This is a genomic window from Streptomyces sp. NPDC002935, assembly GCF_040611295.1.
Classification (GTDB): domain Bacteria; phylum Actinomycetota; class Actinomycetes; order Streptomycetales; family Streptomycetaceae; genus Streptomyces.
Map to the genome: position 1 here is coordinate 1 of NZ_JBEXNW010000048.1, position 55,580 is coordinate 55,580.

At 69.5% G+C, this 55,580-nt stretch carries 49 protein-coding genes and 10 pseudogenes (1 of these 59 running past the window's edge); 26 read left to right on the forward strand and 33 right to left on the reverse strand.

What is annotated here, in order from left to right; translation table 11 throughout:
• The 7 genes from ABZX90_RS39395 to ABZX90_RS39425 form a co-directional block, all read right to left on the reverse strand.
• Nucleotides 1-121 (reverse strand): helix-turn-helix domain-containing protein (locus ABZX90_RS39395; protein ID WP_355213219.1); only part of this gene is annotated, 121 nt, incomplete at its 3' end.
• A gap of 190 nt (nt 122-311) precedes the next feature.
• The gene (locus tag ABZX90_RS39400; RefSeq protein WP_351130645.1) at nt 312-467 is read right to left on the reverse strand and encodes a DUF6131 family protein; all 156 of its coding nucleotides are present in this window, start codon (nt 465-467) and stop codon (nt 312-314) included.
• Between the two features lie 23 nt (nt 468-490).
• On the reverse strand, nt 491-1,096 hold the full coding sequence (locus ABZX90_RS39405) for an alkaline shock response membrane anchor protein AmaP (protein WP_351130644.1): 606 nt from the start codon (nt 1,094-1,096) through the stop codon (nt 491-493).
• Nucleotides 1,097-1,125: 29 nt separating this feature from the next.
• Nucleotides 1,126-1,608 (reverse strand): DUF6286 domain-containing protein, encoded by a 483-nt coding sequence (locus ABZX90_RS39410; RefSeq protein ID WP_351130643.1) that lies wholly within the window; start codon nt 1,606-1,608, stop codon nt 1,126-1,128.
• A gap of 277 nt (nt 1,609-1,885) precedes the next feature.
• A complete protein-coding gene (locus tag ABZX90_RS39415) occupies nt 1,886-2,299 on the reverse strand; it encodes an Asp23/Gls24 family envelope stress response protein (protein WP_351130641.1) in 414 nt (137 codons plus the stop codon).
• Entirely contained in the window at nt 2,296-2,463 is a 168-nt protein-coding gene (locus tag ABZX90_RS39420; RefSeq protein ID WP_351130639.1) for a hypothetical protein, read from the reverse strand. The genes ABZX90_RS39415 and ABZX90_RS39420 overlap by 4 nt, the downstream gene beginning before the upstream one ends.
• A gap of 85 nt (nt 2,464-2,548) precedes the next feature.
• Nucleotides 2,549-3,034: an Asp23/Gls24 family envelope stress response protein gene (locus ABZX90_RS39425; protein WP_355213221.1), complete on the reverse strand. Its 486-nt coding sequence runs from the start codon at nt 3,032-3,034 to the stop codon at nt 2,549-2,551.
• A gap of 157 nt (nt 3,035-3,191) precedes the next feature.
• Between ABZX90_RS39425 and ABZX90_RS39430 the strand changes: the two genes are divergently transcribed.
• From ABZX90_RS39430 to ABZX90_RS39440, 3 genes are read left to right on the forward strand one after another with little or no spacing between them, the layout of a single operon-like run.
• Nucleotides 3,192-3,767 carry a sigma-70 family RNA polymerase sigma factor gene (locus tag ABZX90_RS39430; RefSeq protein WP_351130638.1) on the forward strand — a complete coding sequence of 192 codons (576 nt, stop codon included), beginning with the start codon at nt 3,192-3,194 and terminating at the stop codon, nt 3,765-3,767.
• Entirely contained in the window at nt 3,758-4,438 is a 681-nt protein-coding gene (locus tag ABZX90_RS39435) for a hypothetical protein (protein ID WP_351130636.1), read from the forward strand. Before ABZX90_RS39430 ends, ABZX90_RS39435 begins: the two co-directional genes overlap by 10 nt.
• On the forward strand, nt 4,435-4,800 hold the full coding sequence (locus ABZX90_RS39440; protein ID WP_351130634.1) for a hypothetical protein: 366 nt from the start codon (nt 4,435-4,437) through the stop codon (nt 4,798-4,800). Before ABZX90_RS39435 ends, ABZX90_RS39440 begins: the two co-directional genes overlap by 4 nt.
• A 484-nt stretch (nt 4,801-5,284) precedes the next feature.
• On the opposite strand, the gene ABZX90_RS39445 is transcribed toward ABZX90_RS39440, so the two are convergent.
• From ABZX90_RS39445 to ABZX90_RS39460, 4 genes are all read right to left on the reverse strand, one after another.
• On the reverse strand, nt 5,285-5,539 hold the full coding sequence (locus tag ABZX90_RS39445) for a DUF6479 family protein (protein ID WP_351130632.1): 255 nt from the start codon (nt 5,537-5,539) through the stop codon (nt 5,285-5,287).
• Nucleotides 5,540-6,119: 580 nt separating this feature from the next.
• Nucleotides 6,120-7,076, reverse strand: a complete 957-nt coding sequence (locus ABZX90_RS39450; protein WP_355213169.1) for an SRPBCC family protein — start codon at nt 7,074-7,076, stop codon at nt 6,120-6,122.
• A 6-nt stretch (nt 7,077-7,082) separates the two neighbouring features.
• Nucleotides 7,083-7,886 carry a histone protein gene (locus ABZX90_RS39455; protein ID WP_351130687.1) on the reverse strand — a complete coding sequence of 268 codons (804 nt, stop codon included), beginning with the start codon at nt 7,884-7,886 and terminating at the stop codon, nt 7,083-7,085.
• Between the two features lie 334 nt (nt 7,887-8,220).
• On the reverse strand, nt 8,221-8,487 hold the full coding sequence (locus tag ABZX90_RS39460; RefSeq protein ID WP_351130629.1) for a hypothetical protein: 267 nt from the start codon (nt 8,485-8,487) through the stop codon (nt 8,221-8,223).
• A gap of 766 nt (nt 8,488-9,253) precedes the next feature.
• On the opposite strand from ABZX90_RS39460, the gene ABZX90_RS39465 reads away from it, so the two are divergent.
• Nucleotides 9,254-10,660, forward strand: a complete 1,407-nt coding sequence (locus ABZX90_RS39465) for an NF041680 family putative transposase (protein ID WP_351130628.1) — start codon at nt 9,254-9,256, stop codon at nt 10,658-10,660.
• A gap of 7 nt (nt 10,661-10,667) precedes the next feature.
• Here the strand turns inward: ABZX90_RS39465 and ABZX90_RS39470 are convergent.
• A pseudogene (locus ABZX90_RS39470) lies at nt 10,668-10,987 on the reverse strand (IS5/IS1182 family transposase); the annotation flags it as partial.
• Nucleotides 10,988-11,127: 140 nt separating this feature from the next.
• Between ABZX90_RS39470 and ABZX90_RS39475 the strand changes: the two are divergent.
• Nucleotides 11,128-11,643, forward strand: coding sequence for a hypothetical protein (locus tag ABZX90_RS39475; protein ID WP_351130627.1), 516 nt, complete (start codon nt 11,128-11,130; stop codon nt 11,641-11,643).
• A 52-nt stretch (nt 11,644-11,695) separates the two neighbouring features.
• Here ABZX90_RS39475 and ABZX90_RS39480 read toward each other — a convergent pair.
• From ABZX90_RS39480 to ABZX90_RS39490, 3 genes and pseudogenes are all read right to left on the reverse strand, one after another.
• A pseudogene (locus ABZX90_RS39480) lies at nt 11,696-11,878 on the reverse strand (transposase domain-containing protein); the annotation flags it as partial.
• A gap of 30 nt (nt 11,879-11,908) precedes the next feature.
• Nucleotides 11,909-12,022 (reverse strand): annotated as a pseudogene (locus tag ABZX90_RS39485) (sigma factor); the annotation flags it as partial.
• A gap of 74 nt (nt 12,023-12,096) precedes the next feature.
• Nucleotides 12,097-12,744: a type III effector protein gene (locus tag ABZX90_RS39490; RefSeq protein ID WP_351130625.1), complete on the reverse strand. Its 648-nt coding sequence runs from the start codon at nt 12,742-12,744 to the stop codon at nt 12,097-12,099.
• A 134-nt stretch (nt 12,745-12,878) separates the two neighbouring features.
• On the opposite strand from ABZX90_RS39490, the gene ABZX90_RS39495 reads away from it, so the two are divergent.
• Nucleotides 12,879-13,310 (forward strand): Hsp20/alpha crystallin family protein, encoded by a 432-nt coding sequence (locus ABZX90_RS39495; RefSeq protein ID WP_351130624.1) that lies wholly within the window; start codon nt 12,879-12,881, stop codon nt 13,308-13,310.
• 238 nt (nt 13,311-13,548) lie between these two features.
• A complete protein-coding gene (locus ABZX90_RS39500; protein WP_355213173.1) occupies nt 13,549-13,929 on the forward strand; it encodes a DUF2267 domain-containing protein in 381 nt (126 codons plus the stop codon).
• 257 nt (nt 13,930-14,186) lie between these two features.
• On the opposite strand, the gene ABZX90_RS39505 is transcribed toward ABZX90_RS39500, so the two are convergent.
• Nucleotides 14,187-14,939 carry an SDR family oxidoreductase gene (locus ABZX90_RS39505; protein ID WP_351130686.1) on the reverse strand — a complete coding sequence of 251 codons (753 nt, stop codon included), beginning with the start codon at nt 14,937-14,939 and terminating at the stop codon, nt 14,187-14,189.
• 150 nt (nt 14,940-15,089) lie between these two features.
• On the opposite strand from ABZX90_RS39505, the gene ABZX90_RS39510 reads away from it, so the two are divergent.
• A complete protein-coding gene (locus tag ABZX90_RS39510; RefSeq protein ID WP_351130620.1) occupies nt 15,090-15,680 on the forward strand; it encodes a TetR/AcrR family transcriptional regulator in 591 nt (196 codons plus the stop codon).
• 214 nt (nt 15,681-15,894) lie between these two features.
• Nucleotides 15,895-16,244, forward strand: a pseudogene (locus ABZX90_RS39515) (PRC-barrel domain containing protein).
• Between the two features lie 103 nt (nt 16,245-16,347).
• On the opposite strand, the gene ABZX90_RS39520 reads toward ABZX90_RS39515, so the two are convergent.
• Nucleotides 16,348-16,686 carry a MerR family transcriptional regulator gene (locus tag ABZX90_RS39520; RefSeq protein ID WP_351130618.1) on the reverse strand — a complete coding sequence of 113 codons (339 nt, stop codon included), beginning with the start codon at nt 16,684-16,686 and terminating at the stop codon, nt 16,348-16,350.
• 886 nt (nt 16,687-17,572) lie between these two features.
• Between ABZX90_RS39520 and ABZX90_RS39525 the strand changes: the two are divergent.
• Together ABZX90_RS39525 and ABZX90_RS39530 are read left to right on the forward strand one after the other, a co-directional pair.
• Nucleotides 17,573-17,954 (forward strand): annotated as a pseudogene (locus ABZX90_RS39525) (ATP-binding protein).
• Between the two features lie 345 nt (nt 17,955-18,299).
• Nucleotides 18,300-19,139, forward strand: a complete 840-nt coding sequence (locus ABZX90_RS39530; protein WP_351130616.1) for an RNA polymerase sigma factor SigF — start codon at nt 18,300-18,302, stop codon at nt 19,137-19,139.
• 669 nt (nt 19,140-19,808) lie between these two features.
• Here the strand turns inward: ABZX90_RS39530 and ABZX90_RS39535 are convergent.
• Together ABZX90_RS39535 and ABZX90_RS39540 are read right to left on the reverse strand one after the other, a co-directional pair.
• A complete protein-coding gene (locus ABZX90_RS39535) occupies nt 19,809-20,669 on the reverse strand; it encodes a SigB/SigF/SigG family RNA polymerase sigma factor (RefSeq protein ID WP_351130615.1) in 861 nt (286 codons plus the stop codon).
• A gap of 399 nt (nt 20,670-21,068) precedes the next feature.
• The gene (locus ABZX90_RS39540) at nt 21,069-21,629 is read right to left on the reverse strand and encodes a hemerythrin domain-containing protein (protein WP_351130614.1); all 561 of its coding nucleotides are present in this window, start codon (nt 21,627-21,629) and stop codon (nt 21,069-21,071) included.
• Nucleotides 21,630-22,898: 1,269 nt separating this feature from the next.
• On the opposite strand from ABZX90_RS39540, the gene ABZX90_RS39545 reads away from it, so the two are divergent.
• On the forward strand, nt 22,899-23,558 hold the full coding sequence (locus tag ABZX90_RS39545) for a DUF2231 domain-containing protein (RefSeq protein ID WP_355213177.1): 660 nt from the start codon (nt 22,899-22,901) through the stop codon (nt 23,556-23,558).
• Here ABZX90_RS39545 and ABZX90_RS39550 read toward each other — a convergent pair.
• Complete coding sequence (locus tag ABZX90_RS39550) at nt 23,551-24,123, reverse strand: hypothetical protein (protein ID WP_355213179.1); 573 nt, start codon at nt 24,121-24,123, stop codon at nt 23,551-23,553. The two genes, ABZX90_RS39545 and ABZX90_RS39550, sit on opposite strands and share 8 nt — an antisense overlap.
• Nucleotides 24,123-26,684 carry a DnaB-like helicase C-terminal domain-containing protein gene (locus tag ABZX90_RS39555; RefSeq protein ID WP_355213181.1) on the reverse strand — a complete coding sequence of 854 codons (2,562 nt, stop codon included), beginning with the start codon at nt 26,682-26,684 and terminating at the stop codon, nt 24,123-24,125. The genes ABZX90_RS39550 and ABZX90_RS39555 overlap by 1 nt, the downstream gene beginning before the upstream one ends.
• A gap of 386 nt (nt 26,685-27,070) precedes the next feature.
• On the opposite strand from ABZX90_RS39555, the pseudogene ABZX90_RS39560 reads away from it, so the two are divergent.
• A pseudogene (locus ABZX90_RS39560) lies at nt 27,071-27,232 on the forward strand (lytic transglycosylase); the annotation flags it as partial.
• Between the two features lie 468 nt (nt 27,233-27,700).
• On the opposite strand, the gene ABZX90_RS39565 reads toward ABZX90_RS39560, so the two are convergent.
• Both ABZX90_RS39565 and ABZX90_RS39570 read right to left on the reverse strand, forming a co-directional pair.
• Complete coding sequence (locus tag ABZX90_RS39565) at nt 27,701-28,231, reverse strand: hypothetical protein (RefSeq protein WP_351130610.1); 531 nt, start codon at nt 28,229-28,231, stop codon at nt 27,701-27,703.
• Between the two features lie 2 nt (nt 28,232-28,233).
• A complete protein-coding gene (locus tag ABZX90_RS39570) occupies nt 28,234-32,325 on the reverse strand; it encodes a DNRLRE domain-containing protein (RefSeq protein WP_355213183.1) in 4,092 nt (1,363 codons plus the stop codon).
• Between the two features lie 227 nt (nt 32,326-32,552).
• Here ABZX90_RS39570 and ABZX90_RS39575 point away from each other — a divergent pair.
• Both ABZX90_RS39575 and ABZX90_RS39580 read left to right on the forward strand, forming a co-directional pair.
• A pseudogene (locus ABZX90_RS39575) lies at nt 32,553-32,728 on the forward strand (fic family toxin-antitoxin system, toxin component); the annotation flags it as partial.
• A gap of 648 nt (nt 32,729-33,376) precedes the next feature.
• The gene (locus ABZX90_RS39580; protein ID WP_355213185.1) at nt 33,377-34,930 is read left to right on the forward strand and encodes an alpha/beta hydrolase; all 1,554 of its coding nucleotides are present in this window, start codon (nt 33,377-33,379) and stop codon (nt 34,928-34,930) included.
• Nucleotides 34,931-34,974: 44 nt separating this feature from the next.
• Here ABZX90_RS39580 and ABZX90_RS39585 read toward each other — a convergent pair whose 3' ends face one another.
• On the reverse strand, nt 34,975-35,064 hold the full coding sequence (locus ABZX90_RS39585) for a DUF6207 family protein (protein WP_355213223.1): 90 nt from the start codon (nt 35,062-35,064) through the stop codon (nt 34,975-34,977).
• Between the two features lie 228 nt (nt 35,065-35,292).
• Here ABZX90_RS39585 and ABZX90_RS39590 point away from each other — a divergent pair, with 228 nt between their 5' ends.
• The 3 genes from ABZX90_RS39590 (at nt 35,293) to ABZX90_RS39600 (ending at nt 39,747) form a co-directional block, all read left to right on the forward strand.
• Entirely contained in the window at nt 35,293-37,332 is a 2,040-nt protein-coding gene (locus ABZX90_RS39590; RefSeq protein WP_355213187.1) for a hypothetical protein, read from the forward strand.
• A gap of 1,018 nt (nt 37,333-38,350) precedes the next feature.
• Nucleotides 38,351-38,896, forward strand: a complete 546-nt coding sequence (locus tag ABZX90_RS39595) for an RICIN domain-containing protein (protein ID WP_355213189.1) — start codon at nt 38,351-38,353, stop codon at nt 38,894-38,896.
• 440 nt (nt 38,897-39,336) lie between these two features.
• On the forward strand, nt 39,337-39,747 hold the full coding sequence (locus ABZX90_RS39600; protein ID WP_355213191.1) for an endonuclease/exonuclease/phosphatase family protein: 411 nt from the start codon (nt 39,337-39,339) through the stop codon (nt 39,745-39,747).
• Nucleotides 39,748-40,152: 405 nt separating this feature from the next.
• On the opposite strand, the gene ABZX90_RS39605 is transcribed toward ABZX90_RS39600, so the two are convergent.
• Entirely contained in the window at nt 40,153-40,905 is a 753-nt protein-coding gene (locus tag ABZX90_RS39605) for a hypothetical protein (RefSeq protein ID WP_355213193.1), read from the reverse strand.
• Nucleotides 40,815-41,465, reverse strand: a complete 651-nt coding sequence (locus tag ABZX90_RS39610) for a peptidoglycan-binding domain-containing protein (RefSeq protein ID WP_355213195.1) — start codon at nt 41,463-41,465, stop codon at nt 40,815-40,817. Before ABZX90_RS39610 ends, ABZX90_RS39605 begins: the two co-directional genes overlap by 91 nt.
• 443 nt (nt 41,466-41,908) lie before the next feature.
• Between ABZX90_RS39610 and ABZX90_RS39615 the strand changes: the two genes are divergently transcribed.
• Entirely contained in the window at nt 41,909-42,106 is a 198-nt protein-coding gene (locus ABZX90_RS39615) for a DUF6529 family protein (RefSeq protein WP_355213225.1), read from the forward strand.
• Here ABZX90_RS39615 and ABZX90_RS39620 read toward each other — a convergent pair.
• Complete coding sequence (locus ABZX90_RS39620; RefSeq protein ID WP_355213197.1) at nt 42,100-42,630, reverse strand: hypothetical protein; 531 nt, start codon at nt 42,628-42,630, stop codon at nt 42,100-42,102. The genes ABZX90_RS39615 and ABZX90_RS39620 overlap by 7 nt on opposite strands.
• Nucleotides 42,631-42,948: 318 nt before the next feature.
• Between ABZX90_RS39620 and ABZX90_RS39625 the strand changes: the two are divergent.
• Nucleotides 42,949-43,119, forward strand: a pseudogene (locus ABZX90_RS39625) (alpha/beta hydrolase); the annotation flags it as partial.
• Between the two features lie 227 nt (nt 43,120-43,346).
• Here the strand turns inward: ABZX90_RS39625 and ABZX90_RS39630 are convergent.
• Nucleotides 43,347-43,604 carry a hypothetical protein gene (locus ABZX90_RS39630; protein WP_351130594.1) on the reverse strand — a complete coding sequence of 86 codons (258 nt, stop codon included), beginning with the start codon at nt 43,602-43,604 and terminating at the stop codon, nt 43,347-43,349.
• A gap of 123 nt (nt 43,605-43,727) precedes the next feature.
• Here ABZX90_RS39630 and ABZX90_RS39635 point away from each other — a divergent pair.
• A pseudogene (locus ABZX90_RS39635) lies at nt 43,728-43,945 on the forward strand (transposase); the annotation flags it as partial.
• Between the two features lie 23 nt (nt 43,946-43,968).
• Here the strand turns inward: ABZX90_RS39635 and ABZX90_RS39640 are convergent.
• Both ABZX90_RS39640 and ABZX90_RS39645 read right to left on the reverse strand, forming a co-directional pair.
• Complete coding sequence (locus tag ABZX90_RS39640) at nt 43,969-44,205, reverse strand: tetratricopeptide repeat protein (protein ID WP_355213227.1); 237 nt, start codon at nt 44,203-44,205, stop codon at nt 43,969-43,971.
• 127 nt (nt 44,206-44,332) lie between these two features.
• On the reverse strand, nt 44,333-45,061 hold the full coding sequence (locus tag ABZX90_RS39645; RefSeq protein ID WP_355213200.1) for a hypothetical protein: 729 nt from the start codon (nt 45,059-45,061) through the stop codon (nt 44,333-44,335).
• Between the two features lie 210 nt (nt 45,062-45,271).
• Here ABZX90_RS39645 and ABZX90_RS39650 point away from each other — a divergent pair.
• The 4 genes and pseudogenes from ABZX90_RS39650 to ABZX90_RS39665 all read left to right on the forward strand — a co-directional run.
• A pseudogene (locus tag ABZX90_RS39650) lies at nt 45,272-45,400 on the forward strand (IS5/IS1182 family transposase); the annotation flags it as partial.
• Between the two features lie 237 nt (nt 45,401-45,637).
• The gene (locus ABZX90_RS39655; protein WP_355213202.1) at nt 45,638-46,483 is read left to right on the forward strand and encodes a hypothetical protein; all 846 of its coding nucleotides are present in this window, start codon (nt 45,638-45,640) and stop codon (nt 46,481-46,483) included.
• Nucleotides 46,483-48,771 (forward strand): bifunctional serine/threonine-protein kinase/ABC transporter substrate-binding protein, encoded by a 2,289-nt coding sequence (locus ABZX90_RS39660; protein ID WP_355213204.1) that lies wholly within the window; start codon nt 46,483-46,485, stop codon nt 48,769-48,771. The genes ABZX90_RS39655 and ABZX90_RS39660 overlap by 1 nt, the downstream gene beginning before the upstream one ends.
• Nucleotides 48,772-48,810: 39 nt before the next feature.
• Nucleotides 48,811-50,976, forward strand: a complete 2,166-nt coding sequence (locus ABZX90_RS39665) for a bifunctional serine/threonine-protein kinase/ABC transporter substrate-binding protein (RefSeq protein WP_355213206.1) — start codon at nt 48,811-48,813, stop codon at nt 50,974-50,976.
• Between the two features lie 3 nt (nt 50,977-50,979).
• On the opposite strand, the gene ABZX90_RS39670 is transcribed toward ABZX90_RS39665, so the two are convergent.
• The 3 genes from ABZX90_RS39670 to tnpA form a co-directional block, all read right to left on the reverse strand.
• Nucleotides 50,980-53,886: an AAA family ATPase gene (locus ABZX90_RS39670; RefSeq protein WP_355213208.1), complete on the reverse strand. Its 2,907-nt coding sequence runs from the start codon at nt 53,884-53,886 to the stop codon at nt 50,980-50,982.
• Nucleotides 53,887-53,959: 73 nt separating this feature from the next.
• A complete protein-coding gene (locus tag ABZX90_RS39675) occupies nt 53,960-54,652 on the reverse strand; it encodes a hypothetical protein (RefSeq protein WP_355213210.1) in 693 nt (230 codons plus the stop codon).
• Nucleotides 54,653-55,028: 376 nt separating this feature from the next.
• Nucleotides 55,029-55,457: an IS200/IS605 family transposase gene (tnpA, locus tag ABZX90_RS39680; protein WP_355213212.1), complete on the reverse strand. Its 429-nt coding sequence runs from the start codon at nt 55,455-55,457 to the stop codon at nt 55,029-55,031.
• Nucleotides 55,458-55,480: 23 nt separating this feature from the next.
• On the opposite strand from tnpA, the gene ABZX90_RS39685 reads away from it, so the two are divergent.
• A protein-coding gene (locus ABZX90_RS39685; RefSeq protein ID WP_355213214.1) for an RNA-guided endonuclease TnpB family protein crosses the window boundary here: on the forward strand, nt 55,481-55,580 show its beginning. It continues 1,139 nt past the right edge of the window; only the first 100 of its 1,239 coding nucleotides appear in the window; the start codon lies at nt 55,481-55,483; the stop codon falls past the right edge of the window.

Here is a 55,580-nt window from a genome sequence, read left to right on the forward strand (position 1 = left end):
TGACGAACCCCAGCCCCGCCGCCCGGGCCTCCTCGCGGACGCGCAACGCATCGTTGAAGACGACCCGCGCACACCCGAACGCCCGCGCCAACGCCGTGCGCTGACCGGCACTCGGGTACACGCGGAAGCCACAACCACCGGTGCCTGATCCGGACCAGGCAGCTCTCCCGCCTCACCGAACTGCGCGTCTTCTGGTGTATGGGCGTCTGGCCAGCTCCGCAGAGTTCGCGTTCGGGCAGCCGTGACGTGGCAGGTGTCCGGGCCACTGTCAGTGGCTGTGGGGGCGGCGGCGTTCCACCGTGCGGGATTGGTCACCAGTAGTGCCGTCTTCCGGCGACGGTGTGTCCCATTGCGCCGAGGGCCCACAGGATGGCTCCGACGGCCACGAGGACGATCCCGATGGTCCACAGGATGGATATTCCGGCGACGAAGCCGATGACGAGCAGAATGATGCCTAGGATGATCACGATTTCTCCCGTGGGGAGCAGTGCTACTGCGCGCGGTGTGGTTTGTGGCGAGTGACCTGCAGGCGGGCCTCGGTGGGCATGGGATGGGAGCCGGTGGATCGGCTAGCGGCGCGGAGCGGGCCTGCGCAGAGGGCATCGAGGGCGGCGCCGGGGGCCTCCCGCTGCATGAGAGTGAGTTGGACGTGGGTGAGAGGGTGGGCCGGCCGGCCAGTGATGTGTACGGCTGCTTGATCGATCCCCGGCAGGGCACCGACTTCGGCGGCGATCGCGTCACTGAGTGCGCGGTCGCGCAGTTCCACGCCTTCCTGCGGGGGTGTGCCGCCGACCGGCAGTGCTCCGGGGCGGTGTCCCCGTAGTTGTGCGATCAGCCACCAGAGGGCGAGCAGGGCGACAAGGGTGAGGGTGGCGATGACCGCGGGCCACCACCAGCCCTGACTGCTCCAGCGGGTTCGATCGGCGGAGGCGAGCAGGATGTCGTCCGGGGTGGTCAGGGGCCAGCCAGCGGGCGGGACCAGATCGTGTCGCCGGTAGACGTCGAGCCCGGCGAAGAGGATCAGCAGACCGCCGCCGAGCAGCAGCAGTCCGGCGAGGGCCAGCAGACTGCGGTTGAGTGCAGGGCGCGGTGTCATGGTGCGGGCTCCGGGGCTGGGATATTCGGTCAGTTGGTGCGTTGCCGTACGTGTACGACGATGCGGGGAGGGCGGGCGAGGGCCAGCCGGTTGCGCTCCTCATCGAGGGCGGCGGTGAGGTCGTTCTTCACCTGTCGGGGGTCGCGGAAGCGGACGTCGGCGCGGGCTTGGACGCGGTGGCGGCGTACCCGGACGCGAGCCGCGCTGACTCCCGGGACCCGCATGGCGGCATCGCGCAAGAGGTCGGCGGCACCGTCTCGGTCCAGGAAGGCCCGCAGCCCGACCGCTGGGGAGCGCAGGGGCAGCCAGTGCCGTAGGCCGGGGGTGAGGGCCAGGGCAATCAGCCACAGGCCGGCAGCGGCGGCTGCGGCGGCTCCGGTAAGCATCCACGCGTCGTCCACGGGGCGGGTGGCCAGTTCGTCGGCCAGGTGGCGCCGCCAGGCTGCCGCAGGGCGTCCCGCCCGTACGGCGACGACGTCGAACAGCGCCGCGCCCGCCGCTGCGAGAACCACCGAGGCGACCAGCGCGGCCGGAACGCGGCGCGCGGACCACGGGCGGTGCGTGCGGTGTTCTCGGTGGCGCGCGCCGGCCGTCAGGTTCGGTGGGGGGCCGTCGTGTTCGGGAGAATCGGGCCCTGTCGGACCCCTCGGTTCTTCGGGCTCTTTCGTCAGGGGGACCGTGGCGCGGGGCGCGTTTGGCGCGGGGCCGTGGGCGGGAGGGTCCGGGCGGGGTGTCATTCCGGTCCTCCTTGCTGTCGGCGTGTCCGGCGGCCCGGACCGCGTGGGCGGCTCATCGGACTCGTCCCTGGTTCGATCCGGCGGCTGTCACCAGTCGCCGGACGGTGAGGGTGATCTCTCCCACCTCGAAGCCGGTGAGCTGGGCCACCTGCTCGGCGACGTCGTGCCGTATCCGCTCGCAGGCGTCAGGGATGTCGGTGGGATAGGGCAGGTCCATGGTCAGGTGCAGGCGCACCGATCCGGTACGGGTGGCCGCGGAGGCGTTGGGCGCCGCCGGTCCGCTGCGGTCCGGCGGTATGGCTGCGCGCCGGGACTGGGCCGTGCGTGCGGCCTGGGCGGCGATACGGGCGATCACCCTGTCCGGGATGACGGTGGCGCCCCGCTGGGCCGGAGGGGGGAGGCCGACGGCCCGCGCCGGTGGGCCGGGCCCTTCGCCAAGGGGCGGGGATCCGGACTGGGGCTTCATCGCTGCCTCCGCGTACGGAGGTCGAGGTCGCCCTGGAGGGCGAGGCCCGCGATCAGGCCCGCCGTGCCCAGGACGAGAACCAGCAGGAATGCCCAGAAGCCGCCGAAGTAGCCGGCGAAGCCCAGGGCCATGCCGGCCGTGAGGCCGGTCGTCGCAGCATTCATCATTCGCTCACCCGTCTCGCGAACGTCGCCGTCCGCGCGCTTGCCCGCTCATACGCAGAGGCACGGCGGCGGTCGCGGTGGTGTGTCACTTCACGCGGCCCTCGTCCGGCTCGGCCTCCTCCTCGTCGGGGAGGTGGACGTCGTCGACGGCGATGTTCACCTCGACGACCTCCAGGCCTGTCATCCGCTCCACGGCGCTGATGACGTTGGAGCGCACGTCACTGGCCACGTCGACGATGGAGGTGCCGTACTCGACGACGACGTCCAGGTCCACGGCGGCCTGGCGCTCGCCGACCTCGACCTTCACGCCTCGCGTGACGCCTCCGCCTCCGCCTGTGCCGGGGACGCGCTCGCGCACGGCGCCGAAGGCGCGGGCCATGCCCCCGCCGAGGTTGTGGATGCCTGGTACCTCGCGGGCAGCCATGCCCGCGATCTTGGCCACCACGCCGTCCGCGATAGTGGTCTTCCCTCGCGTCTCGGCCGGAGCTCCGGCTCCGGTACGGCCCTTCAGCGCTCCCAGGCCTGTGTCGGGTCGGCTGCCCCCGCCGACGCTGGTGATGTTGTCCGTCATGGCGGTCGCCTCGATCGGTCGGTGGGACACCTGCGTGGTGCCCGTCGAAAGGTTGGACACACGGGGCGAATCGTTTCTCATGCGCTCAATTTGTGACATGCGTCACATGTCAGCACTTGGGGTACCCACTCGTTCCGAGCACCTGCGTGGGAGCGTCATGATCGAACACACTGCTTTCCCACGGCCGGGATGCGACCTGCCGGACGGACTGCTGGCCGTGCGGGCGGCAGAGGGAGACGAGGACTCATTCGCCGTCCTGGTCCAGCGGCACAGCCGGTCCCTCCTGGCCCTGGCCCGTTGCATGCTCGGCAACCAGCAGGACGCCGAAGAGGCCGTTCAGGACGCCTTCGTCAGCGCCTGGCGGCGGCTGCCGGAATACCGCCACAGTGCGGAGTTCCGTACTTGGATGTACCGCATCACCGTCAACCGCTGCCTGACCATGCGCCGGCGCAGGACGCCGCCCCTACCCTTGGACACCATCGCCGAACCCGCGACGGGCGACGCGTACAGCCAGCCCGCCCGGACCGCAGAGCAGGACGCGGCCGCCGCCGCCCTGTCCCGCGCGCTCGCCGAGCTGGACGCCGGACAGCGAATCTGCTGGATCCTGAGGGAACTCCACGGCCTGCCCTACAAGGAGATCGCCCAGGTGACGCGGACCAGTGAGCAGACGGTGCGCGGGAGACTGTTCAGAGCACGCCGATCCCTGCAGGAGGCGATGGGGCCATGGCGCTAGACGACCCGCACGCCCGGCCCTGCAAACCTCCCGAAGCCGACGGGCCACGCACCGGCCCAACCGCCGACGCGCCCCCGTTCACAGGCGATGAGGCACTGCCCTGCGGCCGACTGCTCAGCCGGGTCTGGGAACAGACGCAGGACGCGGCGCCACCCGCGGACCCGCACACCCTCTCCTGTCCGCACTGCCGCGAGGCCGTCGAGGGACTCGCCACCGTGAACGCGGCCACCCGGGCGCTACGCGCCGATGACCCGCCCGGCCTGCACGCACTCGCCGACCGCGTCATGAACGCCGTCAGGGCAGAGGTCCGGCTCGGGCGACTGCTGCCCCTGGCCGACCCGGACCGGGAACTGCGGATCGCCGAGAGCGCCGCGGCAAAGATCCTGCGGCAGGCCGCGGACACGGTCCCCGGCGCCAGGGCCGCAACCTGTCGGCTCGCACCCGCGGGCGAGGGCACCGGAGTGCGGGTGACCATGACCCTGACCACCACCCTCGACCGGCCGCTGCCCGACCGGGTCCAACAGGTACGCAGAGCGGTCCTCCACTCGGCCGCACAGGACCTGGGGCTCGCCGTGACAGCCGTCGACATCACCGTGATCGACATCCTCGCGCCGTGGCCGCCCCTGAACTCCGCGGACCCCAGCCACCCGACAGCCGGTGACGCGCGATGACCGCCACCGGCACGATCACGCTCCCCGGCATCGCGGCCGAGGCAGCCCTCGCGGTACCCGGCGTGGCCGGCCTGCAACCCCGCCTCGCCCACCGCCTCGCGGCAGCCGCCGCGCCCACCCGGGCCGGCCCTACCCCTCACCGCACGTCGCCCGAGGCAGGCATCCGCGCCGACCGGGCGCCGGACGGTTCTCGATGGCACATCGAGGTACGGTGCGTCCTCGCCGAGGGCCACCGAGCGCTGGACACCGCCAGGAACGTCCACGACAGAGTGCGGGCCGCCGTCATCTCCCACCTCGCCGCCCACGGCGTCGCGGAGCCGGTCACCGTCGCGGTCACGGTGACCCATGTCGCCATCCGATAGCGGCAGATCATGCTGCCCTCGGTGCCGTCGAGGGCGAAGTAATGCAGGGCGGTGAACTGGGCCTCAATGCAGTTCAGCCAACGGAGTTGGGCGAGGGAGGGGCCACCCGCCTCCTTGGCAGCCAGTCGTTTGAGTTGTCTGAATTCCGGTGGCCTTTGGGCTGGTCAGCGGCCGACGACGGCGTCCCCGCGGAACGCCCCGGCCACCACGGGGACCAACTGCCGCTCGATCTGCTCGGCGGACAGGGCGGCGAGCTCGGTGCCGATGGGTGCCAGCGCGAGCCAGCTCAGCAGGCCGGCCGCGCATCGCGTACGGAATTACCGTCTTCGTAGCCCCGCAACGGGACGACCGGGCAAGCACCGCGCCCAGGCCTCCCCCGACGCAGAGCGGACTTGCTCTTTGCGATGCTCCGCGACGGCATTTCCACCCACCCACCACCGCCGATCACCCCTTGCTCAAAGCCATTGCCGCAGAAAAGGAGCGGTCAGCGGTGGGGGTGACCCTGCTCGGGGTCGTCGTCAGGAGTACTCCATCCCGCACCGCGCCGTGCAGGGTCAGCCAAGTCCCGGCGTGCCTGTGCGGCCCCAGGCGCGGAGGTGGATATCTTGCGCCGGGCGGCGCGCCTGCTGCCGACGACGAATGCCGCCACCAGGATGGCGACTACAGCGACGCCCGCCACTGCCAGCCACAGGGCGCCGGCCGAGGAAACGGCCAATATCGTGTGCGCTTCGTCAATCATGGGGGCCGTGTACCCCAAATCAACACAAACTTACCGACTGCCACCCGGCAGCCTGATCAACGTCGTAGCCGAGCAGGGTGCCTGACGCCTGACCAGGCATGGAGTGTCCTGGAGGCGATGCGCCAGCGGGCATCGCCGGGGGCCTGGCATCGCAAACTGAGCCCTACACCCAGCCGCACGACACCCGGGAATGGGACGAGGACCAACGCCGCCTGGACGAGCAATGACCAGCGCAGGGCGCTTCGTGCGTGTGGGACGGTCGCCTGCGGACACCCGCAGTTCATGAGACTGGTGACGGGGCGCGTGAAGCAGACCGGCGCCTGACACAGAGGCAGCCAACCGCATTCCGCCCGGCATCGGCCGGGTGCTGTCGGCGGTGGAGGAGGCAGCGGAGGGCACCAAGCTGTGGTGCGCCACGGCGGCAGTGATGGCCGACCCCTCGCGGATCACTCCCAAGAACGCGCGTCAGCTGTCCCCGGCGATCACGATTACTCTGCCGAGAGGGCGTTCGAGAGTATCGGCGAGGTTGGTGGTTTGAGTGCCGGAGGCGGGATAGGGACCTGCCGGAAGTCGACGTCAGTCACGGCGTCGCCTCTGTCCTCTCCTCGTCCTCCGCTCCTTCCTCGTCCTCATCCTCGTATGCGGACTCGGCGCCTTCCTCCGCATCGCCTTCGGCCTCGGGCTCTTCGCCCTCGGATTTCCCCTGCTCAGCCTCTTCCTCTTCTACGGCGTCCTCGTGGGATACGACGACTTCCCCGTCACGGATTTCGCCGCGCCACCCCTCGGGTTCTTCATTGGTGAGGGTGACGTATCGCTGGAAGTTCTTGAAGTCCAGTCGCATACGGCGCCCTTGCGCCCGCCAGAGGTTGCCCGTCTTCTCGAAGAAGCCGGACGGGTAGTACTCCACCACGAGGACGATCCGCGTCAGGGTGGGCGCCAGCTCATGGAAGCTGACCGCGCCGCGGGTGGTGCCCTTGGCTCCTTCGGAGGTCCACACGAGGCGGTCGTCAGGAATCTGCTCCTGCACAGTCGCCTTGAAGCTGCGTGACGAAGGGCCGACTTTGACCTTCCAGTCGCTCCCGGCCTCATCGCCCTTCGAAACGTCGCGAACACCCTTGGCAAAGCTGCTGAACTTGTCGTACTGCGTCCAGTAGTCATACGCATCCCGCAAAGGCACTCCAACATCGAGAACCTCGATGATGTTCATGACCTTGCCGCCACTGGCCTTCCGTTTCCCCTTCCCCCCGCCGAAGGTGCTCTTGGCCTTCTCCACGACGTTGTCTTTGACGCCCTTGGCCTTCTCCGAAACGAATGCCTTCAGCGGTGAGTCGCCCTGGAGGATGCGGGAGCCGATCGCGGGAAGCGAGCCACCGTTCTGGGCCGCATCAGTGAGTTGCCCTGTGACGTCCGTCAGTTTGTCGCCGGCTTTCTCGGCAAGATTCTCCACCTGCGCGGACAAGAACTTGGTCGCTTCTTCGCGGAGCCGGTCCATACCCGACGGCTGCTCCGCTGGTTGGTTTTGTTCCGTCTTGGTCATGGCGGCCTACCCGCGACGATCGGCGCGCTTGGATGCTGCCCGCTTCGATGACGTCGTCTTCCGGGCCGCGGACTTCTTGGCCGGAGCGGTCTTCTTCGCAGCCGTCTTCTTCGCAGCCGTCTTCTTCGCGGCGGTCTTCTTCGCGGCGGTCTTCTTCGCAGCGGTCTTCTTCGCAGCCGTCTTGCTGGGCGCGGTCTTCTTCGCTGGCGCAGTCTTCTTGGCCGCCCGAGGCTTCTCTCCGCCGGCGGGAGCAGCCCGGCGCCTCCGCGGCTTGGCTTCCGGCTCTTCTTCCGGTTCCTCTTCTTCTTCCTCGTCTTCCTCTTCCTCGTATTCGCCTTCCGGCTCTTCCTCCTCCTCGGCCTGGTCGACTTCGTACTCCGCCTCAGGCTCTTCTTCTTCCGGCTCTTCCTCTTCCTCCTCCTCGTACTCCGCGTCCTCGTCTTCCGGCGCGTACTCCTCCTCGTCCTCGTCCTCGTCCTCCTCCCCCTCATCCGCCTTCTCGAGGAGTCGGGACGTACGGTCGCTGAGGGTGTCGGCAAGCGTGCTCATGCCCCGGTCGGCGGCGGCGGTCATGGCCTTGCGGCCCGCCTCCAGGACTTCCCCACGCAACTGCTCCTGCAATTCGGCGACCTGTGGAATCTCCCCCAACCTGCGCATTCCTTCGGCGGCGAGCTGGCGAGGTTCGAGACCGAATCGTCGGCCGGCCAGATAGGTCGCAATGGACAGGGCCAACCGGCCCTTCTTGGTGCGGCCCAGCACATAGCCGCCCACTACAGCAGCGGCGAGGGCTACCTTTTCCTTGTCATCCATGACTGCGTCACCTTCGATCGATCGGGGCGCGGAACAGGCCCGAGCGACATGCAGCCGATCGAGCAGCCGTTCCTCTTCTCGTTCGAACTCCTCCAAGCTGATGTCTCCGTCTTTCGAGTTCCCGGTTCAGCAGAGCCAGAAGGGCCTACAGCACTCCTGGGTCGTGCAGCTGCGTCCCGCGTTCGGCATACATCGCCGCACGGGACGGGCTCCGTTCGAGACGGACTCGACTCCGATCAGCACCCAACGTGGTGCGTTCGCAGGCAACGCGCATGCCGCATTCCTGCGTGTGTGCTCTGGCGGAACGCCGTTTGCCCAGGGCGTGACAGGCCCCTCAGCTGGCGCTCTGATGCGCCAGCAGCTCGCTGGCGATGGCGTCCTCTTGCTGCTCGTACTGGGAGAGTGCCAGGCCAAGGCCAAAGAAGGTGGGGGCCCATTCGCCGATGTAGATTCCCCAGCGGTCGGCCCGGGCGATGTCGACGCCGGGCTCTATCTTCAAGGAGCCTGCCCAGGCGACGACGGTGAGGCCTATGGATGCCATGGCGGCCAGGTATGCATGTTCGCTGCGGATACCCATGTCATGCATCTTCTTGATGATCACGATGTGCTCCGTTCACTAGTCCTTTGACGGACTACCCGGACCACCTCGCCCTATTCACGCCATTAGTCATAAATGTTCACTTGTGCGTAGCTCATAGGCTGGCACGCTGCAAGCTCGTCGCGACGCTCTCATGCCCCGCCCTCTCAGGTCCGGAGCCATCTCATTTCGCCTGGTCATCGAGCTCTTGCGCGTGGCGAGAGCGCAGGAGACCACTCAGCCGGCAGAGGCCCCTCAGAGCATGGCCCGGATATGGGTGCGGAAGGTCTACAGATCTGAGCCAGGAGGTGGCCCAGTCTGAGATCAGCTGGGCTCTCAGCACTCGCGCTCGTTTTGCGCGGGATGGTTGACGCATCGAGGACGCGACAGTGCAGTCTGGGGGCACTGTCACCAGGCCTTGGCAAGCAGCGAGACTGCGATCGTCAATGCGCGTGGTCCGGCATGAGTGTTGAGGCCTGCCGGGAGTACGGGCCAAGGCCGTTCTGCACCCCTTCCGTTGGCCCCGTGCGCCTTGCCCCGCGCTCGCAGCAGGCGACGCCGTGGGCCGGTGCCCGGGACGCGGAGTGACGTCGCGGCGGGTGGTGGGCTCGCCGCAGTCGTGGTGGAAGACGGCCGCTGTGGTGGCCGAGGGCTTGGGGGATGTGGCGGCCGCTCGGCGTTCGGATCCGGGCCTCATGGCCACTGCGGCGGATGCGACGGCTGCCTTGCCAAGCAGGAGCGGGCGGTGTCGAGATCGCGGGACTCTCCAGGTAGGTGAAGACCAGGGGCGATGGCCGTCGCTGTCAGTGTGCTCGGTGCGGGGGCGGGCCGCCAGAGCGGGACCAACTTGGCACGGTTCCGCAGGGGTTGGTACGACTGCCTGGCCCGGCGGGGAGATGCGCTGTTCGAGCTGACTGACGCCCTGCTGGCAGCCGGCCCGGTCATCTCGCTGCGCTACCTGTCACTCGATGGACTGCACCGCCGCGGCCACGGGAGTACCTATGCGGCCCTGGCTGAAGGCCATGTGGATGCCGAAACGGTGCGTGAGCTGCTCGCTGCCTCGCTGCCCGGCGCTTCGTGCCCTGTGTTCGCGGTGAACGTGAGCGTGTGGGTCCGCAGCGATGCCGAGTGCTCGCCTGACCGCGGCTACTACTACCACCCCTCCAAGCACTCGGCGGGACAGCCAATCGTTGCCGGCTGGGCCTACTCCTGGCTCGCCGGCCTGGAGCTGACGACGAACTCGTGGACCGCGCCAGTTGATGCCCAGCGGCTGCTACCGGGGCAGAATCCCGGCACGGTCGCCGCCCTCCAGATCCACGGCCTGCTGCGACGGAGCCCCGAACTTGGCCTCAGGACCCCGCTGTTCGTATTCGACGGCGGCTACGATTCCGTCCGCCTGGCTCTCGAACTCGCCGGAACTGCGGCCCAGATCGTCGTCCGGGTCCGCTCCGACCGGTCGTTCTACGCCGACCCGCCACCCATCAGGGCGACAGGCTCGGGGCGGCCGCGCCGCCACGGCGCGAAGTTCACTTGTCCCGACCCCACCACATGGCCGGTCCCGGATGCCGTCCACACCTGCGCGGACGAGCAATACGGCGCGGTGAGTGTGCAGATGTGGCACCGCCTGCACGCCAAAACCCAGCAGCACGACGGACACGGCAGCCGAGGCCCTCGCCCCATCGTCCCCGGCACCCTGGTCCGGCTCACCGTCGACCGGCTGCCCGGCCGGAGCCGGGCCCCGAACACTCTGTGGCTGTGGTGGACAGGACCCTCCAGCCAGACCCCCAATCCAGACCTGCTCTGGCGGGCCTACACCCGCCGGTTCGACATCGAGCACACCTTCCGATTCGCCCGTCAGACCCTGAACTGGACTCTGCCCCGGCCCCGCACTCCGGAGCAGGCCGACCGATGGACCTGGCTGGTCATCGCCGCCTACACCCAACTCCGCCTTGCCCGCCCCCTGGTGGCCGACCATCGGCTGCCCTGGGAACAGCCTTTGCCGCAGACCCAGCTCACACCCGGCCGCGTCCGCCGACGATTTCGTCACGTTCAGGCAGCAGTGGGAACACCGGCCAAGCCGCCGCAACCCTGCGGACGCTCCGCAGGTCGTCCACAAGGCACCCGACGAGGCCCAGCAACCCGCCATCCCGCAGTCAAAACAGCCACAAGACCTGCCATCCGACACTCGCAGGGATAAAAGCGAAGATCATCGGCTTCAAGCCTTGGCTGTGGTGGACGTTCGGCGCGGAGACGGCGACGACCAGGGCAGTCCGTTCGCGTCCGACAGAATGTGCATCTTGAAACCCGGCTTGCCTCGGTCCACGGGGCTCGGGCCCGCAAGTTCGCCCCCTTTTAGCTCGCAATGAGCAGAGTCGAGAACTGTGCGGGACAGGTCGACCAGGTCCCGTTCGTCCAGGAGCTGGAGAACCTTCTGGTGCAGCCGACCCCAGACTCCCGCACGGGACCAGATGACAAACCGGCGATGCACGGTCGACTTGGACGCCCCGAAGCACGGCGGCAACGCCAAGCACGCGCTCGTGGTTGCCGGTGTCTTGGCACGGCCCGATGCATGCTGGTGGCCGTGGTACCGCACACCGCGCGTGCCGCGACGGCCGAGCAGGGACGCGTGACCTGCGTCCCGTGACAGGTGAGGGGCATCGGGTGGTGGACGACCAGCGAGCGGATCTGCCGCCTGGCACGGAGGCCGGCGCCCTGGCGGACCGTCTGAAAGAGCGCATCTATGCGACCATCACGATGATTGCCGTGGTCGTCGGTCTGTCCGCCGGTGATGTGGGTTCCCTCGGCGCTGTCGCTACGGTCCTCACGACCGCTCTGGGGCTGTGGCTCGCGGCGGTCGTCGCCGACCAGCAGGCGCACCGCACAGTGCACGGCCACCTCGCCACCGGCCACGAGCTGCGCCGCATGCTGTACGTCAGCAGCCCACTTCTGTCGTGCGCCGTGGGTCCGGCCGTGCTGATCGCTCTGGCCGCGCTGGAGGTCTTTTCCGTGCACACCGCATTGCTGGTGGCGGCGTGGGTGGGCGTCGTCTCCCTCTTCCTGTGGGGCTGCCTGGGCGGGCTGCGCATGGGAGGCGGCGCCCTGGCGGCGGTGGTGGCAGGCATCCTGGACGCGGTGATCGGTGTGGCGGTGGCCCTGGTGAAGGCCTCTGCCGGGCACTGACACGGCGGGGGCGCCGCCAGTGTCAGCGCCCGGCCGCTCCTCGGCCCATGCGGATCGCGAGCACGAAATAGACCACCACCCGCGCCGGCAACAACCGCGACCGCTGTTCCACACGCCCGCACTCAACGACCACCTCATCCACCAACTCGGGCGGAAACACCCGCGTCAGCACACCCAGAGCGATCCGATCCGATAACCGCTCACCCGACGACTTCACCTGTCCAGGCCTTGGCACATCACACCCAACCACCCACGTTTCACCTCAGTGACGTTTCACCTCGCCGGTGATGGTCGGTACCGCGTAGTTCTCGAAGGCCCCCTGGCTGGGGTCGAACCGGTCGATGGCCTTGACCAGCCCGAGGGCCGCCACCTGGCGCAGATAAGGGCAGCTGGGCTGATCCTCAGCCGGCCGGGAACGGATCCTTTCGCGCGCCTCCATGGATCGCGAGGCCGTCACTGCCCACTGGAGGAGCGCTGACGCTGCTCGCTCTTGCGTCTCTCGTGGGTGTGGCGGTCGATGTCGGTGACGCGCTCTGCGAGGTCGGGATGAGCAGGCCGCAGGTGGGGGCCTGTATCGGAGAGAGGGCCCAGGAGTTGAGCCGGGTCACTGTCACCGAGTGCGGTGTGGAGGGACCTGATCGCGTCCGTTGCGGTGGCCGGAAGATCCGGCAGAGCAGTGATGGCCCCGGCGAGCTGGCGCAGCGCGGCGGCATGGTCCTGAGCCCAGGCTGTTACGGAGCGGTCCGCGGCGCGCTGATCGCGGGTGGCCTGCACACGCTGTTCCTTGGTGGCGCCGGCTTCTCCGGGACGCACGCGCAGGTAGCGCCGCTCGGCGGCCTGCCGGCTGGAGACGCCGAGGGGGTGGGCCAGGTCGGCCCAGCTGGCACCGGCTTCCCGGGCTGTCTCGATCAGCCCGGGTTCCCAGCCGGCCAGTTGTTCACGTACCTCGCGCAGGAGCAGCAGGGCCGCCATGGCCTGCTCAGGATCGTCGGTGGAGGCGTTCTCTGGGGTTCGCGCAGTCCGCATGGCCTGGGCGATGGCCTGGAGCGCGGTGGCCGTTGCCGCGAAGGAAGCCGGCGCAGGGATGGGGTCGTCACTCATCGTCTCTCCTTCGCCCACCATCCGATGCGTCGTCGTTCGGATGACCCATGATTTGTCGTCGTTCGGATGACATGCTACAACGGTAGTCAGGTGAAGCGCACAGCAACTGCTGAACTCATCTGGAGGTGTATCCCGTGTTGATGCGCACCGACCCGTTCCGTGAACTCGACCGGCTGGCCCAGCACCTGATGGGGCCGGGAACATGGTCCCGCCCCTCCGCGATGCCGATGGACGCCTACCGAGACGGCGACCAGTACGTCATCGCCTTCGACCTGCCGGGCATCGACCCCGACGCCCTCGACATCGACGTCGAGCGGAACATGCTCACCGTGAGGGCGGAGCGCCGCCCCCTCCCGCGGTCCGAGAGCACCCAGACGGAACTGTCCGAACGGCCTCTGGGCGTCTTCTCCCGCCAGCTCGTCCTGGCCGACACCCTCGACACCGAACGGATCTCCGCGGATTACGAGGCCGGCGTCCTGACGCTCCGCATCCCGATCGCGGAGCGGGCCAAGCCCCGCAAGATCAGCGTCAACAGCACCGGCGACCGCAAGGAACTCGACAGCTGATCCGGTGAACGTGCCCCATCGGCCGGGGCCCCGGGCGGTTTGCCTGCAATCCCGTCTGGGCCCCGGCGGCACTGACTCCCCACTCCGCGCCGGACAACCGGCCCCGCGAAGAACACGATTCAAGCGAAACGGCCGGTCTACCGCAGGAAGACGGTCACGCAAGGAAAGTCGACGCGCCTCATGACTCTTCTCTCTCCCCGCGCCCCCTGCCCCGACGGCAACCGTCACCTTCGAGCAGATGCTGGAGAAGGTGCGCTACGAAGGCGCCTACCCCACCCGCCGTCACGCAGAAGGCGTCGTAAGCCGCGTACTCGAAGGCCTCGGCCGCCAGCTGGCGGGCAACGAGCGGGTGGAACTCGCCGCCCGTCTCCCCCAGGAGGCAGCCACCATCCTTGCCTCACAGACCCCCACCAAAAGGCCTCTGACGGGCTGGGGCTTCGTGAAGGACCTCGCTGAGCGAACCGGCGGCAGTCTGGCGACGACCCGCTGGGACGCCGGGTCGGTCCTCGGCGTCGTCGCACACCTCGCCGGAGACAACCTGACCGCCCGGATCATCGGACAGCTCCCCGACGGCTATGCCCTGCTGTTCGGACGGGCCCAGCTCGCCCGGGCCGCCTGACCACCCGGTCCGGCACCATCACCCAAAACGCGTCGCACCTGCCTGCGGTGCGCGGTGCGGTGGCCACAGCTCCCGCCGTTCGGCCGCGGCGAGGGGTGCGACAACGCCAGCCATGCGCCCTCTTGGTCTCATTGCCGTCGCGGGCTGACGACGTAGCCCAAGCCTGAGCCTGGGAAAGGCGCACTGTTGCCTTTCGAAGTTTCGCGGCGCGGTCCGGCCCACCACGGGCGGGGCGGGTGGCAGCTCGTCACGGTTGGTCAGACCTGGACCTGTCCGCCGTCGACGAAGTGCTCGGCGCCGGTGATGAAGGAGCTTTCGGGTCCGGCGAGGAAGGCGGCGAGCGCGGCGACCTCCTCGGGGCGGCCCATGCGCCGCAGCGGGATGTTCGCGGCCAGCGCGCCGTGGAAGTCCTGCGTGCTCTGGCCGAGCCGGCCGGCTATGCGGTCGATGGCGGGGGTGGCGATGGGGCCGGGCGTGATGACGTTGACGCGGATGCCGCGCGGGGCCAGTTCCGCGGCCCAGGTCCGGCCCAGGCTGCGTACGGCGGCCTTGGAGGCGGCGTATACGCCCATCCGGTCGGCGCCCTGGTGGATGGTGGAGGACGCCAGCAGGATCACCGAGGCGGGCTCGGCGAGGAGGGGCAGCGACTTCTGCACGGTCAGCAGACTGCCTTTGGTGTTGACGCCGAAGACGAAGTCGAACTGCTCCTCTGTGACGTCCTGGAGGCGGGAGCCGTCGCCCAGGCCGGCGTTGGCCACGACGGCGTCGAGCCGGTGTCCGTCGGCGCGGATGACGTCCATGACGCGGTCGAGGTCGGCGGCGCGGGAGACATCGGCGGGCACAGCTACCGCATCGGGACCGATGGCCTCCGCTGCGGCTTCGAGCTCGTCCTTGCGGCGGCCGGTCAGGTAGACGCGGGCGCCGTCGTCGGCGAAGCGCTGGGCGATGGCCCGGCCGATTCCGCTGGAGGCTCCGGTGACGAGGGCGGTCTTTCCATTCATGCCATTCATGGGGGGCATGACACTTGATCCTTTCGAGAGGGCAACGGCGTTTGCGCTGCTCGTAGCCATTGCCGGGACAGTCGATCGGTTTTCTTGACTACCTCGTCCAGAACGTACTCGGTTCTGGACGAGGTAGTCAAGAATTGCTATCGTTCGACCATGGCACGACCCCGAAACTTCGATGAGGCCGAGGTCCTGCGCGCCGCCAGGGACCAGTTCTGGTCGACTGGATACGCGGCGGCGCGGGTGGACGACATCGCCGCCGCCACCGGCCTGGGCAAGGGCAGCCTCTACGGCGCTTTCGGCGACAAGCACCAGCTGTTCCTGCGCACCTACGACGACCACTGCGCTGGCCTGGTCGAGGCCGTGCGCCGGGCGCTCGACGGTCCGGACGCCGACGCGTACGAACGGCTGCGCGCCCATGTGATGAAGGTGGCCGAGGCCACCGCCTCGGACGTCTGCCTGCGGGGCTGCCTGCTCGCCAAGGGCGCCGCCGAACTGTCGGAGCAGGACCCGGCCGTCGCGGCGACGGCCCGCCGGACGTTCACTGCCATCCAGGAACTGATCACCACCTGCGTCGCGGGAGCGCAACGCGCGGGTGCTATCGCGCCGGACGCGGACCCCGCCCGGCTCGCCGGGCTCCTGCTGGCCGTGCTGCGCGGCATCGAAGCGCTGGGCAAAGGCGGCGGTAACCCCGACTCACTTCGCGCGATCGCCGAAACGGCCCTGGCGGTCCTGCCACGGCCGTAGAACGACCGGGACCCGACAGGAGGGTGCAGGGCGGCCTTGGCCCCACCCCACAGGGTCGAGCTGGACAGATCGATCCCAGATGGGTAGCCAGGCACATGAAGCTCCGGGCGGACAGGTTGGTCTTGTCGACACCCCATCTACCAGGAGCTTCACCCCCTCCCGCACTCAACTCACCGGCAACTCAGCCCGCCCTCGGTCAGGTTGAAAACACCTCATTGACAACATCTGGGGCTACCAGCCGACCACCGGCTACACCGCGGGCACCGACCTGACCGGATACAAGGTCGAGGCCACCGACGGCGGTATCGGGAAGGTCGACAAGCACTCGGACGACGTCGACTCCTCCTACCTCGTCGTCGACACCGGCGTATGGATCTTCGGCAGGCATGTTCTCCCCCGGCCGGCACCGTGCAGTCGGTCGACCAGGACGAGCGGAAGATCTACGTCGCGCTCACCAAGGACGAGATCAAGGACTCGCCCGAGTTCGACAAGGACAAGCACACCGGTGATGCCTGCTATCACGAGCAGGTCGGCAGCTACTACCAGAACCAGCGCAGCATCTGACATCAGCGCCCCGGCGCAAGCCAAGGGGGGCCGGCCGGAGTGTCTCCGGCCGGCCCCCCTTCGCGTACGCGCGGGAGCTGGGAAGTCCAAGGTGCCAGTCCGCTCAGGCCGGGGCCGCTGGATCCGCAGGCTGGGAAGCACGGCGGTGTTCGCCGTTGATGCGCTGGGCCTCTTCGAGCTGGTCCTCGAGGATGACGATGCGGCAGGCGGCCTCGATCGGCATGCCCTGGTCGACGAGCTCCCGGGCGCGGGCGGCGATGCGCAGCTGGTAGCGGGAGTAGCGGCGGTGGCCGCCCGCGGAGCGCAGCGGGGTGATCAGGCGGGCTTCGCCGATCGCGCGGAGGAAGCCCTGGGTGGTGCCGAGGAGTTCGGCGGCCCGGCCCATTGTGTAAGCGGGGTAGTCGTCATCGTCGAGCCGGCGGAACGAGCCGTCTGCTGTCATTGCACCTCTCTGCGGAACGCGTGGAGGGGCCTTGGTGCCGTACGGCACCAAGGCCCCGAAGGAACTGCTACACCATCTACCGGCCCTGATACTGCGCCGGCCCTCTGTTTCCGCGGGCCCGATCGGACTGCTGTCGGGTGCGCGGGGATCGCGGTTGCTTGACCGGAGACCACCTCACTATCGATGTCCTGCGGTACCCGGGCTCAGCAATACGCCCGGGCGATCCTGATGGCGCTTTGGCCCCTCCGTTCTTTCCCTCGTGACCAACACTTACCAAAGGGGGGACTGCGTACTTCTGGCACTGCTCTACTGCGTGTTTCGTTGCGACCTGAGGAAGCGTCACTCTTCGGCAGCCAGCCCCGTCGCCCGTCCTGCGACCACTGCTCTGGCTTAGAACCCCACTGCCGAACTTCCCGGTGCGCGCCCGCAGCCGACGCCTTCACCGAAGTACCACGCACTGACTTCACTGCTGAGTACTGCGAACTGCACTAACGGGTAATGCACTTGCCTCAACTGCGGTCCTGCTCGCGGCGGCCCCTGATCACTGCGGGCCACCCGGTCCGGTCGTCAGCCCCGTCGCCGTCCTGCCACAAGCCTGGCTTCGTGACTCCACCACCGCACCGTCCTGCCAACTGCAACTACCTGTACCGCTGCCCGGCAGTTCGTGTCTGTCGGGCCCTGCTGATCTCGGCTACGAGAGAAACCATAACTACGCGATCTTCCAATGTCTACTCTAGCCAGCATAGATTTTCGCGTGTTCAAAAGGGAGCAAGTCGGCCTCGAACAGCGACGGCGGCAAGGCCCGGCCTGAGTAGCGGGCTGCGGGCCAGGGCATAAGCGCGGCGCCCACACCGGGCATTGAACTGCGCAGGCTTGGGGGACCTTGATGGACACGACGAGCGTCGACGCCGCACCGGACCGGTCCGCGGCATCCATCGCCGGCGCACGCGAGAGCGTCCGGGCCCTCCTCGAGGGGCTCGGTCCGATCGCAGACGATGCCGCCGACGCCGTGGTCCTAGTCGTCTCCGAACTCGTTACCAACGCCCTGCGCCACAGCGGCGGCACCTACCCTCGACCTGGTCGCGCACCCGTACAGCATCGAGGTGGCCGTGCACGACCACAGCTCCCAGGCGCCCCGCATGCACACCCCCGACCTGGACGGCACCGAAGGCTTCGGCTGACCCATGGTCAACCACCTCAGCCGCGCCGCCACGGTCACCCGCCATCCGTCCGGGGGCAAGACAGTGCGCGCCCTCCTTGACCGGTAGGGCCAGGGCGTCGGCGTCGGGTGGCACTCCTTGCCCTTGCTGGGGAAGACGACCGCACAGGCACAGTCCTGACGTCGCGTGGTGCACTGCTCGGCGTGCCGGCTGAAGAGATCGTCCACCAGGGGATTCGCCCGCACGGTATCCGGGGAGCCAGCAAGGCCCACGTCAGACCTCGCAGGCGCAATGGGTTAACCTCCGTTCCGCTTTCACTCCTGAGACCGGATGACAGGGTGGCGGATCTACCGTCAAATCGTCTGGCATGCATGCCTCAAGCGGGGGTACGCCGTCTCTGCCCGCTCAGGAGCAGGCGGCATCTGAGGCTGGATCACGTAGGAGGCGACGAGCATGACAGTGACCGAGACGACCGGGGCGCAGACCGTCCTGCTGCCGGAGATCAGTGACCCGTCGCAGGTCACTCCGAAGGACGCCCGCGAGCTGTCCAGGCTGTTCTTCGACCAACTCGCCGTCCTGGAAGAGGGCACGCCCGAGTACCAGTACGCACGCAACACCCTCATCGAAATGAACATCACCCTCGTCCAGTTCGCGGCCTCGCGTTTCCGCAGCCGCGGCCACGACGAGATGGAGGACATCGTCCAGGTCGGCACGATCGGCCTCATCAAGGCCATCGACCGCTTCGAACTCACCCGCGAAGTCGAGTTCACCTCCTTCGCCGTTCCCTACATCGTCGGCGAGATCAAGCGCTTCTTCCGCGACACCACGTGGGCCGTCCACGTCCCGCGCCGTCTGCAGGAAGCACGCGTGGCGCTCGCCAAGGCCACCGAGGAACTCCGCAGCCGACTCGGCCGCACCCCCACCACGCGGGAACTGTCCGAACTGATGTCTCTGTCCGAGGAAGAGGTCATCGAGGCCCGCAAGGCCTCCAACGGCTACACCTCCTCCTCCCTCGACGCCGCCATCAACTCCAGCGAAGACGGTGAGGCTGCGCTCGCCGACTTCATCGGCACCGACGACCAGGCCCTCGAACTCATCGAGGACTTCAACGCCCTCGCCCCCCTGATCGCCGAACTCGACGACCGCGAACGACGCATCATCCACATGCGCTTCGTCGACGAACTCACCCAGGCCCAGATCGGCGAACACCTCGGCCTCTCCCAGATGCACGTCTCCCGCCTCCTCAACCGCACCCTCACCAAACTCCGGACAGGCATGCTCACCACCAACTGAACACACCCGCATCACCCCGGAACTCATGACGGCCGACACCCCTGCAGGCGTGCGGCTGCCGTGAGCGGCTGGATCTGTTCGCTTCAGATCACTGGACCGCGCGTTCTACCCATTTCTTGCACAAGGGAGTTGGGACCAACCTCCGTGTCCGCGCCGACGCTCGGTATACCTCGCCCGCACCGGCCGGGCACCGCCGAGGCGGGCTGGAACCGGACCACCGACTGCCCGGTTCCACCCTCCGGCCGTCCTCACCAGCCGGTTGGAGCCCGGGACGACTCTCCCGCGCGCCCCCGGGAAGGCCGGTGAGGACGGCCGGAGGGAGAACGGCGCGTGGAGGGGGGAGCCACGCCGTTCTCACGCGGCCGCCGCGCGCGCCATCCCTGCGGCGGCCGCCTCACCGACGAACTGATCTCCCTGTTCTCCACGCTGCTTGGATGACCGGGCTCAGGCATCCGCGACTCCCAATCTGCTCCGCCTTCGCCCTCCCGCGAGCCCCACGGCAATGATTGGTACAAAACAGCTCTCACCCTCACGCGACCCAAAGCAGGGCGGCACTGGCAGACGGTTCGCCGGCGTCGCACTGGAAACTGGCCGCACTGGCCGTTCCGATGGCTGCGGGCTTGGGAAGTGCAGCGGCCGGTCGGCGTTCGAGTCCGGCTGGGCCGTCCGTCACGCCGCGGAGGCGCTGCTGGAGCGGGTGGGGCACTCGCACTCCCCCAGCACCTCACTGCGTACATAGGCGCAGCTGCGGGTGATGAGCCGGGATATGTGCATCTGGGAGTACCCGAGCTGGTCGGCTATGCGGCTTTGTGTCATGTCCTGGAAGAAGCGCATGTAGAGGACGGTCCGCTCCCGCTCCGGGAGCCGACGCAACGCCTTCCTGGCCGCCTCGCGGTCGACAATGACGTCGTAGGAAGGGTCGGTGACGCCCAGGATGTCGGCGAGGCTGTATGCGTCGTCGTAGGTGGCCAGTGCGGCGTCCAGTGAGACGGTGCTGTAGCTCTCCAGCGCTTCCAGGCCCGTGGCGACCTCGTCCTCGGTGAGTCCGGTGTGGGCGGCGATGTCGGCGGGGGTGGGTTGGGGGCTGCCGGGGCGTTGGGTGAGCTCGCGGCGTGCCAGACGGACCTGGTTGCGCAGCTCCTGCACCCGGCGGGGCACCCGCAGGGCCCACGTCCGGTCCCGGAAGTGCCGTTTCACCTCGCCGGTGATGGTCGGCACGGCGTAACTCTCGAAGGCCCCCCGGCTGGGCTCGAAGCGGTCGACGGCCTTGACCAGCCCGAGTGCTGCTACCTGGCGCAGGTCTTCCATGGCTTCGCCGCGATCACGGAAACGGCCGGCGATGCGGTGTGCCATGGGCAGCCAGGCCTTTACCAGCTCGCCGCGCACGGCATCCCGTTCCGGCCCCTCGCCCAGTTCCACCAGTCGCTCGAAGAGCGTGGTGGTCTGGGGGGAATCGTCATGGATGCGGCGTGCGGCCCCGGCGGAAAGGGAGACGGAGGTGCCGTCGACCTGCGAAGGGTCTGGGGTCATATCAGTGAGCATGGGCAATCGCTCCTGAACGCCTGGTTCAGGACGGGGCCCGGAGCCAGATACCGAGCGCGGCCTGAACCGTGTCTGTCAGGGGTTCGCCGCGCGGAAGATCTGCCCGGCCCGCCGAAGGAAACCGCAGCAGGCAGGGAGAACAGGATCCCCGCAGGGCGTGCGCCTTCGGTCCGAAGCACGAATTCCCGTGTGCCCCTCAGCCATGACCGCAAACACCGCCTCCCCGACTGCGCGCCACATCCTCCATCCACCCCACCCGGCCCGGGAAAACCCGTGCCAATGCATTCCTCGGGGCGGGCCAAAGGCCGACCTGCCCCGAGGAATGCCGGGCGGGTCGAGAAATCTTCGGAGCGCTGAGACCGTCGCCCGTCAGCTGACGGCACCCCGTCAGCTCTTGCCGCGCCCGGTGAGTGCGTCCCGGAGACGATCGACCATGCCTGCGCCGGGAGCCAGCAGTTTGTTGGCCAGCGGGGTGTCCGGAGCGGACGGATGCGGCCGGGTCGGGGCGGTCTTCTTGGCCCGACGGACCTTGTCGCCCAGCTTCATCAGCGCATCCTCAGATGCCGTCTGCCGCAGCCTGGGGAACAGGTTGTCCTCCTCGTCGCGGATGTGCGAGCGGATCCCGGTCATCAGCTCGCCGATCAGGCGGTCGAACCCCGGTTCATCCGCGTCGAGGCTCTCGAGCTCCTTCATCGTCCGCTCGGCCTCGGCATGGTCCTCGAGCTCCTTGTCGGCGACCTTGTCGCCGTCCGGCAAAAACTCCCTCACGGCCGGATACAGATAGGCCTCCTCCGCAACCGAATGCCGCACCAGCTCGATCACGGCCTGCTCCGCGTACACCTTGCGCTGCTTGTCCCCCGGCGCCAACCCCTCGATCTGCCCGAAGAGTTCCTCGACCTCCCGGTGATCCGTGGCCAGCTCCGCAATGACATCTCCACCGTGTCCCATGACCTGTCCTCCTCCGGTTCGGCCCCCGATGTTTCCCACGCATATCCCGCTCAGGCCACGACAAACCGGGGCACCTGACTCAGCCCTCCCCGACAGCCAGTCCAGCGAGTGCGCACTGACACCCGGCCGCTCAGAGCCGTCTCCGGCCAAGGAACGGATCCCGCAGGCTGCCGCGCAAGCGGGATAGTCGCCCCAGCGGGTCTCACCGAGCATGCCGCCGACAACGCCCTCCTTGCCGGTGCGCGCGGACCGCAGGTACGGACCATCGCCCTGGCCGTACTGCTTCTCATCCAGCGGGGGAGCCGCTTGTCCGCGCCGCCCACAGTCACAGGCTGGTGATCACGCTCGATCGTCACGCCGATGCCCTCGGCATGCATCGGGCCCAAAGCCGCGTCGGCAAGGGTGCAAGAGATCTTCCAGCGGCTAAGGCGCCACTCCAGTACGCGTGGCCTCAACACCAGCGCATCGCCTGCGCAGCTCGGTCTGCCTCACCCTACTCACAGGGCTCCGGCGCAGAGTCTGCCGAGGTTCGGACGTCGACAGCCCATTCGCTTCCACCTTTCTCCCTGCAGCGGGTCAGGCACCGGCGGACCGAGCGCCGCAGTTGGACGGTTTCCCCAGCACAAGTGGCCGAACCAGGGAAACCTAAGCCGAGCCAGTCCCTAACAGGGAAGGCCACCTGGCCGACCTGGCCCCTGAGTACCCCGCTTTCACTACAACCAACAACAGTCCTGCCAGGAACCGGTGCACCGCCAGCAGCCAGCAGCCAGTCGAGCCTCGTTGCGTTGCAGGAAGTCCGGGGACTCGGGCGCCGTCCTCGCAACGGCTGGCACAGCCACGGGACGACCACCTGGACAGCGGGCCGGGCTGGTTGCGGCACGGGCCTCGACCGAAGAGGGCCGGGTACCTCTGGCGCAGGTCGTTGCCGCAGGTGGGGCAGTTGCCAACCGTCCTCGGGCCGGGTGAACTCACAGTCGTAGCCGGGCTGGCCGGTGATCGGCATTCCGCACCGTTGGCAGGGCAGACCTCGGGTTGTGCTGGAACGCGTCACCGAACTGCTGGCCCGCCACCGCGCCTGGGACCGCTTCACCTCGTCGATCTGGCCCCATTGCCCGCGGCTCCTGCCCGGCCTGGGCAGGAGCGTGCGCTGCCCGCCGACCGGGACCTGGCAGATCCCGGCGGATAGCCCGTCCAGCCACGTGGAGAGCCTGAGGCCACCCGAGTGCAGACGGGGCCACGGTGAATGGCGACGCGATGTACGTGTTGTGCATGAACACGAACGTCCCCACTCCTGTGCCGAATGAGAAGTCTCCGGCCCTGGCCACCCCGTCGGCATGGTGGCTGACGGCGCTGGAACGTATCGAACGCTGGGAGGGCGCAGACCCGGCGCAGATTTCTCCGGGGAGGGATCCGCTCACTCCCGCTGGGTACGGCGCGCGATTTTCTGCGCGGCAGGCTGCTGGGCCGCCCTGTGCACCCGTTCTGGTACACGTCCCGATCGGTTGCTGGCTGTCGGCAGCCGTACTGGACATCGTGCCGTCTGGCCGGCGCGTGCCCACCACCCTCACGGCTGTCGGTTTGGCCGAAGTCGCCCCGGCAGCAATCGCTGGCTGGGCCAACTGGGCAGATTTGCCGCCCGAACGGGCTCGGGTCGGTCTGGTCCACGCGGTCTCGAACGTGGCTGCGCTGGCCTGCTACACCGCGTCCTTGACGGCCCGGCTCCGCAGCCACTCGGCGAAAGGCAGACTGTGGTCGCTGGGCGGGCTGACGGCAGTCGCTGTGAGCGGTGCGCTCGGCGGCCACGTCGCCTATCGGCGGGCCGCCGGAGCCCCTTGCACGCGACTGCGCCGCGGGGTGAGGAGCCGAGGTTGTGGCGTGTGCTGGGCCGCCGGTCATCGGGCGTCCTTACCGGACACTGCTGCTACCTGAGCTCCACCGAGTACGAGCTTCCGCCGAACTCCCAGCCGTCGGTGCCTTCGCCGATGTCGGCGACGATGACGTCGTCGATGAAGTGGTCCTCGAAGTCGTCGTCGCGAAGGTCGCCGGCCAGCCACAGCGTCTCGATGTCGCTCCAGTCGCCGCGGCGTCCGTCGATGCGCAGGGGTGCGGCGCGGCGGGTGCCGCGTTCGCGTTCGTCGCTGCCGGTTTTGACCTTGCCGCTGATCTCGAACTGGCCGTCCTTGACGAGGTCGGGGATGGGTTCGGCGGGGACGATGGCGACGTTCTCGTACGCGGTGTGGATGAGGTCGCGGTAGCTTCGGCGGATGTTGTACTCGGGGTCGGACAGCCACTTGAGGAGGGTGCCGGGTCGGACGTCGAGGCCGGCGCTTTCCAGGGCCTGGTAGCCGCGGTGGGTTCCGGTGAGCTGGCTGAGCTGGGCGTGCCAGTGCTTGGCGCTGTAGGAGGACAGCCGGTGGCGCGGGGTGACCTGGGTGCGCAGGAGGTCGCCCAGGGCTGCGCCGAGTGAGTCTCCGCGGCCTGTGGGTCCGGCCATCAGTCGTCACCTTCGGGGATGAACTCGCCACGAGGGATGAACTTGGCCTTCACTTCGCCGAACCCGGTGCCGATCCGGTACGTGCCGGGCGGGGTGTCCTTTGGGGTCCAGAAGATGGCGGCGTCGACGTTGCGCAGGGCGATGAGGGTGTGGCCTTCCTGGACGGCCTTGAAGGCGACGGTCCAGTGGCGGACGGATGCTTCGGCGACCATGCTCATGCGCCAGTCCGGCCGCCAGAACGGTGACCGCGACTCGGGGCGCTTGGGCCACAGCAGGCGCAGTGCGATGGACAGCCGGGTCTTGTAGTTCTTGTACGGTTCGCCGCCCACCTGGATGAGCTCGGTGCGGGCTTCGCGGGCGGCTGCGTAGAAGGGCTTGAAGAGGGACTCGTTCGCCTTCCCGGTCCACGAGTCGCGGATGGTCACGGGAGCAGTGAGGTGGCCTTCCCGGACGAGCCGTTCGAGCTGCTTGATGTGCGGGGTGGTGACCCACACACGGCCCTCGTCGGGCCGGTCGATGAGCCGCCCGAGGGGGTGGGGCATGCCCGGGTGGTTCCACTCCGGGATGTCGATGAGGTAGATACCGGCCTGGGTCTTGTCGAACGTGTCGAGGGGGCCGGTGTGCAGGAGCTTGTTCGGGGCGAGCGGGACGGCCGAGCAGGCGGAGGGGTAGCTGCCGTTGCGGTCGATGAGGCACATCACGCCCTCACCGAAGGACGCGGGTACATCGAGCTGGTCCCGCCGCACGCGCCTCCCGTTCTCCCGGATGTGCGCGACCCGCGTGCTGGTGACGTCGGGGTGGACCCAGCTGGGCTCGCCGGCCATGTCCTCGCTGATCAGCGGCCACGGACCGTTGTCCCGTTCCTCGGTACGGATGACCGGGATCGGGTGCATCTTCGAACGGCCGACCGCTTCCTTGAGGATCCTCAAGGCGGGGAAGACCGCGCCCTCGGGCTCGTCCTCCTCATCGCCCGGCACCAGTGCGTCCTCGTCGTCCCTTGTGGCCTCTTCGTCGGCGTCGCCCGGGACATGCGCGCTGTCCGGGCCGGACTGGACGGTCGTGGTGTCGGGCTGCGCGGTGATGGGGGCGGAGGCGGCGGTGTTGTAGGTGTGCAGTGCGGCGGCGAGGCGGTGGCCCTCGGCGCTGTCGGGCGTCTGCAGGCCGGCGTCGGCCATGGCCTGCAGCGGGGCGTGGAGTTCGTCGAGGTCCTTCGCGTGGCCGCCTGCGAGTGCGGTGCGCAGGGCCGCGAGCAGGCGGGTCGCCTCCGCGGGCAGCCCTTTGACGGCACCGGAGGTGAACGGCAGGGAGGCGTCGGCCAGTTCACGGTCGGCGGCGCTGCCCACCGTGTCCGGGGCAGCGTCAGCGGGAGCGGGAGCGCCGGTCGCGGGAGCAGCGCGGACGGCGTGGGTGTCGAGGAAGCGGGCGTGGGCGAGGTCGGGGCGCAGGCTCGTGCTGCCGATGATTCCCAGATCGCGTTCCGCGACCGTCACGGTCGTCACCTGTTGGCCGGGGGCTGTGGTGAGGGTGAGGATGACGTCGGCGTCCAGCAGGTTCACGATGGCCGGGTCGTCGGTGTCCAGGACCGCGAGGACCGGTACGTGCTGGGTGCGTGCCAGTTCGCGCAGGACTTGGCTGGCGGCCGGGAGGTGTTCGCCGGACAGCGGAAGGCGCGGGTTACGGGCCCGCTGCAGCCGGTCGACGACCACGAGTGCCAGGTCGTCGGCGAGCGGCGCCGTGTCGGCGATGGCCTGCGCGGTCAGGTCGCTGCCGTCGTCGATGAGCAGCGGGGCGTGGCGGAGCCGTTCGGCGACGTCCTGCTCGTGCGGGGTGAGGACGCCGGTCTTGAGGCGGGCGTAGTCGCCGTCGGCTTCCGCGGCGATGATGCGGCGGGTGATGTCGGCGCTGTTGGGGCCGGATGCCGCGTACAGGACGCGGCCGTTGGCGACGAGTGCGGTGTGCCGGGCCGCCGCGAGACCGATCAGGCTGCCGCCCACCTGCGGTTCGGCCGCGACCAGGACCAGACGGCCCGGCTGCAGGCCTCCGGTTGCTTCGTCCAGGCCTGCCAGGCCGAAGGAAAGGCCGGGGGCAGGTCCGGAGGAGAGGACCTCGCCGATGGCGTCGCCGAGGGTGGCGAGCCGGCGTCCGTGCTCACGGCTGGGAGTGGGCTGGCTGTTCACCGCACCTCCTGCGATTGCTACGTCCTGCGCGGCGGGGTCGGTCAGGGGGCCGCTGATCGGTCCGTCGACAGGCAACAGGACCGCAACCGGGGTCTTGTAGCGCTTCAGTACCTGAGGCTGCCCCTGCGCAGCCAGCGCTACGAGGTCACCGAGGTCCTTCTGCGCCGAACCGAGGGGGTGCGTGGGCAGCCCGTTGGTGTCCGGGTGCCGAGCCGCGGGGAACCGGTCGAGTGGTGCCAGCAGGGCACGTACGCCACGGTTGTCGATCAACGTAGACCGGCCGCCCGAGCCCTCGGTCAGTTTCACCAGGGCATGCAGCTCCTCGCGGGCCTCGGTGACATTCCTGACGGCCCGGCCTTGCTCACTTCCAGGTGTCTGCGTCATCGCCTCAACCTCCCCTACTCACCAACAGCGTATCAACAAGTCACCACTTTCCGCCCAAACTTCACCACTCTTGACGTCAATTGTCACTCCCTCAGGGGAGATGGCGGCTCGACGGCACAACCACCCCCTAGCGTCTCGGTCGGGGCCGCCATGTTCAGCGCGCCGCCGTCCGGGGTGAGGCCAACCGGACGGCGGCGCGGGCACGGTGCCGGACTGCGCGGCGTGGCTCGCCGACCGCGGCCACCAGCCGGAGACGATCGAGCCCTGCGCGGGCGCCCTCGCGCTCAGCGGCACGCCGCTGGACGCCGAGGGCCGCCCCTATGTATCCGCCGTCGTCAACCACCGCGCGGCCGAGCTCGCCGCAGCGGGCAAGGTCACCGCGACCGACCCTCGTCAAGTCCGCCGACGACGCCACCGAGAACGACAAGGGTCCCTACTTCAAGGACGCAGATGGCAAGACCGTACGCACCCTCACCGCCCTGACCACGGACGCGGACGGCCAGCTCAAGCTGCCGAAGCTGTACGCCGACGACACCACCGGCACCTTCCCAGCTGGCCCGCACCGGGACACTGTGCGCCACACCCGCACGCAACTGGTCCAGCAGCTCGCGCGGTACACGCAGGTCTGGCGCCCGGGGACGGCACGGCCACCGTCGCTGCCCGGCAGTTGACAATCGACGGCCAGGACCAGCCGGCTGGCGGCAGCCCGCGGCAGCGACACCTCGGCCAGTGCCCGCCGCAACGCAGACCTCCTGCGCTGCCGCGTGGTCAGAGACCTGCTCATTGCGTGCGCTTCGCTGATCTGCTTCATGCCCGGCACTACGCGCCGGAGGCGGCCGCGACGAGGCCACCTGCCCATCTCCTTCTCGGTCCCGAACTGCCCTGCTCGGCACAGGAAGAGAGCCGCTGCCCCGGTCGGAATGACAAGAGGTTTCCGGGCTGTCCATGAGTGCGGAGGCCCGCACCCCGATTGTTCGGAGTGCGGGCCTCGTGGGGCGCTGCGGGGCAGGTGACCGCTAGTTCCCGGACGGGGTGCCGGAGGTGCGGGACCCGGAGTGGCCCGGCTTCGGCGGGGCCCATGTGGGCTTGGCCGTCGCCTCGGCCGGGTCGGGCTCGGCGAGGGTGAGTCCCCAGGAGTCGTCCTCCTCTCCTATGCGGGCCTCGATCTCCTTGATCTGGCCGCTCTTGGCGAAGTAGAGGACCACGACCTGCCGTACGGAACCCTCGTCGTAGAAGTCCGCTGCCACGTCTCCCTTGGCGGCGGTGCCGAAGGCCTTGACCCAGTTGCGGGCCGTGGCATCGGCGTGCGTGTCGTCGACGGCGAGCGCGGCCAGTCCGTCGACGTCGCCGTCGGCGAGCCGCCACACGGCCTTCTGCACCGTCTCAAGACTCCCCGTGGAGGGGTAGCCGACGACCCGCAGCGGTCGGTGATTGCTGTAGTCCGTCTGATACGTCAGGGACTCGTCGTCCGACGTGCAGCCCGTCAGGAGTCCGCCCGTGGCGGCGGCGGCCAGTGCGAAGCGGGTGAGGGTTGTCTTCCGTGTCATGGTCAGGACCTCGCCTTCGGGTGGAGGATGATGACCCGCTCGATGTAGTTGGGCTTGCCGCGGTACCGCAGGATGGCAGCCGCGAGGCTGGTCCTGTTCGAGCTGCCGTGCTGGATCAGCTGGAGCCCGTGCCGCTGGCGCTCGACGATGGCCACGTGGTTGTAGCCCCGTTCCTTCTTCCACTTGAAGAGCACGAGATCTCCCGGCTTGGCGGAGAGGGCCGTGACGTGCTTGGCCCCGCGGTAGCGGATCATGTGCCGGCGGAAGTTCTCGGCGGCGGCCCAGGTGTAGCTCTTGTTCTTGATGCTGCCAAAGAGGTAGTACTGCTGCCACCAGGCGCGGTCGTGCTTGCGCCCGCCGGAGCGGGTCTTCATGTTGCCGCCGTAGTACAGCGCCTTCGACACGAAGTTGGTGCAGTCCTGGCCGTATTCCCAGCGCGTATTGACGTTCCGGGAGGCCCACTTGAGCGTTCCGGAGCCGGACACCTGCGCGGCGGCGCGCTTGACGCGCAGTGCCGGTTTCTGAAGGGCCGGAGTGGGTTCCTCGATCGGCAGGCCGTTGGCGTCGAGCGCGATCGGCTCGTCGGGCACCTCGCTGATGGGGCCCAGCGAGTCGTCGGTGGTCTCCAGAGTGTTGGCGGCCGAAGCCGACGCCGAGAGCACGGTTTCCATCGCGGGGGCGTCCGCCTCGACGTGGAGGATCGGGGCGCCGCTGTTGGTGCTGAAGGTGAAGCGCTGCTCCCGCCGTCCTTCCTCGGGTTCACCGCCCGGGTCGCCCGGTTCCGTCGGGTTCCCGTCCGTCAGTACGGCCGAGTCCTCGAGGATCGCGCGCAGGAACACCGTGCCGTTGTCGTCGACTCCGACCAGGACGTCGGACAGCTTCGTGGTCATCTGGGTGTAGTGCTGACCGCGCTGGGCCAGTACGTTCCTGACCTCCGCGAGGTCCGCGGCCTGGGCGCCGAGCAGGTCCTGGAACGCGGCCCCGTGCGAGCTCGCGGCGAGGGCCGCCGCGGCGGTCGGGTGCTTGTCGGTGAGGATGGCGCTGCGGGCATCGGCGTACTGCTGCACGATCTCCCGGTAGGTGGCCGCGCCCCCCGGAACGGCCACGGGGGTGAGCGCTTGCGACGCCGTGCCGGGACCGGTGCCGTAGGGGGTACGTGCCGTCACGGTCACCCGATGGGCGGTGCCGTTCTTCAGTCCGTCCACGGCGATGTGCGCGTCGCGGGTGGTGGCCCTGGTGACCTCGCTGCCGTCGGTCTTCGTGACGACGACGGTGTACTCCGCGCCGTCCGTCGACGAACCCAGGTCCAGCGGCGGGTTCCAGGTCGCCAGGAGCCCGCCGTCACCGGCGGTCACGCGCAGGTCCTGCGGGGCTCCGGGCGCGGTCGGTGCCACGTAGGTGATGACGAGCTGTGGCCGCTTGGCCTGGTCCGTGCTGCGGCTTGAGTGATAGGAGACGGCCGGCGCGGTGTCGGTGGCGGGGAGCCGTACCGCGAACCCGTCGCCCGCCTGCTCGTCGGTCCAGGACTGCACCAGTGGCGTGAGGTCCTGGGTGTCGGCGGGCGCGGCTTCGGTGAACGGGGCGTCGTCCAGCACCTCCAGCAGGCCGGTTCCGGTGCGCGGGGTGGCCCAGGGTTCGTGCAACTGGTACATCTCGACGGGCCGCTGCGCACAGGTGCCGGTGCCGCATTCGGCCGGAGTCAGCACGAGCCGGGCCCGGGTCACCCGGGCACCTTCCGGCACCTTGCTGAGGTCCGGTTTGAGCCAGGCGGCCCGCTCGCCGCCGGTGCCGGCGTCCAGCTTCAGCCGGCCGTCGGTGACGGCGGGGCAGCCGCCGTCCGCACAGGCCTTGGTGCCGACCGGCACCGTGGCGTCGTCGAGGGAGGGGCCCGTGAGGGTGACGGACGTGGTGTCGGGTGCCTTCGGGTCGCCTGCGTCGGTGGCGGTGAGCTCCTGCTCGTAGGACCAGGCCGAGCAGCCCCGGTCGGTGCAGGCACGCATGGCCCAGAGGTACGTCGTGCCCGCGCGCAGTGCGCCTTCGGGGACGCGTGCCGCGGCACGCTGGCCGCTGTCCACCCAGGTCTCCGGGACGCTCACCCCGGGGAGCTGCTTTCCGTCGGCGTCGCGCAGGACGAACTCGGCTCGCACGCGGCCCTGTTCGGGGCTGGACACCAGCCCGGACAGCAGGGGGGTGAGGGACTGTGTGGCTCCGGACTCCAGTGCCTGCGGCATGTCCGGCAGATTGCCGGGACGGCGCCCGGTGCCGACCGTGAAGGTGGCCCAGTCGGACCAGGCAAGGTTGTAGTGCGTGCCGTCGTAGGGGCTGGTGCGGAACCGGTAGGTCGCACCGTCCTTGAGCGTGCCGTCAGGGACGGTCACGGCTGCGGCGCGTCCGGAGTCGACGCGCGGCGAGACGAGGTGGTCTCCCACCTGCTTGCCGGTGGCCGCATCGACGATCTCGAAGGTGCCGGTGACGCGGTCGCCGTCCTTGTCGGAGAACGTGTCCCGCAGGGTCGGCGTCGTGGTGTCGACCTGCCAGGTGTCCGAGGCGTCCTTGGCGAAGGGCGGGCCGGCCTGGCGGTTGTTGCCCGAGCGCGGGCGGAAGTTGTAAGTGACCGTCAGCTTGGGCGGGTTGCTGGTGGCATTGGCGGAGTTGACCCGCTTCCACTGCCCGACGACGGACTCGTCGGCGGCCCTCAGGCCCATGCCGGCCTGTGGCGCTTTGGAGGAGGCCCACGTCTGTACGAGTGAGGTCACATCGGCGTTGATCCAGCCGCCTGCGCCGCACTTCGGATTGCCCTTGGTCTCGGTGGACGTCGCGTGCTGGGTGTGCAGGGTGGGCTGGGACGTCCAGCGGCTGGAGACCGAGGCCTTGTCGGCCGACCAGACCGCCCAGGGCTGGGGCTTGCAGCCGGTGTCGCCCGAGTGGACGTTCCACAGACTGAGCTCGGCGTTTGTCACCAGGGCGTCCGCGAGGGGGGCCGTTCCCCAGGTGATGAAGGACCGTGCGGTGCGCGGGGTGCCGTTGGCGTTCTTCGTGCCCGGGTTGCCGAAGTCCAGCTCGGTGTCGGTGGACCAGTCGCGGGCTTCGCCCTGCTGGACGTACGTGTCGAAGACGTTGCTGAGGACGGAGGTCGAGGGGTCGACGGTGACCGGGTACCGCGTCGTGGGGTCAGCCAGGAACGCGGGGTCCGGCGCGACCACGAGGTCGATCGAGGAGCCCTGCTGCTTCACCTGCATCGCCACCGGCACGCGGTGGGTGTGCTCGCCGGACCGTTCGTCGACGGTCGCGTCCCACATCACCGGGGCGGGCATGACGGCCCGCTCCTGGCCGGTCTCGCGGTCCGTGAACAGCACGCTGGAGTCCGGCTGTTGCTCGGCGCGCAGTCCTTCCGCACGCAGTGAAAGGGTGTAGCCGTAGTCCTTCGTGGACGGGCGCTGCTTGATCTCGACGTACTGCTCGAATCCCGTACGGGTGGCTTCCACGACGACGTCGGCGCCCGGGACGGCATCGGGGTAGGTGGCGCGGTTGCCGTCCAGTTCGGGCTGCGGCAGGCCGCCCTTCCACTGGAGGGTGACCTGCTGCTCGCCCTCGCCGAGGGTGACGAGGTCGCGCGCTCCTGCGTTGCGGGCGGCGCTGAGGGAGGAGGCGGGTGTCCCGCCCTTGCCTGCGAGGGTGAGCGAGGCGGGGTGTGCCTTGGCTGCCACAGTGCCGTCACGGCGTTCGGTGAGATCGGTGTCGACGGTGACCCAGCTGCCGTTCCGGTCGAACCGTACGGGGCCGGCAGTGAGTTCAGTCGTCAGGGAGCCGTCTTGGTCGACCCAGGTGGTGGACGTCTCGGTGCGCTCGGACAGCGCCTCCACCCGCTTGCCGGAACGTTTCGCCTCAGCGAGGGCGGACGGAACGTCGGGTGCGGAGAGTTTCCCGGCCGGGCCGTTCACGGCGGGGGTTGCCGCGACGGCCGGCCGGGGCGTTGTCAGGACCGCCCCGCTCAGCAGAGTCAGGGAGAGGGCGAGCAAGGCCGTGGTGCGGGCCAGGCGTCTGAGCGCGCGCGAAGTGACCCGTTCCCCCGGAACGGGCGGTGGTATGTGCATGGTGTGCATTCGACCCTTGGTCAGATGGTCAGAGAGCGATGAAGAAGTCGTAAAGCTACTGTCTGGCTGGTATGCACACATCACCGAGTGGATGTTTTGTTCCACTATGATCATGGATGGTGTGCGGTGGGCTTTGTCACGGAGAAATGAGGGAACCTCAAGCTCCTTTTGCCGCTCGCCCCTTCGCACCTGGCCGGGTCGGTCCGGGTGATCAGCCAGCCGGGCAGTTGCTGCCCGGTGATCCGCAAGTCGACGACTACGGCCCGCTCTACGCGGCTGCCGCCCGGGGCGGCGCCCGGGCTCTGGAGCGCGACATCTACGACTCGGCGCATCTCCGGACGGCCGCGCTGCTCCAGACCCTGGTGAGGCTGCCGTGCTGGAGCATTCCAACGAGGCGTTCGCCTGACACTGCGCGGAGGCGTACTCGGCGCTGAACGGGTCCCGGCCCGACTACCCGATGACCGCCCAGACGGACGTAAGTCTTTTGCCTGGACCGACTATCGCGACCTCATCCAGGCCGCCCACCTCCACAAGGCACGCCCTGTCGGCTCGGGCTCCCATCTGACCGCCGCGTGACAGCAGCAGACTGGCGTCAGCGACGCGTACGAGCGAGCAACGCCGCATGAGGCAACGTCAGCACACCGTCCTCATCGGCAAACTCCGAACTGAACAGATCGAAGTGGCACTTGATCTCGGCGCGGATTCGGGGGGTCCGGCTCTGCACCATTTGGCCGCCGAACGCAACGCCACTCGCAGGACCGCTCCACCACTCGTCAGCGCTCGCGCGGTGATCCCAGCGCGCCGGGGCCGGCACCTGTCCGCCGGTTGTCGGGCCTGGACGGCGCCCGCACACCGGTGGTCGAGCCGTGTCCCCGTCCGCCACCGGCTGACCGGCCGTGACGAGCCCGCCGCCCCGGACATCGCACGCCGGGCGTCCGGCCGTGCTGTCGGAGGCGGTTTGTATCCTGCACGCATTCGACGATCGGACGATCACGGTTACGGCCATGCGGGCACGGGGCGGGCGTCCAGGGGCGGGAGCGCGGGGATTTCGATGAGTGACGCACATCCGATACGAAGCCATAGATCGGGCCTCTCGGTCGGCGCGCGCATCATCGCGGTGGTCGTCCTCGTCGCGATCGGGGCCGTCAGCGCCTGGCTCCAGCACGACGCGCGCGGCCGGAGTGCGGAGCCGCGTACGGAGTTCACCGCGAACAACCCGCCCGCCGGTCTGCCCACCGCGCTCACCACCGGCCAGCACCTCCACTGGTCCAACTGCACCTCGCCGCCCACCGCGCGCACGGGCTACGACTGCGCCACCATGAAGGCCCCCCTCGACTACCGGAAACCGGACGGCAGGACGATCGACGTCGCCCTGATCCGCCGCAAGGCCACCGGCCCGAACGCCCGGCGCATCGGCTCGCTCGTCCTCAACTTCGGCGGCCCCGGCGTGTCCGGCGTGAGCGGACTGCCCGAACGCCTCAACCAGTACGAGCCGCTCCTCGACCGCTACGACCTGGTCTCCTTCGACCCGCGCGGCGTCGGCGCGACCATCCCCGTGCGATGCGGGAAGACCGCGGACGACACCGGCTACGACGGGGCCGACGCCTGCGCCGAGCACTCCGAGGCGCTCCTCCCGTACATCGGCACCTCGCACACCGCGCGCGACCTCGACCTGATGCGCTACCTCCTCGGCGACGAGCGGCTGCACTACTTCGGCGTCTCGTACGGAACGGCGCTCGGCGCGGTCTACGCCCACCTGTACCCGTCGCACGTCGGACGGCTCGTCCTCGAAGCGTCCGTCGATCCGACCGAGGACCTCGACGAGGAGCAGGTGTCGCAGGTCAAGGCGGTCCAGGCGGCGTTCGACCGGTTCGCCGCGCACTGCGCGGCCCGTATCCGCCACTGCCCGACCGGCGCCGGGCCCGAGGAGGCCGCGCGGCGCATGGCACGCCTGGCCGACCGCCTGGAGAAGAAGCCCGCCCCGGCCGGCGCCGGAAGGAACCTCGACGCCGACGACTTCGCGTTCGCCGTCAGCGACCATCTCGACCTCGGCACGGACGGCTGGGCTCCGCTCGCCAAGGCCCTCACCGCGCTGATCGACCACAACGACGGCCGTCCGCTGAGCAACGGCGCGGACGACATCGGCTCCGCCGACCGCACGGCGACCCCGCGCGACAGCAGCCGCGCCGCCCTGACCGCGATCACCTGCGCGGACTCCAGCCTGCGCCCCGGCTTCGAACGCCTCGACCGGGACGAGGCCCGCATCAAAGCCGCCTCACCCGTCTTCGGCGCGGCCTGGTCCACCGGCGTCTACCTCTGCTACGACTGGCCGTTCGACGGCGAGCGCGCCACGCTCCAGGTGAACGCCGACGGCGCTGCCCCCGTCCTGGTGGTCGGCGGCACCGGCGACCCGAACACCCCCTACCCCGGCGCCCGCCACATGGCCCGCGCCCTGGGCGACGGCGTCGGCGTCCTCCTGACGGCCGAGGAGGAGGGCCATGGCACATACCCGCAGAACCGCTGCGTCACGGAGGCGGTCGACCACTACCTCCGCACGGGCCGCACCCCGGCCCCGGGGACGGTGTGCCGGGGCAGCATGTCCTGAGGCTCGTACGGATCCGCCGGGCGGCCGTCAGCACACCGGTTCGCTCACATCTGGAGGGTGAAGACGGTCGCGTCGTCGGCGGCGGCAATCTCCACCACTGCCAGGCCCGGCTCGGCCACGTGCGCGTCAAGGATTGCTCAGTTCCCCAAATCGGGGCAGCGTCACCCGATTCGGGTGCTGGTGGGCCCGGCATCTCGGTGTTGCTGTGTGCGGGCGGTTCCCTCGACAGGAGCGGCGTGGTGACGAGAATGGAAGACCACGTCACGCAGGGGGGCAGCGTGTCAGCGTATCTCCGGCAGGATGGCGAGCGGTCTCGGGATTGGCTGAGGTACCTGACGGCGGTGGGGGCTGGTGGGGCCGCCGTGGCGCTGTCCGCGATGTGGGCGTCCGGTCCGCTGGCCACCGGTATCGGAGCAGCCGTCACGGCTGTCTACACCCTTGTCACCGACCGTGTGCGGCCGCAGCGTAGCGAGCCGCACGAGGCGGCTCTCCTACGCACTTCGTCGGGCGGTATTCCCCGTCTCGATCAGGTGGACCGTCCTGAGCTGGCCGGTGTTCACCCCGCTGACGGGCACCCTGATCACCAGCCGGCGCCGCCCTATGTCGAGCGTGATGCCGAGCCTGAGCTGCGGCAGGCCGTGCTGGAGAGCGGTTTCGTCCTCATCGTGGGTGAGTCGACCGCGGGCAAGACCCGCCTCGCGTATGAGGTCGCGCGCTCGTGTTTCCCTCGTCATGCGTTTGTGCGCCCCCTGGCCAGGCCGGCGCTCGCGCATGCCGTCAAGGTCGCCAGGCGACGTCGCCGCGCAGTTCTGTGGCTGGATGATCTCGAGAACTATTTGGGTGCTGACGGGTTGACCGCGTCCGCGGTGGCCGGACTGCTGCGAGGCCCGCCCGGGCGGGTCGTGGTCCTGGCGACGATGCGGTCGCAGGAGTTCCGCCGCTACGACGCCCGGGAAGAAAGCCGGCTGACGGGGTCGGACCGGGATGCTTGGCGGGTGCAGCGCGAGGTGCTCCACATGGCTGTGCAGGTCCGGTTGGAACGGCGCTGGTCTGCGGCAGAACAGGATCGTGCTGACGCACACCGAGATCCACGGGTCCAACTGGCTCTGGGCAGTTGTGACAGGTTCGGGCTCGCGGAAGTCCTCGCGGCAGGGCCGGAGTTGTTGACAGCGTGGGAGAACGCCTGGGCCCCTGGAGCCAATCCCCGGGGCGCGGCGATCGTGGCGGCGGCGGTCGACTGCCGCAGGTCGGGGTTACGGCGACCGGCGAGCAGGCAGTGGCTCCAGGACTTTCATCTGCCCTATCTCGCCGAACGTGGCGGGCCAGACCTGCAGCCCGAGCCCTTTTCCGAGGCGATGCAATGGGCGTGCAAGGCCGCATACGCCACCAGCGGACTCCTGATCGGGAACTACAGCCAGGGCTACATCGCCTTCGACTACCTGCTGAATGCCCCGCGGCTGGCTCCGGTGCCGGACCATCTGTGGGAGGCGCTCTTATCGCGTGCAGGGGCGGCGGATGCGTATGACATGGGGCTTCTCGCCCATCAGGCAAATCAGCTGGCGCGGGCGACCGCGGCCCTGGAGCGGGCTCGGGCGGGAGGTGTGTCGGGGGCGGATTACCTGCTGGCGATAGCGGTCGGTGACCGTGGCCGGCCACGCGAGGCGGCCAGGAGCCTGGAAGGCATCGTGCGGCGCAGGCGGGCCCAGCTGGGCCCGCGTCACCCTGACACGCTGGCTTGCCTTCACCAGTGGGCGTTCTTCACCGGGGAAGCCGGGGACGTGCAGGCAGCCGCGAGTGCGTTCGGGGACCTGGTCGCCGCAACGACCGCGGCGCTGGGCCCCGAGCACACGGACACGCTCGCCGCCCGGCACCAGCAGGCCTACTTCACCGGGGAAGCTGGGGATACGCAATCCGCTGTTCAGCAGCTCACGGTTCTCCTGGGGGATCGGACGCGGCTGGAGGGCCCCGACAACCCTCAAGTTCTCGCCGGTCGGCGCAGCCTTATCTGGTTCTCCGGTATGAACGGAGACCTCGCAGAGGCCGAGCACCAATTGCGGCAGCTCATGGAAGATGCCATGCGAACGCTCGGGCCGGGTGACCCTCACCTGCTTGCCATACGCAGTACCCAGGCGGACTTCGCCGCCCGGGCGGGACGGGCCCGCGAGGCGACCGCGGTGTTCACGCAGTTGGTGGCAGAGCGCAGCAGGATTCTCGGGCACGACCACCCCCATGCCCTCCACACCCGCCTGCAACGAGCTCAAGGACTGATGAGCACCGGGCACAGCGAGCAGGCGCAGCGAGAGCTGGCGCAGATCATTGACGACGCGCAGCGTGTACTGGAGCCGGGTCACCGCCATCTTCTCCTGGCGCACCGCATGCTCGACCAACTGCAGCGGTCCTGAGGTGCAAGCCGTTGTTCGGATCTCAGGGCAGCTGGGCAGTGGCACCTGCGGTTGCCGAGGACGCGCCACGCTTTTGTTGAGCGCGAAGCAGATCATGTCCGCGGTCGAGAGCAGCGGGCCGGATCACGCTCCAGACGCGAAAACCCCGCCCCGCGCACCACGGGACAGGGCCTTCATAGAGCGCCGGGCAGGCCTTGCACCTGCATCTCCCCGCAGGAAACGGGACGTCTTTCCTTGGACCACCAACGCATCACCAACCGGCGCGACTTCCACCGATCAGCTCAAGATCAATACTAGCAGGCACGGCACATCAGCCCTCGGCACCCACTTCCGGACTTGCCAGCACTGCTGCACAGACCGCAGGCCTCGGGCCTGCGGACCTGATCGTCGTTCCAGGCCCCGTCGTCGCGAAGGCCGCCGGCCAACCAGAGCATCGCTCCCCTCAATTCCTCAGCGCCTGTCTGGATTCGAAGCTCGTTGACGGCTGGCTCACGCGTGAGGGCATGTTCAGGAGCGGGGCGCCGCCCTTCAGCGGCGCACGCTGCGTAGGCGAGAACCAGGAACGGATGCCGGTCGGTTTCGGCATCACCTGATGCCGGGCCGGCTCTGGAATGTTGCCGAGTTCTACGAACGCCCCGCCAACCCGCGTCGCGCGTCAGGTCCACGAGGGCCGTCCGTCAGCGTCACGATCACCTCCCGCACCCTGTACTTCAGTTACCTCTGCCCGATCGCCGAGTACCGGCCCGTTCGGCTGGCCAAGGAAGCCGAAGGGGGTGACCCCCTGGGCGCGGTCCGCCCCGACCCAAACGGCGCGGACGAGGGCTTTGACCAGGGCCGCTGCCGAGTGCTCGCCGGGGAGAGGAGCGGAGGAATCAGTTCCGCCAACCCGGCGGGCCCGCACGACGTGTCACGGCCCAAGTAGGCGGTGTAGAAGATCAGTTACCTCGCAAACTTATGCGATCATGAGCGGCGATTTCCGGCTGCCCGCCGGATTCTCCCTATTCGATTGCAGAGAACCATGAAGCCCACCGCGTTCCTCCGTGCCCGGCACGGCCTGCTTGTTCTTGCCGCCTCCCTCGGTCTCGCCTTCGGCCTCCCGGCCGCTCCGGCCCAGGCCGCGCCGTCCCTCGATTACCTGGCCACCGTCGAGATCCGCGCGGAGCACTCTGGCCAGTGTCTTGAGGTGGCGGACTGGAGCACGGCGAACGGCGCGGCCGTCCGCCAGTGGCCCTGCACCGGTGGCGACAACCAGAAATGGCACCGCTACTCCTCGACGGACATGCCCGACGGGTCGTACTTCTACGTGAACGCCAACAGCGGCAAGTGCCTGGAGATCGGCGGCTGGGGGCGCAACAACGGTGCGACCGCCAACCAGTGGGACTGCCACTACGGCCTCAACCAGCTCTTCTACGGCCAGTCCAGTTTCGCCATGGACTACACGTACGTTCAGCACAAGTGCCTGGAGATAGCCGACTGGAGCACGCAGGCGGGCGCCCCCGCGCGGCTGTGGACGTGCCACTACGGTGCCAACCAGAGCTTCAGCATCAACGCCGTGGACTGGTAAGCCGTTGCTGAGTCCGTAGTCAGGTCTCAGCATTCCGGGCATTTCGGCCCGGAAGGTCCGTCACATCACCAGAGCGTTAGGGGCTCGGCTTGAGTACGGTCTCCCGTTTCTGTCTGCTGCTGGTGCGGCAGTGTTGTGCCACCTGCCCGCCCCGTCCCTGCCTTGCGGCGGGGGCGGGTGGTGCGGGTCTTCCGGTCGGCTCCACGGGGTTTCGACACCCGGGGGGTGTTCTGGTCTGCGGCCACTCCGGTACCAGTTAGTCGTAGGTCCGGATGTGCAGCGGCAGTTTGGCTTTCACCACGCCGCACCCGGAGCAGGTCTTGGAGGAGGGGAACGATCGCCGACGCCGGATTCGGGGAGATCCGCCGCCAGCTCACCTACAAGACCCGCCGGAACGGCTGCCGCATCGTGGCCGCCGACCGCTGTAGGGATGACTATGAATGACTAGAAAATCTGTACCAGTTGCCAGCCCCACGAACCGGTACACGCGGATCGCAGCTGCCGAACTGGCCCGGCTCACCGGGCTGATCGCGGCCATCGGCCCGTCCCTGCCCGTCGCCGTGGTCGGTGACCTGAACGTCCCGCGCGACTCGGCGGCACTCGCCGACTTCGTCGCCGCAGCGGGGCTGCGCGACATCCTCGCCGGCGACACACGTCCGACCTACCGGCCCACACCTCGATGGCCGTCGCCGCCGGCCTTGGACCACGTACTGGTCAGGGCCGCAGCCGGGGAGACGCTGACCGGCAGCGCCGACTTCGTGTTCCAGGACAAGGTGACACTGGGCGACGGCCGCCAGGCCTACCTGTCCGACCACTACGGCGTGCAGGCGCAGCTGATCCGGTCGAATTGAATCCTCCCCCAGCCAAAGCGGGGGGATTCCTGGCTCACGCTGCCTGCGGGTCAGCGACCCGACAGGTCTTCCGCGATCAACACCAGCCGGGTCGAAACCAGCCCGGTTCGATACAGCAAAGCTTGGAGGCGCATGTGCTGTCCTGGCTCTCGATCAGCACGGTGCGCGCGCTCGGTTCTCGCACCGCACGGCACGCAACCTACCCACATCAGGTGGACGGTGTTTCGCCCTGGAGGCGAAATCCCGTTTCCTGCCCTGCTCCGCAGGAATCCGATTCTCCCCCGCAAGCGGGAGGTACCCCCGCCCCGGCCTGAAGGCCGAGGCATCCTCGGAGGAACCCGGTGAACGGCAACCAACGCAGGAAGCGCATCTGTGGCGCACGTGCAGCCGGCTGGAACGCCCTCCTCAGCTCTGTCCGGCCTCCGCCAAGGCGGTGAGGACGCGCCGGGTCTTACTCTCGGGGTGCTCGGAGAGCGTCACCCCGCGTTCCCTCACCGCGTCTTCCAGCTTTCGCTGCTTGCGCTCGGCCCGCGCCGTGAACTCCTGGGCGTCGTCCTCGTCCTTGGGCTTCACCCGGATCGAGGCCTCCAGGAACTCCAGACCCGCAACCGACCACGCCTCCAGGTTCACGTCGAGGTCGCCGAGCGGAACATCGTCGACCTTCGTCGAGAGAATCGGCCCCAACGCGACCAGCCCGTCGAGCCGGACGGCGGGGGCGCAGGCGTGCAGGAACTGATCCTGCACCGCGTCGATCGGCGCGGCAGTATCGGCCCCGGGCTCCACCGCGCCCGACAGCGCGCCCGGCGGGTGATCGTGCATCAGGGAGGCAGCCAACACCCTGCGGTCCTCCGACCAGTCCTCCTCGATTCGGTACGTGAACGGTGTGGTCTCGAACTTGGCCGCGAACCGGCCGACCAGCTGCTCCCGGGTGCACGGACGCAATTTGACGGTCAGATCGTCTGGACCGCCACCCGTCCTGAACCGCACGATCACGCCGCTGTCCAGCAACAGCACCCGGCCCTCGGCGACGCCGTTCCGGTCCTCGGCAAACCAGATGCGGCGCGTCGTCATGGCGCCGCCTGACCCTCCCAAGGCCGACAGCGCCGCCGCGACCTCACCTTCGATGTTGACCTTGATCTCGACCGGCAAGAGGTCCATCGCACAGCTCCCGCTCGCTTCCTGGACGTTGTCGCGCACGTCCTGCGGGTACTTGCAGGACGAAAGCGTTGAACGCCGTTTGCTGGTCTTGCTCCTCCTCCAACTCGGGGTCGACGCCGCCCGGATCCTCCCGGAAGACGAACTCGCCGAGGCCGTCCGGCTGCATCTCGCCCAGATCCACCCCGGCGAAGACGTTGTCCAGGTGGGGTCGTTTCCAGCGCCGTCTCGGTCGCATCACCGGGCGTCAGACTTCCCCCGGTGTCCTCGAGCCCGGATGCGGCCTGGAACTCTGCGAGTGCGCCTGCAGTCTCCTCGCTGAACGACCCGTCGACGGTGATGAGCGAACCGCCCGTGCTGTCCCGCGAGTCGTTGATCAGTGACTGAAGGAACCGCACGTCCTGGGAGTCGTTGTTCCCGTCCGGGCCCACAGAGCCTCCCATGGGGGAGTTGAAGACGAGCAGGGCGGGCGCGAGGATGGCGCCGAACAGCTCGGCGGCGATGAGGGCCAGCGCGCGTGCTGGTGCCGGCCGTCGCCGACACCCCCGAGGTGCGCCGCCCATTGGTGATCCCGGTGGTCCGCCGGGTGTCCGACGGGTCTGCGCCGAATCAATTCGACGCCCCGCACCGATCCCCGATGCTCGTGAATCCGTCTTATTCCAGGATATATCCACCCCACCCCGGGCCGCCCTCTGGAACCGGCCGACCCAGGGTGTGGGTCGCGCCTCCTGTACATGCCGACGACAACCCGCGCAACGACCCGGCGAAGATGTTCGAGGACGAGGTGAACACCCCGTCCCAAGGCGCGCCGGCCGTGCCGGGTCCCGCTTGTTCAAGACGATCGCGGTGTGGTCATGGGCTGTCTGTAGGGCTGCCCGGTGACGAGTGCGAGGCCGATGTCGTGGCGTGAGCACGATCAGGATGTCGTGGTCACCCGGAGCCCACTGGCTCCAGCATCTGCTCGTCGGCACCACCCCACTCGATCACCGGTTGCGTGCTGGTTGGCGTGCTGTACGGCGCGTTCGCAGCCAAGGTCCTCGTGGTGCGCAGCCACAAGTTCCCGGGGCGGACGTGGCCTGTCGCTGGAGCCCTTCTCTTTTGCTCGAGCGCTCCTTTGGTACACCGCCGCGCTGTGGCAGCTCAACGGGTTCCAGGCGCCGTGACTGTGACCGGTTCGGGCGGCGCCAGGCGGGCCGGTCAGTAGCCGCCGCTCTGTGACGGCGAGGTCTTGGTGATCGCCTTGCCGTCGGTGCCCAGCACGTACCACTTGGCGCCGAAGGCGTCGAGCCCCTGTCCGTTGGTCTGCCCGGCCTTGGCATCGTCGGCGAACGTGTAGAGCGGGTGCCCCTTGTACGTGACCTGCTTCGAGCCGTCGCTGCGCGTGATGGTCGACAGCAGCTTGCTGTTGACGCCGCCCCCGGCGGTCGGCTTCCCCTGCGCCTTCAGCGGTGGCCAAGCCTTGGCGCAGTCTCCGTTGCAGGTGGACTTGTTGGTCTTGTCGGACTGGAAGAGGTAGAGGGTGTGCCCCTTGCTGTTGACCAGGATCTTGCCGAGGGGACCGGACTTGGTGGTCACCGTCGCGGAGGACGAGGCGCTCACCGCCGATCGCGCTGCCTGGACGCTGCTTGCCGAACCGTGGCTGCTGCCATCGGCGTACGCCACGGTGGCCGCGGACAGGAAGAGTGCCGTTCCGGTGGCTGCGATGAATGCTCGGGTGTGGTACTTCACGAGAAGTCCTCCGGCTGCTATCGCCTCGGAGTGTCTTGCGGCCGTTGCGCTTCGGCGCGCGTCGCGTACCTTCCATTACACGCCAAATTTGACAACCCGGCCACACGGCCGTCCCGTCACCACCGCAGGCCCGCGGTGCGCATCGCACGCTCTCTCTGACTTGATCTTGCACTTGTGCGACGTGGTAATGGATTGGTCCGTCGCTCCCTCCATTACCGTCTCCGTAGCCCCGCAACGGGGTTACCGGCCTTCGGAGTTGGGGTCCGTCCGCCGCAGCCGACGGACCCGGCTAGTAGGCCACCGCCGGCCCCAGCCCAGGTCCTGGTGCAGTGGGACGACGAAGGGAACGATCGGCAGGCGGCCCTCGACCTGTTCGACGCCTTCGGCTCCAAGGAGAAGTCCCTGCACGCCAACCTCGGCGGGCACACCGGCGTCCCGCGGTCCGAGATGGAGGACGGGGCTCGGTTCTTCGCCCGGCACCTGAAGTGAGGCCGGGCCGTCAGGCCAGCAGCAAACGGTAAGCGGCGTCGGCCATGATGCCGTCATCGAGGACAGGCCCCGGCCCTCCTCGATGACGGCGCCCGGCAGATGCACAACCGCCCCGATTGCGGCAGTACCGGGCGGTCGGGGCGGCCCGAGGGCGTGGACGCCTTGGGCTTGTCTCTTTGACCCGCCCTTGGCGGTGTGGGTGCCTTCGCGGGTCTGACAAGCCTGGGTCAGCCGGTGGGCTTGACGGCGTGTCCGACGACAGTGATCCCGAGTCCGATGATGAAGGGCGTCCAGGAGACGAAGGCCAAGCTGGAGACCATGAACAGCAGGCCGGTTCCCCATAGCCTGGGATTGCGTACTGTTTTGCTGAGCCATCGTCCAGGCACCCGGTTACAGGTCAGGGTGTAGATACCGAGCCCTGCACCAGTCGCCCCCAGAACTCCCATGGCAATGAGGCTAAGCGTCAAGAGTTCACCGAAGGCCATCGTTCCCTCCAAGTTCGGCTGCTGCAAAGCTACTCGTCAGGCCAGGCAACCGGGCAAGCGGGTGCTGTCGCGGAAGCCATGAGGGGTGCGTGTCTCTCCCGTGAGCTGGACCGTTGGCCGGACGTGTCCGTCCGGCGAGTGATCAGTGATGTGATGTGGCACCGGATCGAGCCGCTCATGCCGTTGATCCGCCCCGGGGCCGACGGTGGGCCGACCACCGCCGCGCGCTGGAAGCCATCGCGTGGAAGTACCGCACCTGCTCGCCCTGGCGGGACCTGCCCGCGGAACTGGGCTCCTTCCAGACCGCTCACAAACGGTTCGTTGCCGCGGCTGGGGAAGGGGCTGTGATGGTCGGCAGTCACGTTCAGGGAGTTTCTCCGTGGGCTCTGGCCTGCCAGTTCCACGTCGCTGCGGCGCCGGAGTGATCTCCCACTTCGTCACGCCAGTGGGCGAGGATGCCCAGCATGGTCAGGGTGTCGGGATGGTCCGGGCCCAGCGCGTGCAGGCAGGCTTCCAGGAGTTCCTCGTGCGTGGCTGCAGCCCCCGCTGGATCTCCTGCCGTACCCCGCTCGTAGGCGAGGCCGGCCGTCGTTGTCGGCACTGCTCGGACGCACCCGCGCCGCGATACTTGGCCCCGCGCCCGTGAGCCGAGTTACGTACGTCGGCCCAGGTGTACCCGTCGCCTCAGTCCAGGTCGACAGGCCCATCGGCGGGGAGCAGACCTCGCTTCACTCCGTAGCCTGGGTGGCTCGCTGTGTGCGGAGTGTTTCGGCGACCTCGTAGGCGCGGGCCGGGTCGTAGACGGTGATGCTGTTTCCCGGGTTGTACATCGCGCTTGCTCGTGGTGTGTACGTGTGGCTTCTGACGCCGTGGTGGGCGGCTGTCTCGTCGACAGCCTCGAGGGGCACCTGCCACAGGGCGGCGACGCGGGGGCCGGCCAGCCATTCCTCGGGGCACGAGAAGTTCCTTTGGGCCTCGGTGCGGTGCTCGACCTCTACTGCGCAGGGGGTGAGCTCCCCCGTGAGCCAGTCGGTCAGGGTCCCCGCGTCGATGAGCGCGAGCGGGGAGGACGCCGCCGGCCGGCACTCCAGCCTCCCGCCCGTGGAGTGCAGCGTCACAGTGATCGACTTTCGTAGGCCCAGTCTGGTCTGCTCGACGACCACGATCCGCTGGAGATCATCCATCGCGAGTGTCGAGCGGCGCAGGAAGCGGGCGATCTCCACCTGCGGCGGAACATGCCGGGGACGGAACTCGACCCACCGCACCATGCCGGCCGGCACGGTGTACAGCAGGACAGCCATGATCAGGATCGCGGCCAGGGCCATGATCCCCAGCACGACCCAGACGATGCCCCAGACCAGCGCGTACCCCGAGACAAGGGCGACCACCAGCACAGGCAGCAGAAGCGGCAGCGCGATCAGCGGAACGAGAACCCCGCTGCCGAGCATGCTGAGCAACTCCCGCACCCTGCCAGGAACAACCACCAGCCGCCAGCCCTCCGCGGTCGGCCCGACAACTCCTGCTAAGGCAGAGGCGCTTCGATCAGTGGCCATGACGAAAGCATAGGGCTCGGCACCGGGGTCGGTAAGGAAGCGCCAGGCGTACCGCTGCACTTCGCAGGTGGGGCCGCGGTTCCGCCGCGTGGCGGCGCAGCATGTGCAGGGGCGATCCACCGCCGACCGGCCCGAGACGACGAAATCCTCCCCGCCCGCTTCGAAGCCGTGAGCGACCTCGCCATGACCGACCTCCTGGCCTGCCGCCTCACCGGCGAGAACACCATTTTCCGGCGCGACCCGACATCGCCGGACCGAGGCAGGCGCCGTCGCCTCCGCCCTGCTCCCCGATGGGCGTATCCCGATCGTCTTCTTCGAACGGTTCCTGTGCGTGATTGCGGGCGCGTTGGTGCTCACCGCGACTGTCGTCGTTCCGCTTGCGGACTACGTAACCAGATACGTGGTTCTACGGAGGTCCGTTCCCTCCCGGCCGTCTATGTTCGACGAGTCGAATGGCAGGAACGGTGTTGAGGGGTCTGAGTGACAAGCAACGCCCATGGGATGCGGGGCAGTTGGGTGACGCTGCTGGTCGCGGGGACTCTGCTGGCCGGGTGTTCGGCCCAGGGGACGGACAACCAGCTTTCCCGGCAGAGCGATTCGCCCTCGGCCGGTACTTCGCCGCGCGCCTCGGCCAGTTCCTCGCCGGTCAGCGGGGAGACCCCGTCGGCCGGCGCGTCCGCCACCTTTTCCGTCTTCACGCCCGATGCCTCCCTCGTCCCCCGGACCTCCAAGGACGGGCGCCGGCTGGCCGAATCCGTCGTGCTCGCCCCGGCCGGCTGGGGGCGGAGTTTCGTCGCCCAGACTCCGGCCGGGAGCGCCCCGGGCACCTGGGCCGTGCTGAACGAGGACTGCCGCTGGCAGCGTGAGAAGCTCTCGCGCGGGGTGCTGGCGAGCACGTCCCGCTACAGCCGGCTGCCGGCCGGCGGAGGCAAGGGCGCGGTCAAGGTGACGGCGGTCGCCACCGTGCACGCCTCCGTCCTCGGCGCCGACGAGCAGCTGAGCACCACCCTCGAGGAGGTGCTGCGCTGCCCGGAGCAGCGGCCCCGGTCCGACGAGCGGATCACGGGTCTCATGTCGCTCGGCACTCCCTTCGGCGCCCGCGAGCAGGAGTACGCCGACGACTCCGTACTCGAGGCCGGCGATTACGTCGAGAGCGGCGGTGCCGCACAGCCGTACCGGTGGATGGTCGCCCGGCTGGGCACGGTCGTCGTGGCCGTCTCCGTGACGGGCGCGAAGGGCAACACCGCGCAGGAACTCGAACGGCTGGGCAGCAAGGCCCTGGCTCAGATGCTGACGCGCATCGAGCAGCGGCTGAAGGGGAAGTGATGGAGCCGCTGCGAACTTCGGATCCTGCCAGGCTGGCGGGCTACCGGCTGCTGGGACGGCTCGGTGCGGGCGGTATGGGGGTGGTGTACCTGGCCCGCTCGGCCGGCGGAACTCTGGTCGCGCTGAAGGTGATTCAGGCCGAGTACGCCGAGGACCCCGATTTCCGGGAGCGATTCCGGCGTGAGGCGGACACGGCCCGCCGGATGACCAGCCCGTGGGTGGCGTCCCTGGTGGACGCGGACCCCGAGGCGGCACAGCCCTGGCTCGCGACCGCCTTCGTCCCTGGTCCCTCGCTCGCCGAGGCTCTCGCCGCGCACGGGCCGCTGCCGGTGCCGAGCCTGCGGGTGCTCGGGGCGCGGCTCGCCGAGGCGCTGCGGGAGCTGCACGCGGCCGCTCTCGTGCACCGGGACGTCAAGCCGGGCAATGTGCTGCTGGCGCTCGACGGCCCACGGCTGATCGACTTCGGTGTGGCCCGCAATTTTGAGGACACCGCGCTCACCTCGACCGGTGTCGTGGTGGGCACGCCGGGGTTCTTGCCACCGGAACAGGCGCGGGGCGGGCGGGATCCGGGAGCGGCCGGAGACGTCTTCTCGTTGGGCTGTGTGCTGGCCTTCGCCGCGACGGGGCGCCTTCCGTTCGGCACCGGGTCGATCGATGCGCTGCTGTACCGGACGGTGCACGACGCGCCGGATCTGGAGGGTGTTCCGGCGGAGCTCGCCGAGGTGGTGAGCAGCTGTCTGGAGAAGGACCCGGAGCTGCGGCCTACGGCCGGGGCGCTGTCCGAGGCCCTCACGGTCGCCGCGCCCTTGTCGCCCGCCTCGCCCGCCTCGCCTTGCGACCCGCGGGAGGCCTTGCGCGTCGTACGTCCTCCAGAACCCGAGGACGACAGGATTCCCGGCGAAACGGAGTCGGCCCCCGGCGACGAGGCCTGGCTGCCCGAGCCGTTGGTCAGGCTGATCGCGGAACGGTCGGCCGCCGGGCTCGCGCTGCCCTCCATCGACGAGACCGAGGTCGACGCCGCGTCCGTCGGCACTGCTGCGACGGACACGGCGGCCGCGCAGCCCGCGGTCCGTGCCGTCGGCAGACGCCGTTTCCTCCTACTGGCCGGGGGCGCGGCGGTGGTCACGGCCGGGGGCGGACTGGCCGCGTGGGCGGCGCTCTCCGGTGACGGCGAGGACGACAGCGCCGCCCCGAACTCCAGCAGTCCCGTGTACACCCTCGGTCTGCATGCCGACCTGAGCGGCGATCAGAAGGCGGTCGGCCGGGCTCAGGAGCGGGGGCTGCGGCTGGCGGTCGAGGAGTTCAACTCCCGTGCGGACAGTCCCTTTGTTCTCGCTGTGAAGACGGTGGACGACGGTGGCGATCCGGCCCGGGCACCCGAGGCGGCCGCGAAGCTCGTCACCGACCGTTCCGTGCTGGCCGTGATCGGTCCCACCACGGACGCCACCGCCCTGGCCTCGCTGGCGGCGTACGATGCGGCCTCGCTGCCCCTGATCGCGGTGTCGCCCGGCGCCACCGTACTGGGGGTGATGGGCAGCCGGTCCTTCCTGCACGCCCGGGTGACGGACGCGGTCCTGCCGTTCTACCTGGACGCGTATGTGCGCGGCACCGCGAAGTCGCGCACGGTCGGGATCGTCGACGACCGGGCGGCGGACGCCTACGGCTGGGAGATCAGCAGCACCCTCGCCAACATCCTGCGCAAGGAACGGCAGCCGGCCGTGCCGAAGGTGGTCAGCGCCCTGCGCACCGACTTCGGGCCTACCCTGGATGCCCTGCTCGACGGGGGCGCGGACTCCGTGGTGTTCGCCGGTTACCACGACCGGGCGGCGCTGCTGGCCCGGGAACTGGGCAGCCGTGACTTCCCGGGGGCCAGGGCCGCCGCCCAGGGGGTGCTCGACGCACGGTTCCTGTCCGCCGCGGGGGACGCGGCCGACGGCTGGGTGATCGTCGCCCCGGTCATGGACGCCACCGTGGCGCCCGAGGCGAAGGCGTTCAGGGCCGCTTACCGCAAGCGTTTCGACGCGGAGCCGGAGCGGTACGCCGTCGAGACGTACGACGTGGCGCAACTTTCCGTACGCGGTCTGCGCTCGCTGACCGCCGGGCGCCGCACCCGGCAGAATTTGACGGCGGCGCTGCGCTCGGCGACGTACAAGGGGATCAGCCGGAACCTCGCGTTCGACAAGGCGACCGGGGCCCTGGTCATCGACGGCAGCGGGGTCTACCTGTGGAAGGTCGCCGGCGGCCGGTTCGCGTACCAGGGCGTGGCGCCGTACCAGGTGTCCACCTGATGGGGCGCTCGTACCAGGTGTCCACCGGGTGAGGTGCTGATGGAGCCGTTGCGCGGCGCCGACCCGGCCAGGATCGCGGGCTACCGGCTGCTGCGCCGGCTGGGCGCGGGCGGCATGGGTGTGGTGTACCTGGCCCGCTCTGCCGGAGGCGCGCTCGCCGCGGTGAAGGTGATCCGTGCGGCGTACGCGGACGACGCGGGGTTCCGGGCCCGTTTCCGCCGTGAGGTGGAGACGGGGGGCCGGGTCGCCAACCCCTGGGTGGTACCGCTGCTCGACGCGGACCCGGACGCGGAGTCGCCGTGGCTCGCCACGGCGTTCGTGCCGGGGCCCTCGCTGGCGGAGGCGGTGCAGGAGTGCGGGCCGCTGCCGTACGGGACCGTCCGCGTCCTGGGCGCGCGGCTGGCCGAGGCGCTGGACGCGGTGCACGGGGCGGGGCTGGTGCACCGGGACGTCAAGCCCGGCAATGTGCTGCTCGCCGTCGACGGACCCCGGATGATCGATTTCGGTATCGCCCGGATGCCGGAGGACACCGCGCTCACTGCCAGCGGGATGGTGGTCGGCTCCCCCGGGTTCCTCTCCCCCGAACAGGCGCAGGGCAGGGGCCGGGAGATCGGGCCGGCCAGTGACGTCTTCTCGCTCGGCTGTCTGCTGGCGTACGCCGTGACGGGCGAGCGCCCCTTCGGGCATGGCTCCGCGGCCGGGATGCTGGTGCGCACGGTCCATCACGAGCCGGAACTGGACGGCGTACCGGAGCCGTTGCTGACACTGCTGCGGGGGTGCCTGGCGAAGGAGCCCGGCTCCCGGCCGGCCGTGGCCGAGATACGTCGGGCCCTGGACGGTACGGGCGAGGGCGGGGGCTGGTTGCCGGAGTCCCTGACCCGGCTGATCGCGCGCCGTTCGGCCGCCGTGCTCGCTTTGCCCGCCGTCGACGCGACCGAGGTGTCCGGAGCGTCCGGGGCGACGGTGGCCGACGCGGCGCCCGGCGATGAGACGGCCGTCGGCCCGGGAGGCGCCACGCGCCGCCGCTTTTTGGTACTGGGCTCGGCCGCCGGGGTCCTGGCGGCCGGCGCAACGGCAGCGTGGTGGACGGCGAACGGCCCCGGCCGTACCTCGGCCCGGGGAAGCGGAACCCGGCTCCCGCGCCTGGTGGTCGCCCTGCACGCCGACCTGAGCGGCAGCGGCCGTACGACCGGCCGCGCCCAGGAGAACGGCGTCCGGCTCGCCCTTGACCACCTCAACTCCCGCGCCGGGCGCGGCTTCGACCTGGCGCTCCAGGTGCACGACGACGAAGGCAGCGCGACCCGGGCACGGCAGGTCGCCCGGCGGCTGACGGCCGACGGCCGGGTCCGCGCGGTGCTCGGGCCGACCACCGACGTTTGTGCGAAGGCCACCCTCGGCCTCTACCAGCAGGCACGGCTCCCGATGGTCACCGTGTCGGTCGGACTCAACGAGGTGGACCCCACCAAGTACCGGGTGTACGCGGCCACCCGCCCCGATGACGCGACCCTGGCGGCGCCGGTCGTCAGGTACCTCGTCCGCACCGCCGGGGCCCGCAAGACGGTGCTGATCGACGATGGCGCCGAGGGCGACTTCAGCTGGCGTCTGTGCGCCGGCGTCGACGAGGCCGTGCGATCCACGGTCCGGCGCACCCTCGCCGCCGAGGACGACGCGGACGGCGACTTCCGGGCCCTCGCGGAGTCGGTGACGGATGCGGGAGCGGACGCGGTGGTGTTCGGCGGCGGGTACGCGCGGGCCGCGCGGCTGGCCCGGGCGCTGCGCTCCGCCGGCTACTCCGGTGCGCGGCTGGCCGGCCAACGCGCCCTCGACCCCCGCTTCCTCACCTCGGCGGGCGACGCCGCCGACGGATGGATGTTCGCCACCGCCTTCCTCGATCCGGCCCGGGTGACGGCCGCGAAGTCCTTCGTCGCCACCTACCGCGCCCGCTTCGACACCGCACCGCCCTGGTACTCCGCCGAGGCCTACGACGCGACGCTCTTCGTGGCCCGCGCCATGACGGCCCTGGGCGCGTCGCGCGCGGAACGGGGCGCGATCATGGGCCGGTTGCGCGAGACCGACTACCGGGGGATCACCAAACGGCTGCGCTACGACGCGTCCACCGACCGGTACACAAACGCGATGTACCTGTTCCGGGCGACCGGAGGCGCCTTCCGCTGTCTCGGCGACTACCGGGACGCCACGGCCTGAGTTTCATTGTTCACGCGCGCGCCGGTCCAGGACCGTGCGCGTCATGAGGCCCGCCAGCGCCGAGCGGGACGGCACGGAGGTCTTCCGGTAGATCGCCGACAGGTGGGTCTCGACCGTACGGCGGCTGAGGTACAGCTTGGTCGCGATGGCCTGGTTGCTCAGTCCTTCGGCGACGAGTTCCGCGATCTCCCATTCACGTGCGGTCAGTTGGTCGAGTTCCGTGGGAGCCAGGGGTGCCTCCTCTGCTTGGGGACGCACGAGCGCGGCCAGGTCGGACAGCAGGCGCGCGCCGCCGTCGTCGGCGATACGGCGGGCCCGCTCCCACATCGCGACGGCGCGCGGACGGTCGCCCGCGGCCTGTGCCTGGGCCGTCGCCAGCAGCAGGGAGTACGCCTCCCAGAGCCTCGCGCCGGAGGGTGCGTACGCCTGCGCGGCACGCTCGAAGAGGTCTGCGGCCGCGCGGGCGTCACCCTGGTGCTGGGCGAGCGCCGCCTCGGCCCGCAGTGCCGCCCCGCGCTGGCCGTGCAGCCCCATCCGGTCGGCCTCCTCGACGGCTCGTGCGGCCCAGCGCGCGGCCTGCTCCACGTCGCCGATCGCGAGGGCGGTGCTGACGAGGGTGTCCAGCTGGCCTGGGCGTATGGAGGGTTGCAGCCCCAGCAGTTCAGGACCGCCCGCCCTCAGGATGGCGTCCTGCGCGCGGTGCGGGTCGCCGCTCACGAGCGCCGTGTGACCGAGCACGCAGCCGGCCAGCGACGCCCACCAGTGGCGGCTTCCGCCGGCCGCTGCCACGGCCTCCTCGGCGGTCAGCAAGGCCCTGGTGTCGCCCAGGGGGCGGTGCGGGAGCAGGATCAGCGCCTTGAAACACAGGGTGAAGGCCAGGAGATCGCTGCTGCCGATGGCTCGTGCGACGGATTCCGCCTCCTCCGCCGACTCCAGGGCGGACGGCAGCCGACAGGTGTTGAGGTGCACGAAGGCCTTGCTGCTCAGCAGGTGTGGCAAGACGTGGACCTGGCCGCTGCGACGGGCGATGTCCAGCCCCCGGTCGGCGTGGCGTTCCGCGTCGGTGTAGCGCTCCAGCAGGGCTTCCGCCCAGGCCAGCCACACCAGCGACTCGCACAGTTCCGTGAGGTTGGGGTCGGTCAGACCGTCGGCGAGCCCGGCGGCGGCATCGGCGAACCGGCGGGCCACCTCCGTCTCCCCTTCGTAGGCCTCGCCCAACGACCCCAGCGCCAGGGCCCCCATCTCTCCCATGAGGTCGCCGTGGGAGCGGGCCGTCGCGAGCGTCCGCCCGATGTCGTCGCGTACGTCGGGGTAGGAGACGGTGTTCAGGGCCGCCATGCCCAGCGCGAGCCCCAGGGAGACCGCCTGGCGGGGCTCAGGACCAGGGCTGCGGACCAGTTCCCGTTGCAGCAGGGCGATCGCTTCCGGGGAGTGGCCGAGGTGCCGTTCCATCATCGCGCACAGCGCTATCGCATCCCCGCGCAGCGATGCGTCGTCCGGCCCGGACCTGCTGATCAGCGTGTGGAGCAGATCGCGGCTCTCCCGCAGGCTGCCGCCCACGCCGAGGGCTCTGGCGCGCGCCAGCGTCAAATCCCCACGCTGCTGGGCGTGGGCGGGTGCCTCCGGCATGAGCCGCAGGACGACCTCCAGCAGATGTGCGGCGGTAGCGGGCGCCGTGTGGGCGAACTGGGCGGCCGCCTCGCTCAGCACGGCCGCCGACACCGGATCCCAGCCGACCAGCGACCTCTCGACATGATGAGCCCGCTCGGCGGCGGAGGCTCCTGCCCGCGCCAGTTCGTCCGCCGCGCCCCGGTGGATCTCGGCGCGGCGCGGTGCGGGGGTGTTCTCGTAGACCAGTGCCCGCAGCAGCGGATGGCGCAGGGTCCAGCGCCCGTCGGACCCCCTGCGCAGCAGATCCCGTCGCGCCAATGCACCGATGCAGTCGTCGAGTTCCTCCGCCGTGGTGGGTCCGGTCGTCAGGCTCAGCATCGCGGGCGTGGCATGGTCACCGAGGACCGCCACCGCTTCGACGGTACGGCGCTGTGCCTCGGTCAGCGCGGTCAGTTCGTCCAGCAGCAGCGAACCCAGTCCGCTCGGCACGCCGGACGCGGTGTCGTCGTGGGCCCGGACGGTGGTGCCGCGCGACGACGCGCCGTGCCGGTAGGCGTGCAGGAGGGAGAGGAGATAGAGCGGGTTGCCTTCGCTGGATTCATAGATCTTGCCGGCGTCGCCCGGTGGCAGGTCGCAGGCCAGCGCCTCGATCGAGTCCTGCTCGGGCAGCGGCCGCAGCGGCATGCGCAGTACGGCTCCGCTGTCGACACCGCGTGTCAGAGCGGCGGCAAGCGAGTGTGGCGTCTGCCGTTCGCGCCGGGCCACTACCAGCAGCACCCGGCCGGACGCGGGGTGTCGGATCAAGTGGTCCAACAGCTCCAGGGACGCGGGATCCGCCCAGTGCAGGTCGTCCAGGGCCATCACCAACCCGCTCCGCTCCCCGAGCCTGGTCAGCACTTCCGTGACGGCACGATAGAGGCCGAATCGATCGCGGTTGCCCGTGCCCGACGCGGCGCCCTGCACACTGTCGGCGCCGTACAGCACCGGTGCCGCCGCCTCGGGTACGTCGTCCGAGTCGAGAAAGACACGATCGACGTCGGCGAACGCGTCCGTGAACGTCTGGAACGGAGTGTGCCGCTCGTACTCCGTGGCCCTGCCGCGCAGCACGGTCAGCCCACGCTGCCGCGCCCGCGCACAAAACTCGCTCAGCAGCCGGCTCTTCCCCATACCGGCGTCTGCGGCGATGTCGACCACGGCGGGGACGCCGTCCTGCCCCAGACCGGCGATCACCGAGTCGAACCGCCTCAGTTCCTCGGATCTGCCGACCAGCATCGTCGCCGTCCCGTCCAACGCTGGCACCAGCGCGTCTCCATTCCCACCGATTTTTCGTGATCATTCCAGAGTGGTCCCCTGGGCGGCCGGGCCCCGGCCATCAGACCTGGGCCGGTGCATTTCCGCTGGATGTGTCAGCGACATGGGCGGCCCGGACCCGCCGGAGCGCTCCCCTCAGCCCCACCAGCGCGGCGGCAGTTCCGGCGCCAACGGGAACGACCGGCCAGTACACGATGCTGTTCCCGAAAGCCGCGCACACGATGAGCACGAAGATCGCCGCCACCCCGACGACGAACCCGAACCCCCAGGGCCCCAGCCGGTGCTGCCGCTCCAGCCGTACCCGGCCGTCGAGGCCGGCAAGGTACGCGGCGGCGGCCAGGGCGAGGGCGATCAGATAGCCCGTGATCAACGGGTAGAGCATGAACAGTGCCATGTCCCACCCCCCGGGGTGCCAGCCGGGCCACACGTCACGCCCGTCGATCTCCACGACCCGCCCGTGCCATAGGCCCGCCTGGACCCGCTGTCCCTCCTGGAGGTCGTTCGCGGAATCGTTCGGGACGCCGTTCACCGTCTTCGTCTCGTCGCCGACGCGCAGTTCGATCGTGTACTTGGTGGTGACCATCCAGTCGCCGCTACCGCCGTCCTGGCCTCCGCCGTCTCTCCCACTCGTCGTGTGGGACGTCAGCTTCGTGATGGTGGCCTCGGCCGTGTGCAGCGTCCCGTTCGACCGTGCGTGCGCGACGCCCGTCTCCTCGTAGGTGCGCATGGCGAGCAGCAGGATCAGGGCAGCCATGACCAGGCGGAATATCCAGCGCAGCGCATGGCCTCGCACTGTCCTGGGCCGCCTCGTGCCCGGTCTCGTCCGCGACGTCGTGTCCCCGGTCTGCTCCTGCGTCATCGGGCCCCCTCGCCTTCCGGTCGGGGACAGACAAAAGCCGTCCCACCGGATCACACGCCGCACAGCTGACCATGGTTGCGGTCGACCACCCGGCCGTGACCGCGTCACCGATCGTCGTCGGCGTCATTCCTGCCCTTGTTCGTGCTGCTACCTCTGATCTTGCGAGAGTGCCCCGGCCTTCAGGCCGGGGGTGAATCGCATCTCTGGAATGCTCTGACCTCAGCCGTGGGCATGGATCCGCACTGCTGCCCGCGCCCATGGCTGCCTGTGCTCAGTCCGGGCGCTTCTGCTGCGCGATGTAGTCCTTGACCACTTGGAGTGGCGCGCCGCCGCATGAGTCGGCGAAGTACGAGGGTGACCAGAATCGGCCGTGCATGATGGCCCGGTTGACCCGGCCGGTGAACTCCGCGCGCAGCCGGCGCGAGGAGACGCCCTTGAGGCTGTTCACCAGGCCGGCCAGGGCGACCTTCGGCGGGTAGTGCACGAGCAGGTGGACGTGGTCCGTTTCGCCGCTGAACTCCTTCAGTTCCGCGTCGAAGTCCTCGCACACCTTGCGCATCACCTCTTCGCAGCGCGTCAGCATCTCCTCATCGAGGACGCCGCGCCGGTACTTCGTGACGAACACCAAGTGCGCGTGCAGGTTGAAGACGACTGTTCGACCCCTGCGGATATCGGGGTTTGGTTCCCATCGTGGCGACATAGGCCAAGGGTAAAGTGACCGCTATGCAGCTTCGGTACAGCTTCCGCCTGTACCCGAGCGCCGGTCAGCGCAGCGCGTTGGCGAGGGCGTTCGGGTGTGCGCGGGTCGTCTTCAACGACGCGC

Bases quoted from the DNA above. Each gene is read 5' to 3' on its own strand.
- ABZX90_RS39405 (WP_351130644.1), bottom strand. From the start codon at position 1,096: ATGACACCGCGCCCTGCACTCAACCGCAGTCTGCTGGCCCTCGCCGGA.
- ABZX90_RS39415 (WP_351130641.1), bottom strand. From the start codon at position 2,299: ATGAAGCCCCAGTCCGGATCCCCGCCCCTTGGCGAAGGGCCCGGCCCA.
- ABZX90_RS39420 (WP_351130639.1), bottom strand. From the start codon at position 2,463: ATGAATGCTGCGACGACCGGCCTCACGGCCGGCATGGCCCTGGGCTTC.
- ABZX90_RS39425 (WP_355213221.1), bottom strand. From the start codon at position 3,034: ATGACGGACAACATCACCAGCGTCGGCGGGGGCAGCCGACCCGACACA.
- ABZX90_RS39430 (WP_351130638.1), top strand. From the start codon at position 3,192: ATGATCGAACACACTGCTTTCCCACGGCCGGGATGCGACCTGCCGGAC.
- ABZX90_RS39435 (WP_351130636.1), top strand. From the start codon at position 3,758: ATGGCGCTAGACGACCCGCACGCCCGGCCCTGCAAACCTCCCGAAGCC.
- ABZX90_RS39440 (WP_351130634.1), top strand. From the start codon at position 4,435: ATGACCGCCACCGGCACGATCACGCTCCCCGGCATCGCGGCCGAGGCA.
- ABZX90_RS39445 (WP_351130632.1), bottom strand. From the start codon at position 5,539: ATGATTGACGAAGCGCACACGATATTGGCCGTTTCCTCGGCCGGCGCC.
- ABZX90_RS39450 (WP_355213169.1), bottom strand. From the start codon at position 7,076: ATGACCAAGACGGAACAAAACCAACCAGCGGAGCAGCCGTCGGGTATG.
- ABZX90_RS39455 (WP_351130687.1), bottom strand. From the start codon at position 7,886: ATGGATGACAAGGAAAAGGTAGCCCTCGCCGCTGCTGTAGTGGGCGGC.
- ABZX90_RS39465 (WP_351130628.1), top strand. From the start codon at position 9,254: ATGGCCGTCGCTGTCAGTGTGCTCGGTGCGGGGGCGGGCCGCCAGAGC.
- ABZX90_RS39490 (WP_351130625.1), bottom strand. From the start codon at position 12,744: ATGAGTGACGACCCCATCCCTGCGCCGGCTTCCTTCGCGGCAACGGCC.
- ABZX90_RS39500 (WP_355213173.1), top strand. From the start codon at position 13,549: ATGCTGGAGAAGGTGCGCTACGAAGGCGCCTACCCCACCCGCCGTCAC.
- ABZX90_RS39505 (WP_351130686.1), bottom strand. From the start codon at position 14,939: ATGAATGGCATGAATGGAAAGACCGCCCTCGTCACCGGAGCCTCCAGC.
- ABZX90_RS39510 (WP_351130620.1), top strand. From the start codon at position 15,090: ATGGCACGACCCCGAAACTTCGATGAGGCCGAGGTCCTGCGCGCCGCC.
- ABZX90_RS39520 (WP_351130618.1), bottom strand. From the start codon at position 16,686: ATGACAGCAGACGGCTCGTTCCGCCGGCTCGACGATGACGACTACCCC.
- ABZX90_RS39530 (WP_351130616.1), top strand. From the start codon at position 18,300: ATGACAGTGACCGAGACGACCGGGGCGCAGACCGTCCTGCTGCCGGAG.
- ABZX90_RS39535 (WP_351130615.1), bottom strand. From the start codon at position 20,669: ATGACCCCAGACCCTTCGCAGGTCGACGGCACCTCCGTCTCCCTTTCC.
- ABZX90_RS39540 (WP_351130614.1), bottom strand. From the start codon at position 21,629: ATGGGACACGGTGGAGATGTCATTGCGGAGCTGGCCACGGATCACCGG.
- ABZX90_RS39545 (WP_355213177.1), top strand. From the start codon at position 22,899: ATGAACACGAACGTCCCCACTCCTGTGCCGAATGAGAAGTCTCCGGCC.
- ABZX90_RS39550 (WP_355213179.1), bottom strand. From the start codon at position 24,123: ATGGCCGGACCCACAGGCCGCGGAGACTCACTCGGCGCAGCCCTGGGC.
- ABZX90_RS39555 (WP_355213181.1), bottom strand. From the start codon at position 26,684: ATGACGCAGACACCTGGAAGTGAGCAAGGCCGGGCCGTCAGGAATGTC.
- ABZX90_RS39565 (WP_351130610.1), bottom strand. From the start codon at position 28,231: ATGACACGGAAGACAACCCTCACCCGCTTCGCACTGGCCGCCGCCGCC.
- ABZX90_RS39570 (WP_355213183.1), bottom strand. From the start codon at position 32,325: ATGCACATACCACCGCCCGTTCCGGGGGAACGGGTCACTTCGCGCGCG.
- ABZX90_RS39580 (WP_355213185.1), top strand. From the start codon at position 33,377: ATGAGTGACGCACATCCGATACGAAGCCATAGATCGGGCCTCTCGGTC.
- ABZX90_RS39595 (WP_355213189.1), top strand. From the start codon at position 38,351: ATGAAGCCCACCGCGTTCCTCCGTGCCCGGCACGGCCTGCTTGTTCTT.
- ABZX90_RS39600 (WP_355213191.1), top strand. From the start codon at position 39,337: ATGACTAGAAAATCTGTACCAGTTGCCAGCCCCACGAACCGGTACACG.
- ABZX90_RS39605 (WP_355213193.1), bottom strand. From the start codon at position 40,905: ATGGACCTCTTGCCGGTCGAGATCAAGGTCAACATCGAAGGTGAGGTC.
- ABZX90_RS39610 (WP_355213195.1), bottom strand. From the start codon at position 41,465: ATGGGCGGCGCACCTCGGGGGTGTCGGCGACGGCCGGCACCAGCACGC.
- ABZX90_RS39630 (WP_351130594.1), bottom strand. From the start codon at position 43,604: ATGGCCTTCGGTGAACTCTTGACGCTTAGCCTCATTGCCATGGGAGTT.
- ABZX90_RS39660 (WP_355213204.1), top strand. From the start codon at position 46,483: ATGGAGCCGCTGCGAACTTCGGATCCTGCCAGGCTGGCGGGCTACCGG.
- ABZX90_RS39665 (WP_355213206.1), top strand. From the start codon at position 48,811: ATGGAGCCGTTGCGCGGCGCCGACCCGGCCAGGATCGCGGGCTACCGG.
- ABZX90_RS39675 (WP_355213210.1), bottom strand. From the start codon at position 54,652: ATGGCTGCCCTGATCCTGCTGCTCGCCATGCGCACCTACGAGGAGACG.
- tnpA (WP_355213212.1), bottom strand. From the start codon at position 55,457: ATGTCGCCACGATGGGAACCAAACCCCGATATCCGCAGGGGTCGAACA.